This is a genomic window from Eubacterium segne (assembly GCF_014287775.1).
Taxonomy (GTDB): Bacteria; Bacillota; Clostridia; order Lachnospirales; family Lachnospiraceae; genus Eubacterium_G; species Eubacterium_G segne.
Genome location: NZ_JACOOZ010000003.1, coordinates 1 through 57671 on the forward strand (window position 1 = coordinate 1; position 57671 = coordinate 57671).

The window sequence follows — 57671 nt, forward strand, 5'->3', positions numbered from 1 at the left end:
TCACATTTCTCACACCGACCTGTGGAATTTAATCTTTCACACAAGAATTCCAGAGGTCTGTTTTCTATGCCCTGATTTTCAGATTTAAAGAAAAATGTACTTAAATTTTAACACTTATTACCCTTTATTCAACCAAAAACTTTTAAATTTAGGTTGATTTTTAACAGTGGGTGGAATTTAGTCTTTCATACGGAATTTACTTTTACAAGTCAGCTCATTTTTTAACGTAGTTGTTTTAATTAACTTGTTTTTGCTACCATATTTCTTTGATAATGAATAGTTTTGCTTAGTCTGACAAAATGAAGTTGAATACAAAACGGCGTCATTATCACTATTTACATTGTTTGTATATTCATAAGATACTTTTGAACCGTTACATATAACGTTTTGTCCTATTAATGCTTCATTTCCATCATATACATAATTGGATTTTCCCTTTATTTTTCCCTGCTGACTTACACAGGTATCGATTTTGCCATAATTATTGTATGTGTATGACTTTGTTTTAGAAAGCTTATTTCCGGCATATATTTTCTCATTAATAAGGTTTCCAAGAGCATCGTAAGAATATTGGGTTTTATCAACTTTTTTATTAACCTTTAAGTTGCGCCTTTTTTTCTTAGAGACAGTTCTTTTCAGATTAACAGTTGTCTTTTTGGCACTTAATAATTCGTTTAAATTGTTGTAAGTATATGACGTCGTTATGATATCTGAAATGTTTTTCTCTTTGTTATATTTTAATTCACTGATGAGATTTCCAACGCCATCATATGCGTAAGAAATTGTCTCTGTTTTCTTGCCTTTTCTATTGCTGCTTCTTGCAATTCTATTCAAACTGTCATATTCATAATTTGTGATATTACCATTTTTATTATCAGCTAATTTGGTAATATTCCCCTGTTTGTCATATGAATATGTATATAAAGTTTTCTTAGAATTTGATTTTTTCTCTTTTTGAGCTATTTCAATAACGTTTCCTTCAGCATCGTATTTTCTGTATTCATTAACACCATCAGGAGTAGCTATTTCCTTAACATTTCCAACGCTATCATATATGTAATTTGTTACACCGTTTTTGTCTGTTACAGTCTGAATATTATTAACGTTGTCATAGGTATAGATTGTTTTGCTATTATCAGGGTATGTTATAGATGACTCATTTCCAACCTGATCATAGTCGTATTTTACTGTGTTTCCATTTGAATATTTTACACTTTTTACTCTGCTTAGTAAGTCAAGCTCATAACTTGTCATTCCGGTATCATCTGTCATTTTAACAAGTGATCCTTTTTTATTATAGGCATAAGAAACCACTTTGCCGTCACTATACTTAATATCAGATACAAGGTCTAAATAGTTATAATGATATGTTGTGGTTTTGCCCTTTGCATCAGTTTTGGTTTTTAAGTTACCATTTCCGTCATAAGTATATGAAGTGCTTTTTCCGTCATTGTCTGTTTCTTTAACCAACATATTGCGACTATCATACTTATATGAAGTTATTTCCCGGGTTTCTTTCTTATTCTTTGTGCGGTTTAACACAGTTTGAATAAGGTTTCCTTCCTTATCATACCTGTATGTTGATATATTTTTTTGCGGGTCTGTTACTTTAATAATATTACTGTCACAATCATATTCATAACTGGTGATATTTCCATTCTTATCTGTATGCTGTATTAAATCTCCTTTTTTATTGTATTTGTATAATTGTGTATTACCGCGTTTGTCTTTTTCTGAAATCAAACGGTTCATTTTATCATATGTGTATGTAGTTACTCCGGCAGAATTTTTTTCTTTTATAAGATTTCCATTTCCATCATATTCGTAGTAAGTTTTATTACCCTTTCCATCTTTTTCAGAAATAATATTTCCACATTTATCGTAACTATAGCTTACTTTGTTACCTTTGGCATCCTTTACAACCGTAACCTGATTTTTGTCATTATAACTATAGGTTGTATTGTTGCCTAAAGCATCGGTTATGTTAATTATATTTCCCAATTCATCATAATTGTATTTAGTTTCAGCACCGTCAGCAGTAATAACTTTCGTAACATTTCCCAATGAATCATATTCATATGATTTTTGAACTATATCATTTTTTACTTCTGTAGTAACTCTATTTAGTTTGTCATAAGAATATGAAGTTTTATTACCGTTCATATCTGTATAGGAGACAGTATTTCCTGCCCCATCATATTCAAATTTCTGAGTTTTACCTTTGGCATCTGTTATTTGAATAAGTCTGTTAGAAGAATCGTATTTATAATGTGTTTCATTTCCGTTGGCATCTGTTATTTTTACTGTGTTTCCGTTTTTGTCGTATACTACATCTGACACATTGTCTTTTGCACCTGTTATTTTGACTACATTTCCTAACTTGTTATATTCATATTTTTCAGTAAAACCATTTACATCTGTTACAGATGTTACAAGATTAATGGCATTATATGTACGTTTTTCAATGCCACTATCTCCATAAATTGTTTCTATAAGATTACCTACTTTATCATATTTGTACTTTGTTTCATTGCCATTTTTATCTTTTTCCGAAATTTTTCGGTTTTCTCCATCATAAGCATATGATATGCAAAAACCTCTTTCATCTTTGACTTTTAGAAGATTACCATTTGCATCGTAGGAATATGAAATATTACTTCCATCGTCATTATTACTTGAAATAATATTTCCCATGGAATCATAAGTATAGGATACACTTCTTCCGTTTTTATCTGTTGTTTTAGATATTTTGCAGTTTTTGTTGTACTCATATCTGATATAATTACCTTTTGAATCAGTTATTTTAGTAAGATTGCCCACTGCGTCGTATTCATAAAACGATTTTTGTCCAACTGCATCTGTTTCACTCACTAACCTGCCAAGGCTGTCATATTCATATTGTGTTTTATTACCATTTGCATCAATTTTATATGTTTGATTGCCGTTTGCGTCATACTGATAATGAATTGTGCTTCCGGCAGCATCCGTTTCAGACAAAATATTGCCTTTATTGTCATAGGTAAATAACTTTGTATTCCCCATGTTGTCCGTTTCTGAAATCTTTCTCCCCTTATCATCATACTTAAATGATGAGATATTGTTTTCATTATCTTTAATACTTATAATATTACCATTTTTATCATAATCATATGTTTGACTGTTTCCTAATGCATCTGTTATTCCCACTATATTACCATCACCATCATATGTATATGTGGAAGTATGTCCGTTAGCATCTGTTACCACTGTCAGGTTACCGTTTGAGTCATACTGATATTTAGTAGTATTATTCAATGGAGATGTTGAAGATTTAAGGTGATTTTGTTCGTCATAATCATACAAAGTTTTATTTCCCAGTTTATCTTCTTCGTATACTGTATAACCATTACTGTTATAACCATATTCTTTTGCTTTTCCATCAGCATCAGTTTCACCTATAAATTTCCCGCCGGCGGTATAATTGTATTTTGTTACATTCCCCATTGCATCTTTAGATGAGATGGTTTTACCCTGTAAATCATATGAAAGATATGTTTTATTTCCCACCGCATCGGTAGTCATAATGCAGTTACCACGTTCATCATATGATAATTTTGACACATTTCCCTGAGAATCACGCTTTGATATGCAATTACCCATTTTATCGTATTCAAATGCCGTAACATTCCCCATGGGGTCTGTTATAGATGTAATATTTCCATTGGTATCATAATCATATTTAATTGTACCACCGTTTTCATCCGTTTCACTTATAATTCTGTTATTTTCATATGTACATACTTTATTGGTTCCGTCAGGATACAATGTTCCAACTAAATTATTATTTTCATCATATGAATAGTAAGTTATTTTACCCTCGCCATCTTTTCCTGATATAATCTGATTAGCTTCATTGTATTCGTATGAAGTCACTCCATTATTAGATATATCTGTAATTATTTGATTTTTTTCATTATAAAATACTGCTTTGAAGTAGTTGTTTTCTCCTTTACATTCATTATATCTTTTAATAGGATCATAGCTAAATGTGTATTTTCCACCATCAGCAAGTTCCTGCTCAGTAACACGTCCGTATTTATCATAGGTATTGCTTATTGTCCATACACCATTAAAATCACGTACTTTACATAAATATCCATTTTCATCATATTTATATGCTGAGACATTACCGTCAGCATTTGTTACACTGGTAAGTTTATCACTTTCATAGCTATATAAAGTGCTATAACCGTTTTTGTCATGTATTTTTGTAATATTTCCATTTTCGTTCCATTCAAAATACAGTGTACCGGATGCACTATACACTTTTGATATTTGATTGTTTGTATATTCAATTTTTTCATTTCTGTTCTTATCACCAGCTATTTCAATTAATCTGCCTGATTTATCAAAATAATATCGTTCATTATTTTTTTGCTTTAAAACATAGCCACCTGCCGCATATTCTAACGTTAGTTCTGAGCCTTCTTCTGACTGAAACCTTCCATTTTCTTTTTTAAATTCAATTTCATATCCTCCCGGCATAGATAACCGGCACATATTTTCACCGTCAGATAACTGATATGAATAATTATCAGTCCATACGTTATCTGATTTTGAATTATAATATCTTTCATATGTAAGCGGATTTTTCCCGTTCAGTTTCATGTCGGTATAGCTGTATTCAAAACCACCTGTAAGCATATTAACAGGATCTGCCCCTGTGGTTTGTTTTTGATACGAATACTGCTTTTTGGCATATCCGCCGGAAAAATTGTCCAGAATTATTATCTGATACGGAATGGAAGCTCCTGTCATGTCCATTCCAATATTTTTCAGTTCCAGCAATTCAGAATCATTTTCTGATAAAAAGGATATAAAGTGATTGCTTTTAATTACAGCCCTTTCTCCCGGTTTCATTTCCTTGACAACACTCTCATTCCTTCCTTCCATTCTGCATGGATAACCATCTAAGTTAAAATTAACATCATATAATGTTCTTGGAGAAACATTCATGTACTCAAAAGTCACTTCATAATTGCTTCCATTCCGTAAATAACGGTTTACAATTATGTTTAAAAACAAAACATCATTTGAATATACATATACAGGTTCTGTTGTTGAAAAAACCGTGTTAAATTTCTGCGGCTCGATATCAGGTGAAACCATGCTTCCACTAACGCTAACATCGAAATTATAAATGCCATCTTCATCTCCACGGACATACCAATGTTTTGATACCGAATCCCCGGGATTAATTTTTCCCATATTTACTGTCTTTGTATTTGTTTTACCTTCCTGCATGTCAGCCAAAGAGAGACCCTTAGGTAAATTAAGTGTGGCTGTTACATTATCCATGCATTCAACTTTTGAATTATTAATTACAAGAAGCTCCACATCAAAAATCTGTTTAAGCCAGCTTACTCCACCTGTAATTAAATATACATTATTTGCTACCTCATATATTGTTTTGCCGGTGTTATTTTCTTTTTTTATTGTTTTGCCGCTTCCGGTTTTATATACAATTTATTCGCCGAAATTCAAGGTTAAGGTTTCTTTTGTTACTTTTCTATTCGCTAAATTGGTTGTATCTATACCTGTCTTTTTAATTTCTTCAAGCGAAAGTTCTTTAACGGTTAAACTTCCACCAACTGTATCGTAAGTATTCAGTGGAATTTTGATATTCTTACCTTCATTTCCAATAACAATTGATGTGGAACGGGAATAATAACCATTACAATATACTATTGCCGTATATTCACCAGGCATAAGGTAGCAATTGAACATCCCCTTTTCATTTGTTTTTCCTTCAATTGTTTTTGTTGTATCATCTTTCCATATTTCAACATATGCATTCTTTATCATCTGTTCCGTATCTGTGTCTAATACATTAACAATTGTCTTTTGGCTTTTTTCAGGTATACCCTTGATTGTTATTTTACATGTGGTTTTTGAAACATTATTTCCTTTGTCTGTTACAGATAGCGATACAGTGTATGTTCCCTCATCCGCATACTTATGAGTTACATTTATTTCATGACTTTTTGTTCCATCACCAAAATCCCAGTAATAACTTTTAATTCCCTTATCATCTGTGGAATTTTTTGCTGAATAACTTATATTTTCATTTACTTTTGCAACGGTTTGAGAACTGGTTATCACTGCATTAGGTGGCAAATCTGCTGTGTTTAAAGTTATTTCTACATTTTCTACTTCTTCCTGATCGGCAATTACAAAATTTCCTTTCATGCTTCGATCGTATTCATAACCTGATAGAATACCAGACATTAAAAAATAATATTCACCTCTGTTTAATCCGTTAATAACTATATGCCCGGTATTATCACTTTCTGCTGTTGTCCCCAGTTTGACGTTTTTCTTATCATTATATTTTTTATAAATATCAAGTTTTAATCCAACTATTGGCTTTTTATTTTCGTCAACACATTTCACCGTGACATTTTTACACTTGGAATTTATAACAATGTCATTATTTTTTACCAAAATATCATTAATATCCGATATGTTTTGGGAATTTTCAAATTTAAATATTCCATTTTGTACTGCTGAAAACGCATCGATACTACTGTTTTGTGTAGAATATCTAATCAATGTCCGATTTTCACTTAAATTATCTTCACCTATTGTGATGTTTATGGCGCTATGAACCCCGGTATGATACAAAAGATTTTCAGCAACAGTTATGTATTGATCTTTTGTCAGGTATATCTGGTCTGAAATGTTTGCATTTTTATTTAATGTAATTTCCCCATTTTGATATATTCCCTTGCCACAAAAAGAATCTACACTGCTCTTTTTATCAGTATCATTATCCGCTATTGTAACATCGTCTAACAATAATTTGCCGGAGTTATAAATGGCACCGCCGTTTGCCCCCACATTCTTAGTTAATTCTAATTGTTCAATTTCCACATCCGCTTTATCACCTATGTATAATCCGGCACCATTGTCCTTACCATTTAAACCGGTAATTATATTTTTTTCGGTTTTCACTTCACCTGCATATGTGTTATATGTACCAGGTCGTTTTATAATTGTTTTACCACCATTTATGGCAAGACCATCGTTATTGTTATCTTTTTCCCCTATTATAGATAATCCTGATATGATTTTGTTTCCGCTACCGCCTAAATACATTCTAAAATACCCTGAATCATCCTTTTTTGCAGTAATTTTTGTATTATATATTTCGATATCTTCAGATGAGTCCACAAATAAATCATTTCCGACATACCCCATTTGTTTTTCATTCCATGTGTCATAGTTCCCTGATAATGTACAGTTATTTATAAATAATTTACATTTTGTAACATTTATTCCTGCACCCATTTCAAATGTTTTATTATTTTCAATGGTAACATTTTCTATATAAGCTTCTCCGGTAGCTTCAATTCCACCACCTCTAAATGTGGAAGAATTGTTACATACATTACCACCATATAAATATGACTTTCCACACATGTATACACCGCCACCCTTTGAAAGATAGGTTTCCACCGAATTATAACTAATATAACTATCTGAATTCATTCTCATACTACCGGAATCAAGAGAAACTGTTGAATCATAACCTTTAAATTTGGTTATTGAACTATTAATAAGTTCTATTTTTCCCTTTATTTTTAATGGCGATACACTATATTTTTGTCCACACTTATTACCATCAACAGTTATGTTACATAAAGAGATTTCGGCATCTTTTTCAACCAAAAGAAATGCTGCTGTATCTGTTACACTAATTGTAACCTGTTCTTCAGCAACAATATTCACTTTGTTTTCACTTTTTATGGTGATTTGATTTTCCACTACGGTATTCTCATACAAATAAATTGTACTGTCTTTTTGAGTCTCCTGAGCCTCTTCTATTGCCGTCTCAAGATTTTCATAATAGTTTCCATTAAACATTATTGGTCCGCTATGGTCAAAGGCTTTTGCATCAATGGTTCCTGATATTAATGTCAAAATGAGTAATAGTGAAACAGTTTCTTTAAATTTTCTTTTAAATTTCATAATTCATCCTTGCGCACAGATGTGCTCCCTTTCTCTTTCAATTTCTTGTAAAATAAAAAAGCTTATTTAAAACAATCGATTGGATTATCCTAAATAAGTTAAATAAATCTTATGATAAGTTTATCATCCACCCGTGTTTTCCGACTTTACTATGTTATCACATTAAACCCATAGTGTAAAGCAAAATATAAAAACACTTTTATTTGAAATAAAAAGAAGCACACAATAATCAATATCATGTGCCTCTTTAATAATCTTATTTAATTTTTACTGTTTTACAGTAACTTCCATAATATGTTTTTCTACCAACTTTTTTCAAAGCTCTTACTTTAACATAATAGGTGCTGTTATTCTTTCTCTTAAATGTAAGTTTTGTTTTCTTAATGTTTTTTACAGTTTTGCCTTTAAACTTTTTATTTGTAGAATATACAACCTGATATCCTTTAGCTCCTTTTACCTTTGCAAACTGAATATTTACTTTCTTCTTTGTTGCTTTTTTCTTTGTAATTTTTGTTTTTCCAGGAACTATTTTAAATGTAACGTAGTCGCTTTCCCTAAAGTTTCCGATACCATTTATAATTATTTTTGATGTTCCAATATCTTTATTGTTTTTGTATGTAACAGTATAATCTGTTCCTTCACGTAATGTGATTCCTCTATACTTAACCGTTACCTTACGTTTTATGGCTTTTCCGGTGTATGTCAGAGAATTTGTGGCTACATTAATTGATGTTGACCATATACTCTTTTTAGCTTTTGTACCTGTCTTATCACATACGGCCTTGCCGTTAGAATATGACATAATCTTACACATTTCGCTTGAAGTATATACTCCATATCCGCTTTTATTTATGGCATAATCTATACCACCGTTTCCACTTAAACTATATGTACATACATTAGTAAATTTAACACCCGGTGTATCAGGACATTCCACGGCAGACTTCAAGAAACATGTAGCCGCCTGATAACATGAATAAATGCCAATTCCATAGGCTTCATGAGTTTTTACATTTGAAGAAACCTTATAATCAGTATATCCATATGAACCCTTTGCATTCCATACATTCTGAGATGTTATGTCATAAGGCAATTCACTTTGATACATATAACACTTACCACCGTTACCATTCCATATTGTCTGATATTTTTGGAAGTGTTCTACCATAAGTCCGTAAGTTGTAACATTGTCACCATTTATTATTACACCGGTATCAGCTGTATTTTTATTCCAGCCTACACCTGCTCCATGATCTGCTCTCCAAACCCAGAAATTGTCGCCTATTACGTCGCTGCTGTTAATTATAACACATGTTGTAACCTTTCCCGGATTTGAATCTGCTCCACCTACTCTGTAAAATGTATCACTTAACAAAATAGGGTTATCCTTATGAGATGTTTTATCACCAGATGTTCCAACTGTTAAAAGTGCAGATGATTTCTTTGCTCCTGCATCAAATAATACGCCGGCTATTTTTACTCCTCCTACATTTGAAACAGTCATACACTGATTTCCATTTACAGGTTCCAATGTTGCATATCCCAATCCTAGAACAATAGTGTTTTCATTAGTTATATTAATTGCCTGGGAAAGATTATATATTCCGGGAGTAAGTATAAGGTTTTTGCCAGTTTTTAATTCGTCGTTAATTTTTGTTGCACTATCTGACGGCTTAGCAACATAAAAACGGTCAAGGTCTATGAATTCGCCTTCGTTTTCATTTGCCCATGAAACACCTGTAGAGTTTTTTCTAACTGCCGGTACATATACGCCATATTTTCCATCATCATTTTTCATTAAAAACGGCTTTTCCTGACACTCAGGAGTTTCTGAAACCTTGGTGTAAGATAAATACGGCCACTCACCGTTTGGTCCATTGCTGATGTTTGTTTTATCGTATAATGATGCAACGCTACATCCTACAAAAACGTAATTCCAAACGCTTCCATCCCATCTGTTCATTTCGGTATTTCTTGAAATCCACTGTTGCTGTGAACCTGCTGATATTCCTGCTTCCGTATCAATCTGCTTACCTGTTTTCTGGTCTTTATATGTGTATTTTCTTCCTGCAACTTTTGTGTCTGCAAGAAAACCACCACTGGCATAACCACCCTGATGATGCAAATCAAGATTACCTTTAATATTCATTCTTCTCATAGAAGTAGCCTGAGAAACAGCCCACATGGTGCTGTTCGCTGTTGTAGTAAGATTTTCTACTGAACGCCAGAAATTGCAAAGGGCATTATAATTTACTGAACCGTCATATTTTTTACCTTTCATCCATTCAGCCTTACAGTTTATATTACCAATTACAGTATTTTTCGGTGAAATGCCAAGTCCTGCAACCTGCGTGTAAAATCCAACTTCCACATTAATATCTTTACTGTAATTTCCCGGTGCAAACATTAATGCATTTCTGTCTGAAATAAATTGTCCTGCTTCTGTTTTCTTATAAATATTATTAATGCATGACTGTATTTCAGATGTACTGTCTGTAGGTTCAAAAATATTAGTGTTTAAACCAAAAGTCTGTATTTCATATGAAATAGGGGTTGAAAGTTCATATTCCTTATCTGAAACATATGATACTTTATAATATTCGCCATTGTAATCAGTGTCTGTATATGCAGAATCTGAAACAGTGGCAACTTTACTGTACTTTGCATATCGGCTTTTTGCCTTATAAATATTATAAGAACCTCCACTTAGTTTGTCCCATGTTATTGTACATGAACCATTACTATTTTCCACAAACTTTAAATTGGTAATCGGATTAGCATTAAGCTCTAAAGCCTTTACAGGCATAACCGACACACCTGATACTACTAACGCAAGTACCAGCATTAATGATAAAATACTTCTTTTAATACCTTTCATTATATTTTCGCTCCTTTAATTTAATATAAATAAATTGTATCATATATGCTTTGTCATTCCAATAATAAAATTGTTTTTATGTCCTATTTTAGGCACTTTTTAAAAAATTAATACCTAAGTAAAAAATGGTGTATTTTTATCATTTTTACATCAAAAAAAGGCCTACGGGAAACATATCATGTTATCCCATAGGCTTTTTTTATCTGCTACATAAGTAGCAATTATTAATTACATCATTCCCATTCCAGGGTTTCCGGCAGGCATAGCCGGTGTATCTTCTTTAATATTTGCAACAACTGATTCTGTTGTAAGTAATGTACTTGCCACACTTGTTGCATTCTGAAGAGCACTTCTTGTAACCTTAGCCGGATCAAGAATTCCTCTGTCTACCATCTGAACATACTCGCCATTTAATGCATCAAATCCTGTTCCAGGTTCTGATTCTCTTACCTTATTAACAATAACTGAGCCTTCAAGTCCTGCATTCTGGGCAATAGTGAAAAGTGGAGCCTCTAATGCCTTAAGAATAATAGAAGCACCTGTCTTCTCATCACCTTCTAATGTATTAACTAACTCAGCAACCTTCTTTGATGCGTGAATGTATGCTGAACCACCACCTGCTATAATACCTTCTTCTACGGCAGCTCTTGTAGCATTTAATGCATCTTCCATTCTAAGTTTGTTTTCCTGCATTTCAGGTTCTGTAGCAGCACCAACTCTGATAACTGCAACACCACCTGCTAGCTTAGCAAGTCTTTCCTGCAGTTTCTCTTTATCAAATTCTGATGTGGTTTCTTCTATCTGGGTTTTAATCTGGGCAACTCTTGCTGCAATTTCATCTGAATTACCAAGGCCATCAACGATTATGGTATTTTCTTTTGCAACCTTAACAGATTTTGCTCTACCTAAATCTTCAATCTTTGTATCTGCAAGAGATAAACCTAATTCTTCTGAAATAACCTGACCACCGGTAAGAATTGCTATATCCTTAAGCATTTCTTTTCTTCTGTCACCATATCCAGGTGCCTTAACTGCAACTACGTTAAATGTTCCACGAAGCTTATTTACAATAAGTGTTGTAAGGGCTTCACCTTCAACATCTTCTGCAATAATAAGAAGTTTAGCTCCTGACTGAACAATCTGCTCTAAGACAGGAAGGATTTCCTGAATGTTAGAGATTTTCTTATCTGTAATAAGGATATATGGATCATCCAGTGTAGCTTCCATCTTATCCATATCTGTAGCCATATATGCTGAAATATATCCTCTGTCAAACTGCATACCTTCAACAAGGTCTAATTCAGTTTTCATTGTTTTTGACTCTTCTATTGTAATAACGCCATCGTTAGAAACCTTTTCCATGGCATCTGCTACCATGTTACCAACTTCCTCATCACCGGCAGAAATAGCTGCAACCTTTGCAATCTGTTCCTTTCCTGTTACAACACTGCTCATATCAGCAATAGCATCAACTGCTACATCTGTTGCTTTCTTCATTCCTTTTCTTAAAATAATAGGATTAGCACCGGCAGCTAAGTTCTTCATTCCGGCATTAATCATTGCCTGAGCTAAAACTGTAGCTGTTGTTGTACCGTCACCTGCTACATCGTTTGTTTTAGTAGCAACTTCCTTTACAAGCTGTGCTCCCATGTTTTCAAATGAATCGTCAAGTTCTATTTCCTTTGCAATTGTTACGCCATCATTTGTAATAAGTGGTGCGCCAAAAGATTTATCAAGAACAACGTTTCTTCCTTTTGGTCCTAATGTAACCTTTACTGTATTTGCTAACTGGTTTACACCTGCTTCAAGAGCAGTTCTGGCTTCAGCGCCATATTTTATTTCCTTTGCCATATTAATTACCTCCAAAATTATTCAACGATTGCAAGAATATCTGACTGTTTTACAATTATATATTCTTCATCATCTAATTTAACTTCATTGCCTGCATACTTTGAAAAGATAACCATATCTCCAGGCTTAACATTCATAACAACTTCTTTACCGTCTACAACTCCACCGGGACCTACAGCAATAACTTCTGCCTGCTGTGGCTTCTCCTGAGATGTACTTGTCAATATAATTCCTGATTTTGTTTTTTCTTCCGGAGTAGACTGCTTTAAAACTACTCTATCTGCTAATGGTATTAATTTCATTTTTTAACCTCCATAATAACATTTCTTGTTAGCACTCCACATATATGAGTGCTAATCAACTAACAATAATAGTAACACTTTTTTTGATTAATGCAATACCTAATGTTATATTTTTACAATTTATTAACAAAATAAATATTCTATTCATTTTTGTTTTTTCCAACTTTATTATCTCTTCCAAAACAAAACAGATATTGTTGTGCGTAGCCACCATATTCTCCATATAATTCCTTAGCACATTTTCCTATTATCTCCTTTGAGGTATCTTTTCCGTTAAAATATAAAGTCTCCATAATTCTTTTTATCCACACATCAATAGGAAATGCCTGCCTGTATCCCAACGAAAAAAGCATTACGCAGTTAGCAACTTTTTCACCAACTCCCTTTATTTCCATTAGTTTCTTTCTGGCATCTTCCTCCTTTAACATTCTAATTTCTTTTTCGTTTATGATGCCTGTAGAAAGCTTCTTAACTGCGTCTGACAAATAAGGTGCCCTAAAACCTGTTTTCATTTCCCTGAAATCTGCCTCGGTAATATTGCTTAACTGTTTCATATTAGGAAAGGAATAGTATTTTTCTCCATTTACCTCCCCTAAATAGTCACCAAAATTCTCACTGATTGTTTTCACAATATGTTTTATATGGGGAATCTGCTTATTTTGGGAAATTATAAAGGATATTAATGTTTCCACAAACTCCTGATTAAGAATCCTTACGCCGTTTTTTTCTTTTATCGCAGGCTCTAAGGTTTCATCACTTTTCAGAAGAAACTCCTTAATTTTTTCATAATCTCTGTTTAAATCAAAGTATGGTATCCATATATTTTCAACTTCCTTAATTGTTTTATTAAGAAAAACAAGGTTGTTATCCTTTTCCATTATATGTAAAAGCCTGCCATAGGCTACTACAACATAATCCTGTTCATCCTGTTTATAAAATCTGAAGCATTGTCCACATTCTAAGGTCTGCTGTAAATCAAAATCACTAATTTCCTTTATTATTATATTATTTTTATCCTTCAGTATTCTCATATTACATCCTTTATATTAATTCAAATTTTTTTAATGCCTCATATATTCCACCCTTATCAAAGTCAGAAGTATGATACTTTGTAGCTTCCTTTATGGCATCATCACTATTTCCCATGGCACAGCCATACTTAACATATTTTAGCATGTCAATGTCATTTAAACTGTCACCGAAAGCATATGTGTTTTCCCATGGAATGTTTAATGCTTTAATTAATTTTTCAATTCCCACAGCTTTATTATATCCCTTTGGAACTAACTCCAATAAACTATGCTGATGAGATATAATGGTGTAATCATTTTCAAATTCCTTTATCATTCCCTCAGGATTACTGTGATTAGTAAATAATGCACTTACCTTAGATACATTTATTTCACTTTCATCTGTACTTAATATAAAATCCCCCATACTTTCTCTGTAAACATTATATACATGCTTTGTGGTTTCAGTTAAATCACTGATATCCCTTCCAATATAAATGTTGTCTCTTCCTTCAGCCACCGGAACAAAGCCATTTCTTACAAAGCCATCTATTACTCTTCTTGCCTCATTATTATTAATGGTATTGCAATATAGCTCCTTACCACCAATTTCCACATATGTTCCGGCACCGGCTACAATATCCCGAAATCCCGGAGCCATATGTTCTTTATAAATCATACACCTTGTTCGTCCGGTACATATAACCGGAATATGTCCCTTGGCCTTTAAAAGTTTAATTGCCTCATAAGTATCCTTTGGCATCCCTGTATCAAATCTATATATTGTTCCGTCAATATCGAAAAAAACTATTTTTCTATTATTCATATTAATCCTCTTTATCATTCTTTTTAAAATCACTTTTTATAGACTAACATTTTTGTTTTTTTTATTCAAGTAATGTTTTTTAATGTATTACTGCTTTTATTTCGGCTAAAATAGTATTATAATAAATGATAATAATTATGCTATTGCATAAAAATAAATGTATCGGAGGATTTTATATATGGGATTTTTAAAAAAGCTATTCGGAACCGCAGCAGTTGTTGGAGCCGCAGCAGGAAGTGCACTTTATGTAAAGAAACGCAAAGACACACGTGAAACAAAGGCAGATGATTTCGACGATTTCGATGATACAAAAGCCTTTGAATTTAACAAAAATGATGATTCCGACGGAAACACAAAAGTTACAATAACCATTAATAAAAAGAAAGTTAAAAAGGTAGCAGATGATACTGCTGACATGGTTATTGATGCTGCTGATAAATTAAAAAATACAGTTACTGATAAAATCGGCGAGGAAAACATTGATAATATAAAGGATAAAATTAACAATGCAACGGATTTCGCCAAAGAAAAAGCTAATGATGCTAAAGACATAATTGTTGAAAAAGTTGGTGAAGACAATATCAATATGATGAAGGATAAGGTTTCAACTGTTGCATCTAATGCTAAGGATAAGGTGAATGAAACTGTTGGTAAAATATTTAACGGTGAAGACGAAGATGAAGATATTTTTGAGGATGAAGATATAAATACTTCTTCTGACAATACACCGGACTTGGATGTTACTACAGATGAGGCAGAAAATGCTGAAACTGAAGATGATGTTACTATTGATGATGAGGGCGATGACGATGAATTTCTTACAGATGAGTTAAAGGATTTGTAAGAATTATGATTAATAATTTATAGTAAATAAAAAGGTTGTATCACAATTGATGCAACCTTTTTATTTACCGTATTTATTATTTCGGAAGTTTAAAAGAACTCTTTAATGAAACAATTCTGTTAAATACCGGATGTTCTTTTGTATAATCCTTAATGTCTGCACAGAAATAACCCTGTCTCACAAACTGGAATTTATCCTCTGGCTTAACATCTGAAATGTTTGGCTCAATGTAACATTCCTTAAGAACTGTAAGAGAATTAGGATTTAAGTTAAGGGTTCCATCCTCATTTAACTTTCCTTTCTCTTCATCTACAATATTCTCATAAAGTCTTACTTCTGCCTTCACAGCATGTGGTGCAGAAACCCAGTGAATGGTTCCTTTAACCTTTCTTCCTGTAAAACCGCTTCCGCTTTTAGTTTCAGGATCATATGTGCAATGAATTTCAGTTATATTTCCATTTTCATCTTTTTTATAGTCCACACATTTAACAAAGTAGGCATTCATAAGTCTTACTTCATTGCCTGGGAATAATCTGAAATATTTCTTAGGAGGTTCCTCCATAAAATCTTCTCTTTCAATATATAATTCCCTGCTAAAAGGTACTTTTCTGCTACCAAGTTCAGGACATTCAACGTTGTTATCCACGTCAAGCCATTCAACCTGTCCTTCAGGATAATTATCAATAATAACCTTTACAGGATCTAAAACAGCCATAATACGTGGTTTTTTAGCCTTAAGATCTTCTCTGATACAATATTCAAGCATAGCGTAATCCACAGAGCTCTGGCTCTTTGAAATACCGCACAATTCAACAAACATCTTAATTGATTCAGGAGTAAAACCTCTTCTTCTAAGAGCTGCAATGGAAACCAGTCTCGGATCATCCCAACCGTCAACAATTCCGTCTTCAACTAATTTCTTAATATATCTCTTTCCTGTAACCACGTTTGTAAGATAAAGTTTTGCAAATTCAATCTGTCTTGGTGGGTTAGGATACTCAAGTTCATTTACAACCCAGTCATATAAAGGTCTGTGATCTTCAAATTCCAATGTACATATAGAATGTGTTACTCCTTCTATGGCATCCTCAATAGGATGCGCAAAATCGTACATAGGATAAATGCACCACTTATCTCCTGTATTATGATGTGTCATATGTGCAACTCTGTAAATAATAGGATCTCTCATATTAATATTAGGACTTGCCATGTCAATTTTGGCTCTTAAAACTTTTTCACCATCTTTATATACACCATTTTTCATGTTTTCAAAAAGCTCAAGGTTCTCTTCAACACTTCTGTCTCTGTATGGGCTGTTTTTTCCCGGTTCTTTAAGAGTTCCTCTGTATTCCCTTATTTCGTCTGAACTAAGGTCACAAACGTATGCTTTTCCTTTTTTTATTAATTTTACGGCTGCTTCATACATCTGTTCAAAGTAATTTGATGCAAAAAACAATCTGTCTTCCCAGTCTGCACCTAACCATTTGATATCTTTTAATATGGATTCAACAAACTCTTCCTTTTCCTTTGTAGGGTTTGTATCATCAAATCTCATGTTAAACTTGCCGTTGTATTCCTTAGCAAGTCCATAATTTAAAAGAATTGATTTTGCATGTCCAATGTGAAGATATCCGTTTGGTTCCGGTGGGAATCTTGTTTGAACATGGTCAAATCTTCCTGTTTCTAAATCCTTGTCAATTATCTGCTCAATAAAATTCCTTGATTCTGCTTTTTCTTTTTCATTAATTTCTGTGTCTATTGCCATCTTTTGCCTCCGGTTTTTATTACTTTATACACAATTGTTAAAATTATACACTAAATGGAACTCTATTTCAATAACGTAAAAAAGGAACTTATAGTAAAGCTCCTTTTTTATGTGTTCTTATCTTTTTACATAAACGTCACAGTATCTTACACCCCAGTCTAAAGCCTTTGAATGGGAACTGAAGAATATATCAATTCTGTTTCCTCTGATAGCACCACCTCTGTCTTCAACAGTATATGTGTGACCGTTAATCACAACCTTTGAGCCAAATGAAAACTGTGATGTATCTGCAGCTATAGTTCTTCCTGCCGTTGCCACGGTACCTGATGCGGTAATACCTGTTGACTTTCCACAGCATCTTGCACAACTGCAATAACCTGTAACTTTAAATGTTCCAACCTTTATATATTTACTTTTTTTCTTTTTTCTCTTGTTCTTAGCAGTTTTCTTTGATTTCTTCTTCTTTTTCTTCTTGCTCTTAGAAGATTTGGACTTCTTTTTTGTGATTTTTATTGAATCATTTGATTCAATAACTATTGGCTCTTCTGAAGTATCTGCTAATAAATTATTGGTGGCTGCTGTATTTGTGTTTAGAACATTTGTAGATAACTTACTAACCTGATTAACAGATTTAGTAATAATGTCTGCATTAACTGACTGTAAAGCTTTAACCTTATCTTCTGTAAGCTTAACATCATTGTTTATTTCATTACCATAGAAACAACTTGAAACCGTAATAACAAGTGTCATGGCAAATAAAACAATGCCAGTAATGAGTTTTGTTTTATTCATAAATACACTCCTTCTCTATGCACTTATCCTGTGCACAAGGAGTACTATACAGCATTTATTACGTTTTGTCAATAAATTATTACAAATCTGTTACATTTATATTTTAATTTGAAATTATTTGGTTAAAATTATTACATTGTATTAGAAGATTTTTTCTAATATTCTGTCTAATACATATTCATGTCCACAAATAACTATTGTGTCATCATTTACAAGAATAAAGGCTGTTTTTCTAAGATTGTATACAACTCCTAATTCGATTCCACCATAGGTTTCTGCTTTTCTTATAATGGAATTTATTTCACGTTTTGACATATTAACTACCGGCATGTCATCTCTACGTTTAAATTGTATAATAGGATATCCACCCTGGTAGCCTGCCACAATTAAATTCTCAAGATTATATTTTTGTGACCAGCACAGAAGTTTTTTATCGCTGATTGTATTCATAAAAGTTTCCTCATTTCCAATTATTTAATATGACGCTGTATAAAATTAATAACCAAACGTCTTGTATCTTCAAGAGCATTTGCAGTAGCAAATTTTCTTTCCGGATGCCACTGTAATGCAAGAATTTTCATTTCGTCTGAACCAAATGCCTCAATGGTATTGTTTTCCCTGTCTATGGCAAGAGGCTTGAAACATGGTGCCAGACCATCTGCCGGAACCACATCCTGATGGAAATTATTAACCCATATTTCCCTGTTTTCTTCAACAAGATAAACCTTGTGATCAACTCCCCTTGGTCTGTCACTTTCAAGAGTAGGATGATAAAGTAGTTTTCCACCAAACAAAACATTTAAATACTGCATACCACGACAGGTGGCAATAATAGGTATACCTTCCCCTATACAATGCTTAATAAGTTTATCTTCCATAATATCACGGTGGGGCTGCAATTCCTCATTATGGCTTCTGTCATAATATTTAACAGGTAGTGCTCCTCCTCCGGCTACTATTAAAAGATCACATTGTCTCTCAAACAATTTTCCGACATTTTTTACATAGTTAGACGCAGGCTGTGGAATAAAGCCCAATAGCTCATAAAATCTAATGTATGCTGCCTCTAACACATCTGTAGGGTCTCCATATTGATTAATTCCCTCTCTTTGGGTAATAAGAGCCCTTAAATCCTCACATTGTATGCCCTCTTTGATAATGCCGTTGGCACAGTCTAATTCCATGTAATTAATGCCTGATGCATAATTATATATTTTTTCACCACATCCTATGGCAGCAGGTATTTCAAATTCTGCACACCTTATTGCCATATGGGATGCCATTCCACCGTACTTTGTAATAAAGCCCTTAATTCCCTTAGTAAATATCCACTCATATCCCGGATCAGCCTTTGGAATCATTACGATTTTATCCATAAGGTCTTCATCGGTTTCATGCTCTAAATTTACAACTTCACCTTCTACTTTTTTGGAAGTAATAAAGTTAGGTCTTGCTTTATTTACCGGAATAACAGATATACCTGTTTCGTTTAAAATTACATCAGGTAAAATTATATTTGAGTACTCATTGTAATAATCCTGATTTTGTTTTATTACATTTTTAAGAAAAGCTTCTATTTCCTTTATTCCAAGTCTTCTGCAATCCTCTAAATCCTCAACGGAAATCCAGGACAAATCATTTCTGTCAATATTTAATATTTTTCCAAGACTTTGTATTAAGTCAATGGCAAGACTAAGGGATTTTGTAAATTCAAATTTAAAATACTCCCTGCTTTCTATTGCCGTTGTCATAAAACGAATAAAATCCTTTGCAGGTATGTCAAAATCAATAGATAATAATGCTTTTGCCAGAATTTCCTCGTTAAGCCCTGTCTTTATTGCTTTTTCCTTTTGAGGCTTGTAAGTTCCTGTAACCGGTCTAAATACCATCTGATTGTAACTGTCGGTTCTTATGTCATATGTGCCACTTCTTAAATGACCGTACTTGCTGTTAAAATCATCTCTTGTCATTTCACCGGCAGAATATTCCTGGTAATCTTTTTCAAAATCTGAAGATACAGTGGAAATTCCCTTCATAAAATTATCTATATCTTCCTGAACAAACCATCCTGATGCCACAAGGGAACTGCAAAAACTTCTTGCTATAAAAGCCATTCTTGCCTGACGGGTAAACTGTGGTGTTCCAAATCTTCTTATATTTTCAAGAAGTTCAATTATAACTTTAATCAACTCCTGAGGGTTAGAACAATTCTCATATCTGTCTTTAATCCGTTTCCTTATACTTTCAAGTTTCTTAATGTCACCGGTATCATTAACGGAAATTTCATTGTAATTTGATACATTATTAAATGTAAGCTCTTTAAGTGCTTCCGCTATTTGTTTTCTCTCACTGCTGGAAAAACCATAGTCTAACAACTCGGTAGTTCTAAGATAAGTGTTAAAGTCATAGCTGGAATATACAATTTCAAATTCTATCTTATCATGTGCCGTAACGTCTTTTTTTAACTTAGATGAATAGAATGAAACTAATTTTTGAGCCAGCTCTTCATCAATCTTAGCCGGTATAAGGGAATAAAATGAATATTCCAGACTTATATATGGCTTTACACCTATTTTGTACATGAGCTCGTCGTCTAAGCGCCTGTATCCCATAGGTACCAGACCTTCATTCCATGCCTTTGACGTTATAATAAATCTATATAGTGAATAATCCAATGTTCTTGGACTTGTTCCAATAATTTCTGACGGATTCCAAAATGCCATATCGGAAAACATCATATAATTGCCATCTATTATATTCTTTATGTTTCGATAATCATTTTTCAGATTATTTATTTTGTCATAAAAAACATTAAAACTCTCAGAAGCCTTTTTATTTTTTGAAAAGTTAGCCACTAAAGGTCTGACCTGAAAAATAATAACTTCATTTTTTTTATTAATGGCAAACTCAATATCAAGGGGTATCTTAAGAAGTTCCTCAATTTCGTTAACAGCCGTAAGTAAGTTACACCATTCCACATCTAATTCGTTTAACCGGGTGTTTCTTGCTATCCAAAGTGTTTTTCCACCAATACCACTGGTAACGGAATCCGTTGAGCCGCTGTCATCATAATTAATTAAATAATATGGTCTCTGACCCTGAATATCGTAAGTAAATAATACCCCGCTGTATGCTACATCCACTGCCTGATGCTGAATTAATACCTGCTGATTTGATATATCATCAATGTCTGATGAATATGACGCAATAACATCATCGATTGCATTTATTACAGATGTAACATTAGATGAATCCACATCCAACAAACTGGTGTAATGACCTGCATTGGACTTTTTGTAACAGTCCTCGTTTGTAGATGAACTTCTTACAACAATTTTTGCTCCCTTAAACTTTTTCCCAATGTTAAGGGCAACCTCTCTTTTGTTTTTTACGTAGTCCTCTACCACAATAATAAGCATTTCTTCAATAAACGCCTTTGTGATAATTTTCTCTAATGCCTTTAAGGTATTTGCTTTTGTTGAAATTATTTCATTCTTAAGGTTATTATTTTTCTCCATTAATTTACTCCTTTGTACTTTCAGGCTCTTTTATATCCTTATTTTCCTTATTATCCTCTAAAAGCTGCTTAGCTGTATTAATGGTATTTTCATCAGGAACCATAACATATGCTTTCTGATTTGGAATACTGTATGTGTAATCTGATGTTCCCTGACCGCTTACACTGTACTGGGTTATTTTCCACTTAGGTGCACGGTTTAACTGAAACCTTACAAGAGATTTAATGCTTTTCTTTGTCATATTAGTTTGAAAGCATTCACTAATTTCACTTAAAATACTGTCATAATTTTTCAGTAATGCAGGTGACTGGCATTTGGCAATTACAGATTCAATTACTTTCATCTGGTCCCTACCTCTCTGATGGTCACCTGCAGCAAATGAATGTCTTTCTCTTGCAAACCAAAGGGCTTCTATTCCGCTTAAATTTTCATTAAGACCTTCTTTGTAGCTAAATCCTGCCGCTGAAAATGCGTAATCAGAATCAACGTCTATACCACCTAAGGCATCAATTATTTTAACAAATCCCGTAAAATTAAGTCGTACATAATAATCAAAATCTATACCATAAATCATTTTAAGAGTGTCCATAGATACATCAATTCCATAATTTCCTGCATGGGTCAGCTTGTCCTTTACACCATTGGATATAGATAATGGTACATAGTAATCTCTCGGTGTTGAAATAAGAACAATGTTACCTGTAAGAGGATTTACTGACATAATAATGTTTACGTCACTTCTACTTTTAACGGTAACGTCTCCTTCTGTATCAATTCCGCTTAAATATACATTGAAACATCTTTTTGTGGCATTACCCTTATCATTCATTTGGGCAACGGCATTTTCCACTGTAGTTGTATAAATACATTTAATTTTGTCTGTAAAATCAGAATATTTGCCATTTTTCTTTCCATCATCCGTGTCATCTCCTGCTGATTCAATGGCATCAATTAATGACTGGTTAAGAATAATTGCATCAACATTTCCCTCTAGGAGTTCCTGTGCTAATGTAACAGGGTCATTTATTTCTTCGTTATCTACAATAGCTGTAAGTTCAGTTTCTATGGCATTTAAAACATTTTTAATATCTTCTGATGAAAACTGACTGTTATATCCGAATTTATACTTAAGGGCATGTTTTAACTTTTCGGCTTTATTTTCTTTAAGAACATACACACCATATTCGTCTGTGGCTAATAAAGAGTTTTTAACTATTTCATCAATGGTTTCTTCTGTTTTAGTAAACATGCCTTTGATTTTTGAATTATATGTTATACCTAAAATACCTGATGTTACCATTGCTACAATAAGTATTAATGACAAAACAATTGAGAAAATCCTACTTTTAAATCCTCTCTTTACCACGAAAGGAATAATTGAAATTACCACAAGAAATATCTCGGCAAAAACAATATACTTAACCGGGAGATATTCTAACAGCAGATAGTTTTTATATGAGGCAATATCATAAAAAACAACCTCTAAAAATACTAATGCCGCTATTACCAGAATATTAAATATTAATGCAGTAATTTTTAACTTTTTTCTTATATTCTTCTTTTCCATCTTTTCCTCCAAAAGCATTATTTCAAATATCTTACAGTATACCATTTAATAGTGAAAATAAAAATATATTATTGGAGACACTGACAATTTTTTTATTATTTTAATCACTGATAAATAATTTCAGCATATTTTATAGCATGGAGGTTATTATGAAAACTATTTCTATTATTTCAGGTGACAAACGACAGTTTTATATAAAAGAATATTTGAAAAATAACGGATATAATGCCGAAATAATAACAAACATGGATTTTAATAATACTGACATAATTGTTGCAGGAACTCCATTTGTGAAAAATAATGAATATATAAATTGCGACTACTATACCGGTTTTCCGGTGGATACATTTCTAGGACTTTTAAAACCGAAACAAATTGTATTTGCCAGTAGCATCAGTGAGAATATAATGAAACTTTTTCCTAAAAATATTAAATTAATTGATGTTTTAAAGGATGAAGATGTGGTCTGGAGCAATGCCATGCTTACAGCCGAGGGATTAATTGGTGAGATTATTAAAAATACGGATTTTTCCCTTAATAATTCAAAGGTGCTTATTTTAGGCTTTGGAAAATGCGGAACTAATATTGCTTCGAGACTTTTTAACTTAAATTGTGATGTATCCATATATGACCATACAAAAAAACATTTAAGTCAGGCAGTATCATATGGATACAAAACCTTAGAAAAAGACGATTTTTCCATGGGACTTAATAAATTTGACATTATAATTAATACAGTTCCTGAAGTCATTTTCACAGAATATAACATGAGTCTTTTAAAAAAATCCTGTGTTCTTTTTGAAATTGCAGGCTATCCATATGGCTTTGATAAAAAATTGTCAGAAAAATATGGAATATCCCTTATTACATGCTCCGGACTGCCGGGAAAAACAGCTCCTAAGGCAGCCGGGGAATTAATTGCTAAAAGCATTATTTCATATTTAAAACAGAAAGGACTGGGATAAATGGCTCATAACTTTAAGGATAAGAATATTGGTGTTGGAATTACAGGCTCATATTGTACTTACAAGAAGGTATTTGAAGAGCTGAAACACCTTGCTGACACAAAAGCAAACATTATCACGATTTTTTCAGATAACGCTGCCTCAACGGACTCAAGATTTGGAAAATGTAAGGACTTTTTAAGTCTTGCAGAGAAAATCAGTGGGCATCCGCCAATTGTTACCATACCTGACGCTGAACCTATAGGGCCAAAATCAATGCTTGACCTTATGATTATCGCACCTTGTACCGGTAACACATTGTCAAAGCTGGCAAACGGCATTTCAGACACACCTGTTCTTATGGCAGCTAAGGCTCATCTTAGAAATAACCGTCCTCTGGTTATTTTTTTAAGTACAAATGACGCACTGGGAATGAATCTTAAGAATATTGGTATTCTATTAAATACCAAGAACATTTACTTTGTGCCATTTGGCCAGGATAACTATATATCTAAGCCCAATTCTATGATTGCGCATGTAGATTTAATTGAAGAAACCATTGAAAAAGCTCTTAGTGGAAGACAAATTCAGCCTGTTATTAAGAGTCCACATGTGACAATTATGTAAAAGGAGTTTTTTATGTGCGGTATTGCCGGTTTTTTTCAAACTAAATATGACGTGTTTAATGAACATTCCTGTAGATTGCTTACAAATAAACTAACTAATATGAAAAAATCAATAAAACACCGTGGACCGGATGACGATGATATATATTTAGAAGGTTTTGCAGGTCTTGCCCACACCCGCCTTTCCATTAGGGATTTAAAAGGCGGGCATCAGCCTATGTCCTGTATGTATCGTAACCGGATTGCTACTATTATATATAATGGGGAGCTTTACAATACTTCTGAGCTTACAGAAAAGTTAAAGGAGTACTCCGTCACTTTGAAAACAACCAGCGATACCGAAGTTATTTTGTACTGCTACCTTGTATTTGGTCATAGAATTTTCTCCCAGCTAAACGGGATTTTTTCCTTTGCAATATACGAAGATAACACATTAACTATTGTAAGAGATCATCTTGGAGTTAAACCTTTATTTTACCATTACGACTTTAATCAGTTTGTATTTTCATCAGAAATAAAGGGAATTTTTGCTTACGGAATTGGGCCGGAATTAAATAAGGAAAGCTGGTGCGAAATTATCGGCTTAGGTCCTGCCCATACTCCGGGAAATGGCGTTTTTGAAAACATAAAAGAACTTCTTCCGGGACATTTTATGGAAATCACCTGTGATTCCCATAAAAATATTTTGTGCCGTGACAAATGCTATTGGAAGCTTACATCTAAGCCTCACACTGAAAACTATGAGGATACAGTTAACCATTGCTCCTATTTAATCGAAGATGCCATTGAAAAACAAATGGTTTCAGATATTCCAATATGTACTTTTTTATCCGGAGGTCTTGATTCCAGTTTAGTTTCAGCCATTGTGGCAAAAAAACTTGCCCCTGATAAATTAAACACCTATTCCTTTGACTTTTTAGGTAATAATAAGAATTTTAAGGCAAGTTCCTTCCAAAGCACCCAGGATAGACCTTATGTGGATATTATGGCTAATCATATTCACAGTAACCATTCCTACCTTGAGTGTACTAATAAAGACCAGATTGACTGTTTATACAAAGCCATGATTGCAAGGGATATGCCTTGTATGGCTGACGTGGAATCTTCAATGCTTTATTTTTGTAATTTAGTTTCACAGGAGTGTAAAGTAACCCTTACCGGCGAATGTGCTGACGAAATCTTTGGAGGTTATCCATGGTTTCATAGGGAAGATATGCTAAATCAGGTTACCTTTCCATGGTCTTATGATTTAGATGCAAGAACCTGTCTTTTTAAAGATGATTTTATAAGAGAGCTTCCTTTAAAGGAATATATTAATGAAAAATATTTAAATACCATTAAGGAATGTCCTGATTTAATTGATGATGATAAAATTGAAAGAAACAGGAGAAAAATCTGTTATTTAAACGTACGATGGTTTATGATGACACTTTTAAACCGTATGGACAGATGTAGTATGTTTTCAGGACTTGAAGCCCGTGTTCCCTATGCGGATTACAGGATTTTAGAATATGTGTTTAATGTTCCATGGAAATACAAATGTTACAATAATCAGGCAAAAAGTTTATTAGTTGAATGTGGGAAAAATTATCTTCCAAAAGAAGTTTTGTACCGTAAAAAAAGTCCGTATCCTAAAACATATGACCCTGATTATGAAAAACTCTTAGGCAATCTTGCCTTAGAGGAATTTCATGCAAATCCAAAATTAAGCGAAATAATTGACAAAGAAAAACTTGTAAATTTTATAAAAAGTCCAAAAGATTACGGAAAGCCGTGGTATGGGCAGCTAATGGCAGGTCCACAGATGCTTGCATATATAATACAGATAAGCTACTGGTTAAAAGAATATATAAAATAAGAAAACAGGGCTGTATTATAACATTTATGTTAAAGTACAGCCCCTTCTTCTTAAATTCCTTTATTTATGCTTTCGCTAATAAGGTTTTCAACTCTTTTAACTTCCTCTAAGAAATTCATCGCAGACATTCTTAGTGCCCCATGTCCCATAATAATCAGCTGCTCTAGGGCATCTGATGTGGCAACGGTAACTTTATATTTGCTACTCATTTTGTGGGTAGTTTTTGCTATATACATATCTGCTGTTTCAGCTGCCCTTGTATACACTACAAACACATTATCATGTTTGTATACTGTTTCAGTATGCCTTTTTACATTATAAGCATCAAATACAACTATAACGGTACAGCCTTTATATCCCTGATAATTAGACATAATATCAAGAAGCTTATCCCTTGCCCCGTCAATGTTGTCTTTAGCTAATTCTTTTAATTCATCCCACGCAAAAATAATATTATACCCGTCTACCAAAACACATTCTGCCAGATTATTCTTATTATTTCCTTTATAAACCTTAGGTTTACTGTCATATCTTCTAACAGTAGGTGTAGCAATTTTTTTTCGTTTTATTTTGCCGAAGGTTCTCTCAAAAATTTCCTCTAATTCCTTGTCTCCTGCATAAGTATTTAACCGGGTCTTAGACGGAGTATCAGTATTAATTGTTGTAATTTCCCCAACCTCTATGTTATTAAGATTAGTCTCATCCTTAAGGTGCATATAATCTTCCACCAAATCCCACGGGACATTAAATCCGGCGCCGTGGGCACAAAATACAGACCCTGTAGGATTATTTACATCGCTTTCACTGTCATATCCTATTTCATTAATAACTTCCTCTTCATTGTGACAAGGTGCATAGCCTTTATATTTTAAGGTAAGTCTTCCCTTACCATGAGTATACTCGTTGACTTCTGTTATATAATTCCAAATTTCCGATACCGGTGCATAGCCCTTAAGGGTGGCATTACTTTCAGACAACTGTGGTGGATTTGTATAGCCGTACATTCTGCTAATATCATTCATAGCTCTTCCCACACAATCTGCCGGAACATCCAAAGTAAAATCATAATATGGCTCTAAAAGCACTGATTTTGCCTTTTTTAACCCCTGTCTTACAGCTCTGTATGTTGCCTGTCTGAAATCACCACCTTCAGTATGCTTTAAATGTGCCTTTCCGGCAACAATAGTAATACATATATCAGTAATTGGTGCACCTGTTAAAACTCCCTTATGCTCTTTTTCTGCTAAGTGAGTAAGAATAAGCCTTTGCCAGTTTTTTGCCAAATCATTTTCTTTAACCTTTGAGTCTAATATAATTCCACTCCCCGGTTCAGCCGGCTCTAACAATAAATGAACCTCTGCATAATGTCTTAAAGGCTCAAAATGCCCAACACCAATTACCGAATCCCCTATAGTTTCCTTATATAAAATTCCGGCAGAATCAAATTCAACATCCAAGTCAAACCGTTCCTTAATAAGCTGCTTTAAAACCTGAATCTGAATAGGCCCCATAACGTTTGCTGTTATTTCATGTTTTTCGCCATTCCACTTTAATTGCAGGGTAGGGTCTTCTTCCTCTAATTCCTTTATTTTTAAATATGCCTGATTAATATTAACCTCATCAGGTGGAATAATTTTATAGCAAAGAACAGGTATTAAACCAGGGGTTTCACTTTCTTCTTCCTGACCCAATCCCTGACCTGAATATGTTTTGGTAAGGCCAGTTACGGCACATACATCTCCTGCCACAACACTTCCTACAGGCTGGTATTTTTCTCCGGAATAAATTCTTATTTCATTTACCTTTTCTTCCCACTCACCGCTATCTATATTGCTTCCTTTAATGCTTTCCTTAACAGACAACTTTCCACCGGTGATTTTCATATGGGTAAGTCTGTTGCCGTTATTATCCTTTGATATTTTATATATTTTGGCTCCGAATTTATCACTGTACACAGTTTCAAAGGTATACTTACATATCCCCTCTAACAAATCTTCAACTCCTTCAAGCTTTAAAGCCGCACCAAAATAGCATGGAAAAAGCTTTCTGCCAAATATAAGTTCAGTAATGGTTTCCTGACTGATATTTCCTGTTTCCATATATTCCTCTAAAACATTTTCATCAGTCATGGCTATATCTTCTAATATGCCTACATCTCCCTGAAATCTTACAATATTATCTCCAAATTTTTCCTTTAATTCATGTAAAACAAAATCGCCACTTACATTTGGCATATCCATTTTATTTACAAAAATAAAAGTTGGAATCTGGTATCTGGCTAAAAGCTTCCATAATGTTTCAGTATGTCCCTGTATGCCATCTGATGCACTTACAAGAAGAACAGCATAATCTAATACCTGCAATGTTCGCTCCATCTCAGTGGAAAAATCCACATGTCCCGGAGTATCTAATAATGTTACCTCCATATCCTTATATTCAAAGACTGCCTGCTTTGAAAAAATCGTTATTCCTCTGTCTCTTTCCATCTGAAAATTATCCAGATATGCATCTTTATGGTCAACACGACCTAATTTTCTTATTTTTCCCGTTAAATACAATACTGACTCAGAGAGAGTAGTTTTACCACCATCTACATGAGCCAGTATTCCTAATGTAATCTTTCTCATAAATAAGATTATAACTTATAAATTGACAATTTTCAATTTAAGATACACTTATCTGATTACTTTTTTAATATCATAATTTTCATCAATGAGAACAATTCCTGCCCTCTTTCCGTCCTCTATAGTACCACATTCTGAAAGAATGCCTATAGATTTTGCCGGGTTATATGTTGCTGCTTTTATGGCACTGCATTCAGGAATGCCCATTTTAATAATGTTTACCATACATTCATAAACATTTGTGGCACTACCTGCTAATGTCCCATCTTTAAGTCTTACAGCCTTATCCTTTAAGTAAACCGGTAAACCGCCTAGTTCGTATTCACCCTCAGGCATACCACATGCCATGGTACTGTCACTTATAAGAATAATTCTGTCATCTCCAAACATCTTAAATGCTGCCTTAATTGCCGCAGGATGAATGTGTATGCCATCACAAATCATTTCAGCCATAACCCTTTCATTTTCTGCAGCTGCCCCTACAACTCCCGGTTCTCTGTGAGTCAGACCGGTCATTGCATTATAGAGATGAGTAACGTGATTAGCTCCCATATCAAAGGCTAATTTTGCTTCATTATAATTAGCAATTGTATGTCCTACTGAAAATGAAATTTTATCTTTTAAAGCCTTTATACAATCAATGGCACCATTTACTTCCGGTGCAATGGTCACAAGCTTTGTAAGTCCCTTAGAATCATTAATTAATTCCTGTAAAAATTCCACATCCGGCTTATGGACATATTCCGGATTTTGCGCCCCGCACTTATGAGGTGAAACAAATGGACCCTCTAAATTAATTCCACATAAAACAGCCTCACCTTCACCTGATTTGTGGTTAGCGGCAACTGAACAAATCTTTTTAAGCCTGTCTAATGGCAAGGTCATTGTAGCAGGACAGATATTTGTAACACCATTACTTAACTGATACTTTGCCATAGCACTTATGGCTTCATCAGTTCCATCGCAAAAATCATATCCCACACAACCGTGAAAATGAATATCCGTTAGTCCCGGAATTACCTTAAGTCCCAAAGCATCAACAATATGATTTTCATCAATGTTATCTGCTTTAATAAAATCATCTACTTTTTCTATAATTCCATCTTTAATAAGAATATCCTTTTTTTCAAATTTAAAATCTTTTGTAAAAACTAAACCGTTTTTAATAAGCATTTTTTGCCTCCATATCAGATATATTCATCTATAAGTTCTAAAGCCTCTGCATCACCTACTAACGTTACATCGTTATGTAACTGTAAAACTGAAGCCGGAACATTTGGAGTTACCGGTCCAAAAAATGCTTTTTTAACTATTTCAGCCTTGTTTTTACCATTTACAACAATAACAATTTTCTTTGCCTGCATAATTGATTTGATGCCCATGGTATATGCTTCCTTTGGTACATCATCTATATTTTCAAAAAAACGAGAATTTGCGTTAACTGTACTTTCTGATAATTTTACACAATGAGTTTCTTTTTCAAAAGCCTCATCAGGTTCGTTAAATCCTATATGTCCGTTATTTCCAAGACCTAACAGCTGTAAATCCACCCCTCCGCTTTTCCTGATAATCTCATTGTATTCATCACATGCTTTCTTAGAGTCAGGCTCTAATCCGTTTGGTACATAAGTATTTTCTTTTTTAATGTTAATATGGTCAAACAGATTTTTATTCATGAAATAACGATAACTTTGGTCGTTTTCAGGTGATAGTCCTTTGTATTCATCTAAATTAATTGTCGTTACTTCGCTAAAATCCAAATCGCCCTTTTTATACCACTCTATAAGCTGTGCATAAGTTCCAAGTGGTGTCGAACCTGTTGCCAGTCCGATAACACATTTAGGTTTCATTATTATCTGGGCAGAGATAATATTAGCTGCCATTCTGCTCATTGAATAATAATCATCCGCTTTGATAATACGCATATTGATTCCTTTCCACTATCAATCATACGTTGGTATTATTTCTGAATTCCTTAGGTGACACTCCTTCATAATTTTTAAAAATTCTTGAAAAATGGGTAACGTCCTGAAAACCTATTTTTTCAGAAATATCCTGAATCTTGTATGACGTAGTTTTCAATAATTCTTTTGCTTTGTCAATACGAATTCTATTAATTATTTCAAAGAAACCTTTTCCCGTATACTGATTTAACAACTTGCTAAGATGCCAGTTACTTATAAAGCACTGGTCAGCCACATCTATAAGACTTAATTTCAAAACATAATGCTCATACATAAATTTTATGGCATTTTTAATTATGTAATTGTTTGCATCAGTAAACTTAAGTTTTCCTTCGCAATCTGATTCGTCTATGACTCTGTTTTTAATAAATGTATCATAGAGATATTTTTCTTCCGGATCATTTAAATCCCAGATATCACTATCTGACTCCTCGCCCATATCTCCTTTGGACTGGAGATTTTTTATCATAGCATCAATTGCTTCCTCTAATTCATCAAACTTTGACGGCTTAAGTAAAAATCTTGTTACTCCCAGCTTAATAGCCTGCTGTGCGTACTCAAAATTTCTAAATCCGGTAAGAAGGCAAACCTCAATATTAGGATATTCTGATTTGACAGCGGCAACCATTGCCAAACCATCCATATTAGTCATTGATATATCTGAAATGAGAATATCAGGCTGTAATTCCTTTACTAATTGTAGCCCTTCTAATCCATTACTTCCTGTTCCTACTATTTCACAATTCCAATTAGCCCACTCAATCCCCTTTTGTAAACCTTCAACGATGATTGGCTCATCATCAACTATGACAACTTTATACATAATTTTTCTCCTTTGTCATTTTTATGTTCTTAATATTTTAACACAAAATGGCAAATTTTTTAACCTTTTACGGCACCTACAGTCATTCCTTTAATAATGTACTTCTGTAAACATAAGTAAACAACAAGTACCGGAACAACTATTAATGTAACGGAAGCAAATAACATTCCATAGTTTACACCCTCTTTTGAAGATATGTTATTAAGTAAAACCGTAATTGCCCAGTTCTCCTTTGTTCTTAAGAAGAACATCTGTGTGAACAAATCATTGTAACTCCATAGGAAACTAAATATTCCTACCGTAACAAATGATGGCTTGCTAAGAGGCATTATAACTTTAAAATAAATCTGGAATATGTTACATCCTTCCATATATGCTGCTTCTTCTAATTCAACAGGCAATCCCTGTATATAACTTGATAATACAATAATGGCAAATGACATATTACCTGCAATCTGCGGTAAAATTACCGATAAAAGATGTGCACCAACGCTATTTGTATTAACTAATCCCCATGCAGATTCTAATCTGAATACCGGAATAATTGTGGAATAAATTGGGAACATCATTCCCGCATACAAAAGCGCTAAAAGAACACCTTTTCCTTTAAATTTGTATCTTGTAAGTACATAAGCAGCCATTCCCGATAACAAAATAACAACCACAGCCACTGTTCCTGAAATAATGAAACTGTTTTTATATGCACTTATAATATCGTAATTGTCAAATATTTTTACGTAATTATCCAATGAAAACAAATCTCCAAAAGGAAGTGAAAAGGAATTGCTATATATAGCCTTTCTATCCTTAAATGAGTTTAAAATTGACCATATTAATGGAAAAATTGTTGTCATTGCCCATGCAATAAGGAAGATATAGATGATTATTGTAGAAATTTTTATTTTACTTACTTTGGTTTTATTCTCCATCTTTACCTCCTACACTTCATAATCACTTTTAGTTTTAAATATTTTATTAACCACAACAGATAACACTACACCGATTATAACAATGATTACACCGATTGCTGCCGCAAAGTCAACATCAGAGAATACATTGTCATACATATATGTACCTGTCAGCCATGTATCTGACATACCATTAGGGAACATTGTCCATGGCAAATCAAATACTTTAAGAGCACCTGTAACTGCAAGAACCACACATGTACAAATACTATTTCTAAGAAGTGGTAATGTTATGTATCGTGCCCTTTGAAATTTTGTTGCTCCGTCAATTGAAGCCGCCTCATATAATTCTTCCGGTATTCCACTTAGCCCGGTTAGCAATATGATGAAGTAAAATCCAACATATTGCCATATAACCGGTACCAACATGGTAAATATTGCGTGGTCTGCTTTCCAGTCAATAAGTTCATTAGTTGAGGCGTCTAAATAACCAACAAACTGTAAAATCTGGTTAATCATACCTTTATCATAAAGAAAGATAAGGTTAAACAACAAACCAAGCGCCGTTGCCGAAACAACGATTGGGAAGAAATATACAACTCTGAAAAATCCTGAACCTTTCCTGATGTTGCTTACAAGAAGTGATAAGATAAGCGCAATTCCTACCTCTCCAAGTATTGTTGCAACTATCATGATTCCTGTATTTTTCAAAGCTATAAGCATTTTAGGATCTTGAAATATTTTAATATAATTTATATAAAATGGTTTATTCCACTCAGCAGATGTCGTTCCCATGTATTTAATATGTTGAAAACTGTTTATTATGTTTTGAACAAATGGGTAATACAGGAAAACAAACATGAAAATGAATGCCGGTATAAGGAAAAATATTATCATTTTTTTATTTTTGTAAATTCTTGAATTCATTTTCTCCATTAACCTTTCTAAAATATAAGGGGTTGCTGTTTACCAACAACCCCTGTAGGTTTTAAATTTACTACCTAAAGCATCTTACTGCTTTATTTATAAATATTATTCACTGAGCTTGTCGATAACTGCCTGTACTGCATCCTTAGCGGCTGTTTTGCCCTGTACTATTGATGACATTTCACCAAAGATTGGCTTTCTAACTGCTTCTGATAAGTTATCCTGAACAGCAGGTGAAATTGCTGTTACACCTGCACTAAATGTTACAGCATCTTTTGAAAGAGCAGTCATATTATCTGCCGGTGTTGTTCCATTCTTTAATGCTGTTACACCTGTACCTGCAAATTTAGATACCATTTCATCACTTGTCATATATTCTACAAAATCAACAGCTGCAGCACGTTTTTCAGGATCATCCCATGCTTTCTTTGTAATGTAGTATCCCATTGAAATACCACCAATAATATCTGTTGATTTACGATCACCCTTACCAGGTACATATGTTACTGTATAGTTTTCCGGATCCTTAACAGCACTTTCAATACCACCGACTTTCCATGAGCCATCGCAAAGGAAAGCTGCCTTGTCGTTTGTGAATAACTGGAATGTTTCGTCGTCTTTTGCTGTTAATGTATTAGCCGGGAAATATCCTTTTTCGTATAATGTTTTAATATCCTCTAAACCACTAACCCATGCTTTTCCTGCAGCATCATCTACCTTAGCAGGAACTGTGTTATGTGTTGTAGGTGAATCAAAGTTGTAAATTGAATATTCAAACCAATAATGTGGAATTTCAAGTAATGATGCAGCAATTGGTGTATATCCTGCTTTCTTGATTTTCTCACACATCTGTAAAAATTCATCCCATGTAGTATCTTTTGTTGGAACATCTACTCCTGCTTTTTTAAGAACTTCTTTGTTTACAAACATTCCTTCCCAGAAACCATTAACAGGAATTGAATAATTCTTTCCATCTACAGGTGATGCGCCAAGCATATCATCCTTCATATTGCTTGCATAATCAGGATATTCTTTCCTAATCTCATCAACTGAAACTACCTTGCCCTGTTCAACGAACTGATTTGAATCAACTCCGTTAAAGAAGAATAATACATCAGGTTCTGAACCTGTTTCAAAGTCTGTTGTAATTCTTGACTTAAATGTTTCATCAGATGTTGCTGAACTGTCATCAACCTTGTTTCCGGTCTTGCTTTCCCAGGCTGCTACTGCATCTTTGTAATTCTGTGCATTTGTGTCCTCACCTGCATAAGTTGTTGTAACGCTCAACTTAACTGATTTCTTACTTGTTTCATCACTGGTTTTTTTACCAGAATTGCTGCTACCGCATCCGACCATTGATACTGCCATAGCACCGCATAATACTAAAGCTAGCGCTTTTCTCATAATTAAATCCTCCTTATTCTCATGAATCAGCATTTTTGTATATTATGTATGACGATGATTCATTTATTTGATTTACATTAATTATTTTACACAAAAAATACCAATAAGTGAATGTATCTTATTGGTATTTTCTTGATATTATTTGGTTATTTTATTACAAAAAAAGTGGTGTTTTTGTTTATAATTGCCATTTTTTGTCTGTTATTGTTCGTTACTATTTCAACAAAGTACAATTTTACAAGAATCAACTTAATTTGCTCTTTTTTATTTTAATCTCACTTACCGTTAAATTATCCTGGGGATTAGATATTGTCAATCCACTATCTTCCCCATAAAGTATCTTTAATCGTTTATTTACATTTCTTATTCCTATATGAGAATGATTTTTAATATTTCCCATATCATTAAGAAGACTGTCTATCTGTTTCCTGTCATGTTCACTTATATTTCCATTATTTTCAACAACAATATATAAATAATCCTCTTTTTCATATATTTTTAGCTTTCCAATTCTGTTGCCATAAATATCACCACCATGTTCCACCATATTTTCAACTAAAGGCTGAACAATTAATCTTGGAATGTTTATATTAAATAATGTCTCATCCACCTCTTTTTTAAACTGAAACTTACTTCCAAATCGCTGAACAATAATATACAAATATGCATTAACATAATCCATCTCTTTTTTTATTGAAATGAAGGACTCATTATTTCTGTTCATTGTTGCTTCCATCATAACACTTAACGATTCAATCATTTTACTTACATCGTTGTTGCCGGCTATTCTTGCTTTCCAGTTAATAATTTCCAACGTATTGTTAAGAAAATGGGGATTAATCTGAGACTGCAATGCCTGCATTTTTGCATCTCTTACGGCAATTTCTTCAGCATAAATCCTCTCAAAAGATTGTTCAAGACTTACGGACATATGATTAAAGGTATCAATAAGAGTACCAAATTCATTTTTCTTGTTAAAATCTGATATTTCGTATCCATATTCTCCATTTTCGATTTTCTCAGATGCTTTTACAAGACTTGATATAGGCTTACTTACATTGGTATAAAAATAATAAAATGTTGCAAAGAATAATGGAATCAATAATAAAATAATTATGATATATACATAAACTGCCACGTTATTTTCACTTAACATTCCAACTCTGTCAAGTTTTATTACAAAGGAAAGCCTTTGATTATTAACTGACATTGTGATATATGACATACCTTTATTTTTATTGCATCCATATTTAAGAACTGAATCGGTTATTCCTTCACCGTTCATAACTTTTTCATTGGCAAAATATAATAATTTTTTTCTATCCATTGTGTCTAAGGAGCTGCAATTCTTAATCATATCATTTTCCAGATAAATTAATGAATCCTGCGCCCATACCACATTATCAATACTTTTAAATATGTAACTTTTGTTAATTTCCATTACAAGAATTGCTATTGGCTTATACTGACTATTAACAATGTTTCTAATAAGATATAAGTGATTCGAGATTTCAACAAATTTAGTTCCTGTTCCAAGATTTTTTGCCACACTACTTACAGTTGAAAGTGCATTTGCCATAAATTCATTAATGTTAGCATATGTAGAACCTGCCATATTGCTATATGCATAATACTGATATGGAGTTTTCATGTTAAACAATAATATGGTATTTGATATTAAGGCGCTATATTTGTAGGTATTATTCAGATATGACGATATTTCATCATACATCTGGGCATCATTGCCGTTTTTTTTATATGAATTATAACTATCTCTTATAACCCCATCATAAGAGGCTCTTTTAGACTCTTCAATTGCCGCCATAATATTGGTTCTGCAAATTTCAGCAGCATTCTCCATGGAAGTATTTACAGTATCATTTATCTGCTCGTTAGTTTTGGTTTCTGCCACATAAAAAAGAACAATAGCCAAAGCAAGACACGGTATAAACCAACACATTAAAATAACCCTTATCATTCCCCTTGTTAAATCAGATTGTTTAAACTGATTTACATTAAATGAAGCCTTGATATTGTTGAATTTTGTTGACATCTTTCCGTTTTTTCCTGCCTTGTCCATTGTCCTAATAATTCTCCTTAACGTCTATTTATTATTTCAGGCCAAGGAATTTTTCAAATATTTCACATACTTTAATCGCATCATCCTTCTCAGGCATTTCACAGAAAATTCTAATAAGAGGTTCTGTACCCGAGAATCTTCCAATTACCCAGCCACCATTCTTAAAGTATACCTTGCATCCATCCATATAGGATACATGATCTATTTCATATGGCAATTCCGGTAACTTCTTTTCAATCATTAAAAGTTCATGAATTTCTTCTTTCTTTTGAGGACTAAACTTGTAATCTCTCTCTTCCATGTAGATACTTCCGCATTCTGCTTCAATATCCTTATAGATTTCTGAAATTTTTCTTCCGGTTACAGCAATCATCTCAATAAGAAGCATTGCAGCATATATACCATCTTTTCCATTTATATGTCCTCTAACCGTCAGACCACCGGATGACTCACCACCAATTACAGCATTAACTTCTGTCATTTTTGCTGAAATGTACTTAAAACCAACCGGCACTTCATAACATTCCTCGCCAAATTTCTTTGCAACCTTGTCAAGCATATGGGTTGTAGCTACATTTCTAACTACAGCTCCATGCCATCCCTTGTATTTTACCAGATAATAATATAATAACACAAGTATATCATTTGGATGCAAAAATCTTCCTGTATCATCTATAACACCTATCCTATCGGCATCACCATCTGTAGCTATACCAATATCAAAGTTATAATCCATAACTCTTGTTATCAGACCTCTTAATGTTGATGCCGTAGGTGATGGGAGTTTTCCGCCAAAAAGTGTATCATGTCTGTCATGAATTGTTTCTACATCACACCTTGCCGTAAGAAGTAATGTCTTAAGAGGTATTTCAGATACCCCATACATTGGATCAAGAGCCACTCTTAATCCTGCTTCCTTGATTTTTTTCATATCTACAGCTGCAATGATATTATCTAAATATTCATTTAAAGGATATACTTCCTTTATAAGTCCTTCCTTTTTTGCTTCCTCATAATCCATTTCCTTAATATCATCCGGATTAATTTTTGAAGCATAATCCTCTATTTCTTTTGTCTGATACTCATCTGCATCTCTACCACCATATGTAAATACCTTTACACCATTGTAAATTGCAGGGTTATGACTTGCAGTAACCATCATTCCGTAAGGCAATTCATGCTTTTCTACATAAAACATAAGAAGAGGTGTTGGTGCTGATTTATTTACAAGTAAAGTTTCAATACCTTCAGCTGCAAATACCTGTCCCATCCACTGCATTGCTTCCTTTGACAAAAACCTTTTGTCATAACCAATTATAATTCCTTTATCTGTCTTATTTTCAGCCTTCATTTTGTTGCACATAGCCTTTGCTAATAACTGAATGTTAGATTTGATAAATTCATCACCAATAACTGCTCTCCATCCACCGGTTCCAAACTTAATCATAGTTTCCTTCCTTTCTTATAACTTTTATCCTAAAACCACTTCTATTTCATTTACGGTTCCTTCCGGTAATACCTTTATTTCAGGAACAATTTCACCATTTACCTTTATTTCCTTAACTCCTTTCATAACAGCATCAGGATTAAGTACTGTGATATTATAAGTAGCTCCTCTCCATTTTCTTACTGCAGAAAATTGCTTCCAGTCTGCCGGTATACATGGATTGATTTCCAGTTTGTCAAAATCAGGTCTGATACCCAGCATATATCTTGTTGCCGAGAAATATGACCATCCACCGGAACCCGTCATAAACGGATGTCTAGCACGGCCAAAGGCTGTGTGATCCTTCCCCATAATAAACTGACAGTAGGAATAAGGCTCTGATTCCCTGATTTCAATCATATCATTCTGGTTATACGGACAAAGTGAATTGTAATATTCCATTGCACGGTCACCACGTCCGAGGACACATTCAGCAGCCCATGCCCATGGATTTGGATGAGAGAATATAGAACCATTCTCCTTTACTCCCGGATATACCCGTGTAACAAATCCAATGTCATCATCCGGAACTGTATATGATGGTGCGTTAAGCATAATTCCGTATTTTGTTGCAAGGTACTTGTGAACACTGTCCATAGCCTTTATGCCCCGTTCATAATCAGAAGCTCCTGATAAAACTGCCCAGGCATTACTTTCCAAATGAACCTTTCCTTCCACATCATTCTTTGTTCCGATTTTCTTAAGATTCTTTGTTATTCCTCTTATATACCAGTCTCCGTCCCAAAGCTGTGTTTCGCATACTTTTTTAACCTTACATGCCATGGCTGTATACTTTTCTACGTCATCATCTCTTCCTAAATATCCTGCCAACTCTAAAAAGCTGTTAATTGCCCAATAATGAAGGAATGAAACCATTGCACTTTCTCCACCGCCTAAATTAAGACAGTCATTCCAGTCAGCCCTAAGCCCCTTACACACACCGGTCTTTCCTACTTCTCTGTCAGAAAAATCAAGTATACTCTTCATATGGTCATATACACGGTCTCTTCCTTTATCTGCATAATCAACTTCCCTGTCAGCAAAGGCTAAATCTCCTGTTTCCTTTATGTATTCAACTATAGATGGTATCAACCATAATGCATCATCTGAACATGCATCTTCTATACCGTGAATAATGTCTTTTTTATTAATTCCCGGAATAACCGTTGGTGATTTGAAAGGCTTTTTCTTTTCCTCTTTCTTTTCAAACCATTCCGGGGAGAATAAATGTAATCCATAGCCCTCTGATACCAGTCCGTTTAGAAGCTGTAGAATTCTTTCTTTACATTTTTCCGGATTTGAATGAGGAATAGTCATGGAATCCTGTGCCGTATCCCTGTATCCTAATCCTGTTCTTCCGCCTAACTCAATAAAGGAAGCAAATCTTGAAAACATAATGTTAACTTCAGACTGATATAAATTCCAGATATTAATCATGGTATTCATGCCTTCGTTTGGTGTATTAATCTGAAGACGGGACATTTTATCTGCCCAATATTCTTCTAACTGCTTATATGAATTATCCACATTTTCAAAGTTAGAATATTTTTCCCTTATTTCTTTTCCTTTTTCTCTATTACCTTCTCCCAGCATAAATACTAAACGTATTTCTTCGCCCGGCTCAAGAATGATATTTTTTTGTAAAGAACCACAATGGTTGTTTCCCTTTTCAAAAGAGCCACTGCATTTTCCATTAACAACTGCTATAGGATTGTCTTCTGTATGATACAAACCGATGAATTTATCCCTTAAACAATCAAATCCATCCGGCTCAAAATTTGATGTGAAATACTGATACCCAAACTCTTCATAGAACAAATCATGCTCTATAACTCCATCCTCGTAGGATGAACCTGCGCAATACAAACTCATTTGGAAATTCTGATTATCAATCATAATATGATGGAATGAAAATTCACAGTATGAAAAAATGCTTAGGTTTCTTGGCTTATCATCAGTATTTTTTATTACAACATCCCATAATTCTACATCATCATCCATGGGAACCGTCATTCTCTGACTTGCTTTTATTTTGTCGTAAAGACACTCATATATGGAATAAGAAAGTCCGTGACGGCATTTGTACTGTGCCTTATCAAGAGGCTTCCCTACCGGCTGCCATGAAATACTAAAATAGTCTCCATTGTCATTATCCCTTATATATACATAATGCCCCGGTCTGTCCATTGGAACTGCATTTCCCCTAAATCTTGTAACCCTGTGATATTCCGGCGATTTGTAAAACATATATCCGCCTGCCGTATGATTTATAACGACACATGTATCTTTTACTCCGAGATAATTAGTCCATGATGCAGGTAATGCTACATTATCTATAACATACTCTTTTTTCTCATTGTCAAAATGTCCGTATCTCATATACTCCTCCATTTTTCTTGTAAGATTTCCTTTTCACTGTTCATTATAAACATGAATAGAAATAAAAAGAATGACTGGGGTTGTTTATTACTTTTCTAAATTTGGCGAATTAATGCCTTTTTACATATAAAATTTTTAAGATGTAATTGAAAACTTTGCAATATAAAAGAGACACCATTATTGAGGTGTCCCTTTTGTAATTTAAACTACATATACATTTTGTTAAAGTTTGTTAATCTTAAATGCTTCCCATGCTCCTGCAACAGTATCACTTATAGCATATAACTTTCCACCATCATTTAGATCAGCCTGAACATACTTACCGTTAGCTATGGAATATAATGCATATTCACCATCGGATATTTTTTCAATAATGAACTTTTCCCACGTTCCTATACTATCACTTCTTGGTAATAACTGACATTTCTCATCAATTACGGCACACACATATTTTCCATTAGAAACTGATCTTAAGGATACTGTTCCGTCGTCATTTGTAACTATTTGGAATGATTCCCATGCTCCACCACATGATGAACGGTTAGCTACAATAGTATCACTACCTCCGTTTTCAGCACAAACAACTTTTCCATTGGCAATTGATGTAATATATGTATCTGCGTTATTAAAATTAACTCTGTCAACTTTTTCAATAATTATAGATGATGTTTTGTCGTTAAAGTCTCCCAGTCCTGATGCATCCTGTAAAAGCGTTTTAGCCCCTCCTGAAAATCCTGCATCATTATATAATATTACTCTATATCCGTCAGGAACTTTAACTGATGAAATCTGGTCGTTTTTAATTCCCGCTGCAACCATGGCACTATAATCATATTTTCCCTCGCCTAATGAAACTGACCATCCACCATAATCTGAATGCTCACAGAAAGTTGCCTTTGCATTAGATGACGCATTGGAAGTTGAATCTCCTACCTTTTCAATCACAAATGCCTCCCATGCTCCTGCTATTGAGTCACTTCCTGCAATTAATTTTCCACCATTATCTAAGTCTGACTTAACGTATTTGCCATTTTCAGCACTTCTAATTCCATATTCTCCATCTTTAATTTTATATATTTGGAATTTTTCCCATGTACTTGGGCTGTCACTCCTTGAAGTAAGCTGGTTTTCTTCATCTAAAACAGCACATACATATTTGTTATTTGCTTCAGCTTTAATATTAACTGTTCCATCACCATTATTCTCAATAAAGAATGTTTCCCATGCTCCGCTGTAACTATCCCTGTTAGCCATAAGCGGGTCACTTCCACCATTTTCTGCAACAACATACTTTTCATTTGCTATTGATTTGATACTGTATTTGCCATTTGAAAGGTTGACAGTAGAATATGATGACATATTAGAGCTTCCGATTTTTTCTATTTTTATAGACGAAGTCTTGTCATTTAAATCATCACCTACATACGATGCATCTGAGGTGAAATCTTTACTGGAACCCTTAAAATCAGCATCATTACATAGGGTAACTTTATAACCTGATGGAACTTTTAAAGATGAAATTGCATCATTTTTAATTCCAGCAGCTAAAATATCACTGTAATTATATGAACCTACACCTAAGGACACTGACCAGCCTCCATAGTTTGAATGCTCATAAAAAGATGCTTTTGCATCCGATGAAGTTGAATCTCCTACCTTTTCAATTACAAATGCCTCCCATGCTCCTGCTATTGAGTCACTTCCTGCAATTAATTTTCCACCATTATCTAAGTCTGACTTAACGTATTTGCCATTTTCAGCACTTCTAATTCCATATTCTCCATCTTTAATTTTGTATATTTGGAATTTTTCCCATGTACTTGGGCTGTCGCTTCTTGGAGTAAGCTGGTTTTCTTCATCTAAAACAGCACATACATATTTGTTATTAGCCTCCGCTTTAATATTAACTGTTCCATCACTATTATTTTCAATAAAGAATGTTTCCCATGCTCCACTATAACTGTCTCTGTTAGCCATAAGTGGGTCGCTTCCACCATTTTCCGCAACAACATACTTTTCATTTGCTATTGATTTAATGCTATATTTACCATCAGACAACTTTATTGCTGCATAAGATGTTGAACTTGAATTATTAATTTTTTCAATTTTAATTGATGATGTTTTGTCATTTAAATCATCACCCACATATGATGCATCTGAGGTAAATTCCTTTTTGTCACCTTTAAAATCTGCATCATTATATATTGTTACCTTATATCCCGACGATACTCTAATAGATGAAATTGCATCATTCTTAATTCCAGCTGATACTATGTCATTATAATTATGTGAGCCTTCACCTAATGATACAGACCTGCCTCCATAATTTGAATGTTCATAAAATGTTGCAACACCTGATGTGCTACTGCCTGATGAATTATTATCTGATGAACTGCTTCCACCTGTAGATGAAACCTTACCCGGTAAATATTCCTTCACAACATTATATATCATATTGTTTTTCCATGCTGATGAAGTTCCTACAGCTGACCATTTATTTTTAATGGTATCTGCTGAATCATTATATATATCAACTGATTGCGGACTATGATTATAAATACCCCACGAACTGTTTCCGGTAACCTTGTAAGACCATGTTGTCCAATGCCATCCCTGGCTGTTAAATATAGACATAGCAGTCTTCCAACCCTGTTCCTGTTCAAAACACGTAAATTCTCCTACAAAAGTTGGTACACCATAATTGTGACTTGAAATATCAGAAACTTTTCCTGAAAAATACGATTGCTGGGCGGAACTGCTGTTTTGCGCATTCCATGGATAATAATGGTACTCATATGCAACATTTGTCCATCCGTACTGTGATGGTCTCGGAAGATTATTTGCATCCCAACATGATTCCATTATAATAATATGATCTGAATCTTTTGAACGTATTGCATTATATATCTCATTGTAAAAGTCCCACTGAAGACTGTATGTTGCAGCCGCTTTGATTCCCGGTTCATTTAAAATATCATAAGCTGCTACAGCAGGATTTCCCTTAAAATGTTCAGCTATGCTTTTCCACAAATTCAATGTTTTATTTTTATTGCTTTGATTGTAATATAACTGCGTACCATCATTTACCTCACCGGAATGATCCATACCATTTTGCGAACCAAATGCTCCGTGCATATCCAGTATTACATACATTCCTCTTGAACTACAGTTACTTACAAACCAATCCAATCTATCAAAGGCATTAGACTTTAAATTACCATTATCATCACATAAATTCATATATGTAAAAGGTAGTCTGATAACACTCATACCCATTTCAGCACAATTATCAAAATCCTGTGTTGTCCAGTAATTGTCTTCATATGTTGCTACCAGTTCATCTCTCTTTGAAGAACCAAATCTGTTAGCTAAAGTGTCCATCATTGTTCTTTGATCTGATGCATTAGTGGGATTCATCCAGTTTTCCTGAACAAGCCATCCACCTGCGTTGGTTCCACGCAAATATACAACATCGCCACTTCCCTTTGATTTTCTTATTTGCGTTCCGTTTACCTTTAAAAAATCATTTGATTCAAGGGCTGATGCTGCCTTCACCTGTGTAATGTTTGCAATATTTCCCGTAGCTACCAGTCCTAGTGTCATTGTCAAAGCAAGAGCTGCACTGACAAATTTTCTTCCCATTCTTTTTAAACGTCTCATAAATTACTCCTTGTAAAATCTGTTACGTTAATTTTACAACTAAGGATTATCCCTAACAATGATTCATATTTTAGATGAAACGATTTTATTTTATGAGTACACTAAAAAATACATACCTAAATTTTAGATTGCATCGAATTAATTTTATTGAAGTCTATACTTTATAAAATAAAATTCTGTAGACTTCTCGTAGACTTTTACGCGGTATTGACTTGTAGGCACAAAAAAGAGACTCCTGTCAAAATCTACAAGAGTCTCTAAATTCCTTATAAAATCAAAGTTTTAATTAAAATTTGCCTTCATCAGCAGCCTGCTGTACGGAAACAGCAACAGCAACTGTAGCACCAACCATTGGGTTGTTACCCATTCTAAAGCCATTTGTTTTTCTATGTTATATTATGATTTAATATGTCGTATAATGCTAATAAACATAGGCTTTACACGAAATGGTCTATGATGATTTGTGTTGTTTTGTGTTTTATTATTTTTATGTGTGATTATCTTGAATGTGGACGAGATGTGGACGAGAAAGCGTGTTAGAAACGCCTGCAATAAAATAGGAATGATATATTTATTATAATACCATTCCTACCTATTATTATGCAATATTTAATTCTTTTATATGGTCGAGGTCAGATAAATCCATTCCTTCATACTTCTTTGTGAACTCATCAAGAGTCTCTTTTCTTATTTTAAGGCTACCCAATTTAAGTGCAGGGAGCAATCCTTTATTAATAAGATCATATACAAGATGAATACTTACTCCTAATGTAGCCGATGCTTCTTTTACTGTATACAGCATTTTATCTTCTCTATTCATAATCACGCCTTTCCAGTTGAACCAAATCCACCTACACCTCTGTTAGTATCAGATAATTCATTTACTTCTTTAAAGTCAACAGATAAGTATGGCATTACTATTAATTGAGCAATTCTTTCGTTTGGTTCAACCATTTTTATTCCATCTGTGTCATTATGTAAAGCAACTATATATTCTCCACGGTAATCACTATCACAAACCCCAACGCAATTAGATGGTCTGATTCCTCTTTTTGTTGCTAATCCACTGCGGGCAAATATAGCCCCAAAATAACCTTCGGGAATTTCCATTGACAATCCTGTGCCGATTTTAACCGTTTTATGGGGATTGATTAGAATTCTTTCTGGTATGCAAGCATATAAATCATAACCAGCAGCTTGTTCGCTTCCTCTAGTTGGAATAATTGCATTTTCGTTTAATTTTTTAATCTTAATTTCCATCGTATCCTCCTTTTATCTCCATTAGTTTTTCTAATGCGTCTGCTTTATTAAGAAATATTGCTTCGTCAATATCTCTATCTGAAAAGATATAAGCATGTTTAGCTGTTGTACTATCCAATCCTACATAATAATCATCTGCTACGGTTCTAATATGTAAATCATATATGTCTGTAAGTTCAGGATTGAATGAAATTTTAATAAAATAAACAGTGTCATTTTTATTAAGTTTAGTCACAATATAGAACCACCTTTCCTTGTTTAAGCGTTTCTTTTGCATCAATTACCCTTTGGTTCTTTGAACCTCGCCATTTCAACGTAAGGTCTTTCTGCTCATCTATATATTCTCCGTCAACGAGTACATCTACATTTGAAATAATCTCCCATCGAATAATTGCGGAATGTTTCCAACTTGCTTGTAACCATTTCTTTGATTCAATAAATGCATCTTTTATTTGTTCAAATTTATATCCCGTATATAACCAGATTGTTTTGTTGGGAAAAGAATTACGGATTTCTTTAATTAGAGACAAGACTTCATCGAGGTTTTGTTCCGCTAAAGGTTCGCCCCCTAAAACAGAAATTCGTCTGATATATGGTCGATCAATCAATTCCATAAATTTATTTTTTGCTTCTTCTGTCCATTCTTTACCACCATTAAAATCCCATGTTTCAGAATTGAAACAGTTGAAGCAGTGTCTGTCACACCCTTGAACGAAGAGGGAGACTCCAACTCCCTCTCCATTTGAAATGTCCATAGATCTAATCTGTGCGTATCTCATTATAAATCCTCCGCAATATCTGTCATATGAACATATCTCTCCTTAATTTCCTGAGTACGTCCTTTTCCCCAGTAATTAGTTCCAATATATCCGCAAGTCCTTCTTGCTACATTCATCTTGTCTTTATTTCTATTGTGGCAATTTGGACATTCCCAAATAAGTTCACCACCTTCATCAATAATTTTGATTTCACCGTCATAACCACAAATCTGACAGTAATCAGATTTTGTATTTTCTTCTGCATACATGATATGGTCGTAGATAAATTTATTCATTTCTAAAATAGCATCTACATTATTTACTAATCCATCTGTCTCAACATAAGATATCGCACCTCCAAGTGATAACGCCTGAAATTCTGATTCTTTAGCAAGTTTATCAAATGCATTAATTGGTTCTTTTACAAATGTATGATAACTGTTTGTGATATAGTTTCTATCTGTAATACCTTTAATAATTCCAAAGCGTTTCTGTAGACACTTCGCAAATTTATACGTTGTGTTTTCGATTGGAGATCCATAAATTGAAAATCCAATATAATGTTCTTTATTCCACTGGTCACATTTATCGTTCATAAACTGCATTACTTTAATGCCAAAATCATGACCTTCCTGTGAATCAATATGTGATTTACCAGTCATATATTTTACACATTCATATAATCCTGCATATCCAAGAGAAATACTTGAGTATCCATTATGAAGTAACTTATCAATCTTTTCACCTTTTTCAAGTCTTGCAAATGCTCCATACTGCCATAATAAAGGTGCGACATCAGATAGTGTTCCTTCTAATCGTTTATGTCTGCAAAGTAATGCTTTATGACATAATTCTGTTCTCTGTTCCATTAAATTCCAAAACTTTTCATAATCTCCTTCAGATGACAATGCTATATCTACAAGGTTTAATGTGACAACGCCTTGGTTTAGTCTTCCATAAAATTTATAATTACCATTTTCATCTTTATAAGGTGAAAGGAAACTTCTACACGTTTTTATTACATATCACTATGTACACTGACTATATATTCTCTCCGAGTCCGTTACTCTCATCAACGAGCCGACTGCTTGGAATTGGTGCTTGTCTCCAATCCTACACCGCTACACTCATCACGGTTAGTCGATACACACTTCCTATTTCTAGGGTTGGCACGGTACTCATCTTAGGTCACAGAATCTCTTCTACCTAAGACCTATCCGTTAGCAACTATATTAGTTACACCCTCTAAGCAACGAGGTTCAATCGGTTTATCCTGGGCTGTAGTTTACGCTCACCCATACACGGGAAACAGTTGCCCTCTTTATATTTCTTCATAATCTTCTCTGAAATATAATCAGGGTTCATTCTCTTTGCAGTACACTTAGCTGCAAGTTTTGTTAAATACCAATAAGGGGAATTTTCATGGATATTATCTTCTTCTAAGACATAAAGAAGCTTTGGAAAAGCCTGTGTGACATATACGCCAACTTCATTTTTAAGACCAAGTAATCTCTGATTAAGAAACTCTTCAATAATCATTGCAAGTTCTTTCTTATACTCTGTAGTCTCCCCAAGATACATGAATACACTCAAAAAAGGAGACTGCCCATTTGAGTTAGACATAGAATTGCACTGATAGTTAAATGTCTGAACGCCATCTGCTACTTCTTTTTTGGTATCAGCTTTTGCATATTTTTTACAATCTTCATCAGAAAATCCCCATGACTTATATTTCTCATAGTATTTGTTGTAACTATCTCTTACAAATGGTGCTAAATGTGTAAGAGTAATTGTAGCCCCTCCATACTGAAGTGACGTAACACCAAGAATAATCTGAGTGGCGATTGTACAAGCAGTAATAAATCTATGTGGTTTTTCAATCATTACCTTGTTAATACAAGTACCATTCTGTAGCATATCTTCGAGATTAATAAGTGAGCAGTTACTCATCGCATTCATACCAAAATAATCAATATCATGGAAATGAATAATTCCTTCATCGTGCGCTTGTACAACTTCTGGTGGAAGTAAAAATCTACGAGAAATATCTTTGCTAACAATTCCTGCCATATAATCACGCTGAGTATTTAATACTTTTGAGTTTTTATTGGAGTTCTCAGTATTCCAATATTCACTTTCACCATCTAACAGTTCATCAATCTCGGAATCTGTTGTATTCTCATTTTCTCTCTGAAACTCACGAATACTTCTATATCCCTCATATGCTTTTGCAGTAAGTCTCTGCTTTTTGGTAATTAATTTATCATAAACCATTGATTCAATATCAGAGATGCTTACTTCTTCTTTATCCTTACACTCTTCTTCAATCTCATTTGCAATGTCATCCGCAATCTTTGGCTTTACAATGCCTGAACCATTCTTCATAGCTTTAAGAATTGCCGTTGAGATTTTTGATTTGTCAAAATCAACCTCTGAACAATCTCTCTTAATTACTTTTGTCAATATTTATATCTCCTTCCTCAATTTTGTTTATAAGTCCCTCAAATGACGATTTAAGATTTAAAGTTAGTTCTTTCCAGAATTTACAATAAGCTTTTTCTTGTTCTAGTTCTTTTTGTAATCTATTTATTTTTCCATTATCTTCATTTGATTTTTGTACATTATCAGTATTATCTAACACTTTTAAATAGCCATAATACCTATATAATTCATCATAGTGTTTATTACTTACCCCTATAAATAAACCCTGTTCTACGCCTTCTAAAGTTATCATATAGATATCTTCTTTATTATACGTTCCCATTTATCTCCTTTCTCGATTCCATAAGAAATCAACCTTTCATTTGATTTTTTGATTAAAATAAATCAATTTTAGAGTTATTTTCTTGACTTATTTTATTGTATTTGTTTTAAATTTGGTATAAAATCTTCAAATCCATTATTTTCGTTGCATGTGTACTCAAAGTTTGACCAACTCTGCCATTTAGACGATTTTGCAGTTGCTCTATAACAATTATCTCTTTTGGTGCAATTAATACTACTGCACATTGTTATATCTGACATAATCCACCTCGCTTAATTTAGATAAAAATTAGTTACATAAGAAACAAGTTTTAATTTATCATCAAATATCTTATTGCTTAGTTCTATCTGCCACGGATGAAGTTTATTATGATTTTCATTCAACCCGATAACCGGAATATTATTTTCAAATGCAATTGCCTGTTCAACTAATGTTCCTTTAGAAAAGCAATGCGAAAAATCAACAATTACCATATCGCTATGACGGACTTTATATAAATCATAATCCATAATTTCACGCTGGCTGTCATAACCAACTTCCTTAAAATTGTAGTAATCATTAGGATTAATACAATTAACTTTCATATTTGAATATGTATGTTTAAACATTTTATTCAGCGTTCTTCTCCAACCGTTGATTTCTTCATCACTCAATCCTTCCATCGCTCCGGCTAGATATATCGTAAATTCTTTCATTTACCACGTTCTCCTTTCTAATTGCATCCATCTCTTCAATCATTTTTGCAATATCCCATAAATCACGTTTGTTGTTTTCTATGACTACATCAACCTCTTTTTCAATACCCTTAAAATCTTTTTTGTCGTGTCTTAATCTTCTTTTAATTTCTTTAGGATTGTCGCCACGTTTTTTTAATCTGGATTTTAGGATTCTGTTTTTGGATTTTAAATAAACGGTTAATGTATCTTTACCTATGATATCCTTAATTTCTTGATAACCATCAGGTGTTAGAATTATTATCTTATCCTCATTAAATGTGGTAAGGTCTAATAATGCTGTACCATAATACCAAGTTCCTTCAATTGATTCATATTTCTTCCATTCGGCAAAGAAACCTTCCTCAATTTTTTCTTCAAAAGTTTCTTCATCTGTAAAATGATATGTAACATCCTGTATTTCCTTCGGTCTCATTGGTCTGGTTGTCCAAGTTACAATTTTTTTATAGTCATAAAAATTGGTTAATTTTTTTACAACAGAATCCTTACCACTTCCTGATTTACCCACAATTATAATCATGTTTCACCTAATCCCTTTCATCGTTTGATGATGCAGCTACACACCATTAAAACACCAATTGTCATTCCTAAAAGGAATAAACCTATTCCCGTTGCTATTCCCATAAACACCTCCACTATATTTCTTTAATTTTATCTTTACAAACACCCTTATTATTTGGAATGTATTTCTCTTGCCACAATAAGACATTCCAAGGAATATATTTCCTGTGTCTTAAACACTCAAAATCCATACATTCACGATTAGAACAATAAGGATATTCTTTTGTACCTAACTCAATTTTCTTTTTTGTTCTACTCATATATATTCTCCACTAAACATATATTTTTATATATTTAATTCTACTTTGCCATTTAGGATTGCAATAAGCAATGTCACCCATTCGCTTTGCTTTTGAATATAACGCTGGAGTATCCACAACAAATTCAACTAGTGAACCATCGCCTGTTTTTTGATTCATAGCATCTGTATGTTGATCTGCTTTACAATCTGCTAATATGCAATGGATAACTTGTCCATTGTTAAGAATTAAATCAATATATGTACCAATGCGAGTTGTATAATAACTACCTAATGCAATACAATATCTTCCATCGACCTGACGTATTCCATATGTTCCTGTATACGCTCTTCGTTGTAGTTTATATTGTTGACTAGAAGTATTTGTGATACATGTATAATCCATGTAGGAAAATAAAGTATAATTAGGAACATTGGTATGTAGTTTATGTTTCTTTTTCTTTTTTGAAACATATTTTGCAAGCACATAACCCTTAATTTTTTTGTTATTAATCTTAACCCATTTTTTATTTACTCTTATATAATTAATTTTTTCTCCATAAAACAAATGACCCTTAATTTTAGCCGTAAATCGCTTCTTTGCACGAACATTAACGTTATTGGCTTTTATATAACCTTTTTTATATTTATTTTTTTTTGTTGTTTTCTGCGTAATTATTCGTTCTGTTGTTTCAATTTCTGGCTCTATAATATTCTCTATTGTTTCAGTTGCCTTATTAGAAACATTGTCATTGTCTATATAATTTGTATTATTGACGTTGTTTTTTACCGTAAAAACTATTATGGTTGCCAACAATATAGATATTATTTTGTATTTTAAATTCATATTTTCACCCTTCAAAAAATTTTACGAAGTTGTTTTCTTTATAGTTTTCTATGTTTAAGACCAAAACTTCACCATCTCGCAAAAATGTGTTGAGTATTCTCTGGTCGTATCTTCCATAATCATCACCAAGTTTACCCACACATACATACGCATCTGGATATTTTTCAAGTTCTTTAATTAAATCCTTCGCATAGATAATCCTCTTTTGCTGCTGAATTGTTCATCACCTCTTTTTATATATTCTCTATTTAGTTTTTAATTTTGTTGATTATTTGAGCATAGATAAAAATTGCTCTTCTGTTATGATAGGAATATTTAATTCCTTTGCTTTTTTATTTTTAGAACTGTTAGAATCAATATCGTTGTTGATAAGATAGTCTGTTTTAGATGTTACTGAACCTGTAACTTTACCACCGTTTTTCTCAATATCTGTTTTTAATTCATTACGATTTTTATAATGATTAACAGAACCAGTAACTACAAATACTTTTCCGTTAATTTTATCATTTTCAACTTTTTCAATTTTTTCATCTTTTGAAAATGTAAACTCTTGTGCTAAATCCATAATTTCTTCATTATGTTTGTTCCAATAATTAATAATGGATTTTCCTAACGCTTCGCCAATACCATTAATTGAAGTAAAAGCATCTTTTCCACCCTCTGTTAATGCATCAACAAATGAATTAAAATTATTTCCACAAAATTCGGATATATCTTTACTTGCCGAATTGCCTAAAAGTGGGATGGATAAACTATAAAGAAAACGTTGAAGATTTGTATTACGAGATTTTTCAATTGAATCAAGAAGTTTTTCTACTGATTTTTTACCAAAACCATCAAGTATTTGCATATGATTTTTATAAAATGATAAATGATAGATATCTTTAATTGAAGAAACCCATCCAAGTTTAATCATTTTTTCTAATGTAGCTTCCGAAAGATTATCAATATTAAGAGCATTTCGTGACACGGCATGACTAAGTTTTCCTAAAATTATACCTTTACAATTTGGATTAGTACAATAAAGCACTTCTGAATTATTTTCTTTTACTATCTTTGTTGGAGATTTACAAATAGGACAAAATACTGGAACATCAAAGTTCCCACTTTTATCAATACTATCATGCACTTTGGGAATAACCATATTAGAACGGTAGACTCTAATTCTATCTCCTATTCCAAGCATCATGTCCTTAATATATGTAATATTGTGAAGCGTTGCTCTTGTTGTAATTGCTCCATTTAAGTCAACTGGATCGAAGATTGCCACAGGATTAATCAAGCCTGTCTTAGAGGTATTCCATTCAATATCTGTAAGCACTGTTTCAAATAATTCATCCTCGTATTTATATGCCATTGAATGTCGGAAGAATTTATCTGTACGCCCCATTGAATCAGCAATTTTATAATCATCAACCGCCACAACAGCTCCATCATAAGGAATATTATGTGAATTTGCTGATTCTCTTATTTGATTTAATAAGACTACTAACTCTTTTTTCTGATTAATTTTAGGTGATTTTAATATTGGTATAATCTCAAAGCCAATATCTTTAGCCTTGAATAAATCTTTACTAGGAGTTTTATGTTCAAAACCTTTAATAACTCTCCAAGCAACAAACCTCATATTTCTGCTTGCAGCTTCTTTGCTATCAAGTAACTGTAGTGAACCAGATACAAGATTTCTTGGATGTTTATACTTCTTATCTTCTGGAAGTTTATCATTAATCTCTCTGAAGGTGTCCCATCCAATAATTGTTTCACCATCAATAATCAATTCATCCTTATACGGAATTTCTTTTGGTACATTTTTCATTGTTAAAACATTCTGAAGGCAATCAAAACCTCTTATTCCATCGCCTCTAGTTTCTGCACTAATTAATTTACCATCAATATAGTGTAGTGAAGTTGTAAGACCATCTGCCTTCACGGATAAGAAGCAATCCTTATCTCCAATAAATTTAATCAATTCATCAATAAACTTTGTCTTATCAAGTGAAAGCATTAGATGATTATGTTCTACTTCTTTTAGTTCATCTGCGATTGAATATCCAACATTATGTGTTGGACTGTTTGCAAAAACAATACTTGTTTCTTCTTCCCACATTCTAAGTTCTTCCAATTTATTATCAAATTCATAATCTGACATAATCGGATTATCACTGTTGTAATAAGCTTCAGATGCAGCATTAAGTTCTTGAACTCGTTTTACTATGTCAACTTTATCCATTATTACTCTCCTCTCCACAATATTCTTTTAAATATGTAAGCATTTGTTCTTCTTCTGGAAAGAACGGATCTTGCTTCTTTTCGTTCTGTACCCAATGCAAGAAATTCATCCAAAATTGACCTGCTCTCAAATCAGGCATATAAGTCATATGTAATCTTGTTACTTCATTATAGAAGTTATATAATCTATTAGGATTCCTCATCTATATCAACCTTCCCGTTTTCGTCGTAAATATCGAACATTTCACCACAGTAGTCAAAAGTGTTTTTCTGCAATTCCTTGATTTTCTTTAAAGTCTTGCATGTATACACTTTCATTCCCTGATATTTACCTTCAATGCCTACAAACCCTCCACGATAAAATCTTGAGAATTGTGGATGTTTATAAATTGCCCTATCCTCTATTATATACTTTCTTTCTGGAATAATGGTTCCGTCTGTTTTCTCAATCTGTGGGATTATCTGCTCATATGGTTCTTTTCTCAAATAATACATAACTTTCTCCTCCTTTTGAAATGAACATTTCTAACCTTCATACATAATTAATTCTTTAGCATAAGGTAACGATTCAATCCATTTACAAAACGTATCAACCCATTCTTCTTTGAGTCTATGATGCCTGCGCTGAAAATACATATTACGCAGTTCTGCATAATTAGTATCCCAAGTTCTCATTTGTTCAAATCCTTCCATAAGAAGTCTCTTTGCTCTCACAAGAAGCCTGTTTTTATCCGTTGAATATGTTGGATTTTTATATTCCTGACGCAAACTCTCTAACCTATTTACTACAGCACCAACAATATCTTCATCTTCTTCGCACCATACAAATAAATCTTTTGTGATTGGATTATCATTATTTAATAACTTGTGCATAGTTGAACAACTGTTTTTTGTATTGAAATGATATGTATCAGCTTCGCTCCACCAGTATCTAGGCATATCTACATCAACAGATACATGGATCATTCTCATAAACTTTGAATGTTCACCACCTGCCTTAATAAGATTCTGAGCAAGTTTCATATCAGACGCACCAATAACATAGTGATTATGCAAATTCCCATTATAGAAACTATCAATTCTATCCCAGCTATTTTTCGGGTTTCTCATACCTCTTAATGCGTGTTCAAAACCCCAAATCTCAGTATTTTCAAATTTCAAATTTAATATCCTCCTATTATTTTAAATTCCAATGAAAGTCCAATTTACTTGGAAATTTCATCTCAAATTTCGCCTTATTTTCAAAGTTTTTCTGACTTGAATAACCAACAATAATCAACAAACCTGTCAAAATTCATCATTATTTGGTCATAAATATCAACCTTAATATCGTCTGCTCGTCCAGTCCAAGGTGATAAAATTATTTCATATTCACACTTAGACCAAAAATAATACATCACTTCTCTTTTTAATTTTTCAGAGAAATCATCCTTATCTATTTTTTCTTTTAAAAGCACATCAACTTCTTTTTTAAAACTTCCATGATTGAATATGTTCCATTTAATAATTTTTTGTGCATTGGAATCATGATAATAAACGTACCATTCTATAATAATCACCTCCTGCTGATTATTTATTCTCCATACTTTTCAAACAGTTCTGCCATAGTCATGTTGTTATATTTAGCAAGATCCACACAACAAGCACATATATTCTTAGCAGAAGAAACACCTAAACAGTTACAAAGATAATCAGTTAAATTTTCATACTTGTAACCTATTTTACTTGCATAAATTGGTGTATCCCATCCAATTATATATTTACCATTTACTTTAAATTTTGTATCAGGGACACCAAGTACACTACCATCACATTGTCTCCACCATGCATCCTCGCCGGCTAATCTAACAAAGTTTTCTTCTGGCATATCGCACATATTTTTAAATAATTCTTCTGATACTTTCCACACTTCATAGTTTGTGCTTGCGTAAGTAATATCTGCGTATTTACCTGTAGGATCTATCCTGCTGAAAAATTTATATAAATTGTTTCCTAAAATTTCCATTTATTCCTCCAAATTTCTAATATATTTAAGACACCTCAAATCTACCACAGGTCTTTCTACCCGGAATCCATGCTTTATCGCTCCGAACTGGCTCATAAATATTTTCAGGAAAATCGAATTCACAATAACCTCTATATCTACAATGCCTGCAACACTCTTCTTCATATTTTGATATTCTCTCTTGCTTCGACATATTGTCATATTCTTTTATCATGTATTCATATAACAAATCCGACATACGCTGCTTGTCTTCTTTTGCGTATAGATATTTTTCTTTATATCTTTGCAGTTCTTTTATTTCATTGAGAAATTCATCTAGCATATCCTACCTCCTAATTTTCGCAAGAAACTGTCGCTTCATATTACTGTATTATTTCCTGTTCTTTATAAAACTTCATCTACAATTCCATACTTAACTGCCTCATCAGAATGAACATAAAAATCTTTCTTCTTTTCACGAATCTCCTTAATATCGTCTTTTGTGAGATTTGTTCTGTCGATTACATATTCTTCATTCTTTTTATTCAGCCAGTCCATTTCTTCTCTGTCTTCTACCAAATCCTGATATTTACCACTTCTCCAACAACTCATTTGATGGTACATAAATGTTGAATGTTTATAGCAAAATCTTTTATGCCCTGCTAAGAAAATCTTAAAAGCTGCACTCATTGCATATCCTGTACAATATGTATAGATTGGAGTTTTACTGTTTAGAACAATATCAATTAATCCCCACATATCATAAACAGATCCACCATACGAGTTGATGTATAGTTTAATTGGCTCACGTTTATAATCTTTCTCTTTCTCATCCTTCTCATCATCTTCTCGAATCTGATATAAAATATCCCACATCAATTTACCAATAGATTCATTATCTACATTATCTGATAAATAAAATGTCTTTTTATTAGTATTTGTATATGTATTGTCTCTTGTTGAACTCATAAAGTATTCTCCTTATATTTAATTCTCTGTTTCAAATCCAACTTGTATATATCTATCTAATTCAGATTTAGCATTTTCATTCAATAATTGTTTTTCATCAACCAATATAATTGTTCCTGGCTGTACCCTCCCTTTCAACTGACTTGGTGTAAGTACAATTGGATTGAATTTTAAGTGCATTTTATATGCATAATCTGCCATGCTTCCCATCGGTTCAATAACAGGAATTTTATATTTACCACTAATCTTCATCAGATTATATGTTTTGCCGATCCCTCTAC

At 33.3% G+C, this 57671-nt stretch carries 46 protein-coding genes and 1 pseudogene (1 of these 47 running past the window's edge); 4 read left to right on the forward strand and 43 right to left on the reverse strand.

Annotated features, from left to right (window positions below; translation table 11 throughout):
• Positions 1 to 177: 177 nt before the first annotated feature.
• From H8S00_RS04475 to H8S00_RS04505, 7 genes are all read right to left on the reverse strand, one after another.
• Entirely contained in the window at positions 178 to 5337 is a 5160-nt protein-coding gene (locus H8S00_RS04475; RefSeq protein ID WP_186840042.1) for a DUF6531 domain-containing protein, read from the reverse strand.
• Between the two features lie 168 nt (positions 5338 to 5505).
• Positions 5506 to 8010 carry a PKD domain-containing protein gene (locus H8S00_RS04480; protein WP_186840043.1) on the reverse strand — a complete coding sequence of 835 codons (2505 nt, stop codon included), beginning with the start codon at positions 8008 to 8010 and terminating at the stop codon, positions 5506 to 5508.
• Positions 8011 to 8266: 256 nt separating this feature from the next.
• On the reverse strand, positions 8267 to 10888 hold the full coding sequence (locus tag H8S00_RS04485; RefSeq protein ID WP_186840044.1) for a pectate lyase-like domain-containing protein: 2622 nt from the start codon (positions 10886 to 10888) through the stop codon (positions 8267 to 8269).
• Between the two features lie 228 nt (positions 10889 to 11116).
• The gene (gene groL, locus H8S00_RS04490) at positions 11117 to 12739 is read right to left on the reverse strand and encodes a chaperonin GroEL (RefSeq protein ID WP_021952982.1); all 1623 of its coding nucleotides are present in this window, start codon (positions 12737 to 12739) and stop codon (positions 11117 to 11119) included.
• A gap of 17 nt (positions 12740 to 12756) precedes the next feature.
• A complete protein-coding gene (locus H8S00_RS04495) occupies positions 12757 to 13041 on the reverse strand; it encodes a co-chaperone GroES (protein ID WP_021952981.1) in 285 nt (94 codons plus the stop codon).
• Between the two features lie 140 nt (positions 13042 to 13181).
• A complete protein-coding gene (locus H8S00_RS04500; RefSeq protein ID WP_021952980.1) occupies positions 13182 to 14072 on the reverse strand; it encodes a DNA-3-methyladenine glycosylase family protein in 891 nt (296 codons plus the stop codon).
• Between the two features lie 10 nt (positions 14073 to 14082).
• Positions 14083 to 14877, reverse strand: a complete 795-nt coding sequence (locus H8S00_RS04505) for a Cof-type HAD-IIB family hydrolase (RefSeq protein WP_021952979.1) — start codon at positions 14875 to 14877, stop codon at positions 14083 to 14085.
• A gap of 178 nt (positions 14878 to 15055) precedes the next feature.
• Between H8S00_RS04505 and H8S00_RS04510 the strand changes: the two genes are divergently transcribed.
• The gene (locus H8S00_RS04510) at positions 15056 to 15721 is read left to right on the forward strand and encodes a hypothetical protein (protein WP_021952978.1); all 666 of its coding nucleotides are present in this window, start codon (positions 15056 to 15058) and stop codon (positions 15719 to 15721) included.
• A gap of 76 nt (positions 15722 to 15797) precedes the next feature.
• Here H8S00_RS04510 and H8S00_RS04515 read toward each other — a convergent pair whose 3' ends face one another.
• The 5 genes from H8S00_RS04515 to H8S00_RS04535 form a co-directional block, all read right to left on the reverse strand.
• Positions 15798 to 17486 (reverse strand): glutamine--tRNA ligase/YqeY domain fusion protein, encoded by a 1689-nt coding sequence (locus H8S00_RS04515; RefSeq protein ID WP_186840045.1) that lies wholly within the window; start codon positions 17484 to 17486, stop codon positions 15798 to 15800.
• 117 nt (positions 17487 to 17603) lie between these two features.
• The gene (locus tag H8S00_RS04520) at positions 17604 to 18278 is read right to left on the reverse strand and encodes a 3D domain-containing protein (protein ID WP_186840046.1); all 675 of its coding nucleotides are present in this window, start codon (positions 18276 to 18278) and stop codon (positions 17604 to 17606) included.
• 141 nt (positions 18279 to 18419) lie between these two features.
• A complete protein-coding gene (locus H8S00_RS04525) occupies positions 18420 to 18728 on the reverse strand; it encodes a hypothetical protein (protein WP_021952975.1) in 309 nt (102 codons plus the stop codon).
• A gap of 20 nt (positions 18729 to 18748) precedes the next feature.
• The gene (locus H8S00_RS04530) at positions 18749 to 21796 is read right to left on the reverse strand and encodes a gamma-glutamyl-gamma-aminobutyrate hydrolase family protein (RefSeq protein ID WP_186840047.1); all 3048 of its coding nucleotides are present in this window, start codon (positions 21794 to 21796) and stop codon (positions 18749 to 18751) included.
• 4 nt (positions 21797 to 21800) lie between these two features.
• Entirely contained in the window at positions 21801 to 23363 is a 1563-nt protein-coding gene (locus H8S00_RS04535; protein ID WP_021952973.1) for an LCP family glycopolymer transferase, read from the reverse strand.
• Between the two features lie 149 nt (positions 23364 to 23512).
• Between H8S00_RS04535 and H8S00_RS04540 the strand changes: the two genes are divergently transcribed.
• From H8S00_RS04540 to asnB, 3 genes are read left to right on the forward strand one after another with little or no spacing between them, the layout of a single operon-like run.
• A complete protein-coding gene (locus H8S00_RS04540) occupies positions 23513 to 24328 on the forward strand; it encodes an NAD(P)-dependent oxidoreductase (protein ID WP_186840048.1) in 816 nt (271 codons plus the stop codon).
• Positions 24329 to 24934 carry a dipicolinate synthase subunit B gene (locus H8S00_RS04545; RefSeq protein WP_021952971.1) on the forward strand — a complete coding sequence of 202 codons (606 nt, stop codon included), beginning with the start codon at positions 24329 to 24331 and terminating at the stop codon, positions 24932 to 24934.
• Between the two features lie 12 nt (positions 24935 to 24946).
• Entirely contained in the window at positions 24947 to 26791 is a 1845-nt protein-coding gene (gene asnB, locus H8S00_RS04550) for an asparagine synthase (glutamine-hydrolyzing) (protein WP_186840049.1), read from the forward strand.
• 50 nt (positions 26792 to 26841) lie between these two features.
• On the opposite strand, the gene H8S00_RS04555 is transcribed toward asnB, so the two are convergent.
• The 31 genes and pseudogenes from H8S00_RS04555 to H8S00_RS04705 all read right to left on the reverse strand — a co-directional run.
• Positions 26842 to 29418: a translation factor GTPase family protein gene (locus H8S00_RS04555; protein ID WP_186840050.1), complete on the reverse strand. Its 2577-nt coding sequence runs from the start codon at positions 29416 to 29418 to the stop codon at positions 26842 to 26844.
• A 48-nt stretch (positions 29419 to 29466) separates the two neighbouring features.
• Positions 29467 to 30588 (reverse strand): N-acetylglucosamine-6-phosphate deacetylase, encoded by a 1122-nt coding sequence (gene nagA / locus H8S00_RS04560; RefSeq protein ID WP_186840051.1) that lies wholly within the window; start codon positions 30586 to 30588, stop codon positions 29467 to 29469.
• A gap of 14 nt (positions 30589 to 30602) precedes the next feature.
• Positions 30603 to 31340 carry a glucosamine-6-phosphate deaminase gene (nagB, locus tag H8S00_RS04565; RefSeq protein ID WP_021952967.1) on the reverse strand — a complete coding sequence of 246 codons (738 nt, stop codon included), beginning with the start codon at positions 31338 to 31340 and terminating at the stop codon, positions 30603 to 30605.
• Between the two features lie 22 nt (positions 31341 to 31362).
• Positions 31363 to 32202: a response regulator transcription factor gene (locus tag H8S00_RS04570; protein WP_021952966.1), complete on the reverse strand. Its 840-nt coding sequence runs from the start codon at positions 32200 to 32202 to the stop codon at positions 31363 to 31365.
• Between the two features lie 59 nt (positions 32203 to 32261).
• Positions 32262 to 33131 carry a carbohydrate ABC transporter permease gene (locus H8S00_RS04575; protein ID WP_021952965.1) on the reverse strand — a complete coding sequence of 290 codons (870 nt, stop codon included), beginning with the start codon at positions 33129 to 33131 and terminating at the stop codon, positions 32262 to 32264.
• A 9-nt stretch (positions 33132 to 33140) separates the two neighbouring features.
• The gene (locus H8S00_RS04580; RefSeq protein WP_366459413.1) at positions 33141 to 33905 is read right to left on the reverse strand and encodes a carbohydrate ABC transporter permease; all 765 of its coding nucleotides are present in this window, start codon (positions 33903 to 33905) and stop codon (positions 33141 to 33143) included.
• 237 nt (positions 33906 to 34142) lie between these two features.
• Complete coding sequence (locus tag H8S00_RS04585; RefSeq protein ID WP_021952963.1) at positions 34143 to 35441, reverse strand: ABC transporter substrate-binding protein; 1299 nt, start codon at positions 35439 to 35441, stop codon at positions 34143 to 34145.
• Between the two features lie 244 nt (positions 35442 to 35685).
• On the reverse strand, positions 35686 to 37521 hold the full coding sequence (locus tag H8S00_RS04590; RefSeq protein ID WP_021952962.1) for a sensor histidine kinase: 1836 nt from the start codon (positions 37519 to 37521) through the stop codon (positions 35686 to 35688).
• Between the two features lie 31 nt (positions 37522 to 37552).
• On the reverse strand, positions 37553 to 38968 hold the full coding sequence (locus H8S00_RS04595) for a phosphoglucomutase/phosphomannomutase family protein (RefSeq protein WP_186840052.1): 1416 nt from the start codon (positions 38966 to 38968) through the stop codon (positions 37553 to 37555).
• A gap of 24 nt (positions 38969 to 38992) precedes the next feature.
• A complete protein-coding gene (locus tag H8S00_RS04600) occupies positions 38993 to 41386 on the reverse strand; it encodes a glycoside hydrolase family 94 protein (protein WP_021952960.1) in 2394 nt (797 codons plus the stop codon).
• Between the two features lie 222 nt (positions 41387 to 41608).
• Positions 41609 to 45046, reverse strand: a complete 3438-nt coding sequence (locus H8S00_RS04605; RefSeq protein WP_186840053.1) for a DUF7910 domain-containing protein — start codon at positions 45044 to 45046, stop codon at positions 41609 to 41611.
• 598 nt (positions 45047 to 45644) lie between these two features.
• Entirely contained in the window at positions 45645 to 45866 is a 222-nt protein-coding gene (locus H8S00_RS04610; protein WP_186840054.1) for a helix-turn-helix domain-containing protein, read from the reverse strand.
• Between the two features lie 2 nt (positions 45867 to 45868).
• Complete coding sequence (gene dut, locus H8S00_RS04615) at positions 45869 to 46306, reverse strand: dUTP diphosphatase (protein WP_186840055.1); 438 nt, start codon at positions 46304 to 46306, stop codon at positions 45869 to 45871.
• Entirely contained in the window at positions 46296 to 46541 is a 246-nt protein-coding gene (locus H8S00_RS04620; RefSeq protein ID WP_186840056.1) for a hypothetical protein, read from the reverse strand. The genes dut and H8S00_RS04620 overlap by 11 nt, the downstream gene beginning before the upstream one ends.
• Positions 46534 to 47085, reverse strand: coding sequence for an anaerobic ribonucleoside-triphosphate reductase activating protein (nrdG, locus tag H8S00_RS04625; RefSeq protein ID WP_186840057.1), 552 nt, complete (start codon positions 47083 to 47085; stop codon positions 46534 to 46536). The genes H8S00_RS04620 and nrdG overlap by 8 nt, the downstream gene beginning before the upstream one ends.
• Positions 47085 to 48089 (reverse strand): annotated as a pseudogene (gene nrdD, locus H8S00_RS04630) (anaerobic ribonucleoside-triphosphate reductase); the annotation flags it as partial. The gene nrdG and the pseudogene nrdD (H8S00_RS04630), both read right to left, overlap by 1 nt.
• Positions 48090 to 48309: 220 nt before the next feature.
• Complete coding sequence (gene nrdD / locus H8S00_RS04635; RefSeq protein WP_186840058.1) at positions 48310 to 49527, reverse strand: anaerobic ribonucleoside-triphosphate reductase; 1218 nt, start codon at positions 49525 to 49527, stop codon at positions 48310 to 48312.
• Positions 49511 to 49828, reverse strand: coding sequence for a hypothetical protein (locus H8S00_RS04640; RefSeq protein ID WP_186840059.1), 318 nt, complete (start codon positions 49826 to 49828; stop codon positions 49511 to 49513). The genes nrdD (H8S00_RS04635) and H8S00_RS04640 overlap by 17 nt, the downstream gene beginning before the upstream one ends.
• Positions 49829 to 50100: 272 nt before the next feature.
• A complete protein-coding gene (locus tag H8S00_RS04645; RefSeq protein WP_186840060.1) occupies positions 50101 to 50523 on the reverse strand; it encodes a hypothetical protein in 423 nt (140 codons plus the stop codon).
• Positions 50474 to 51082, reverse strand: coding sequence for a guanylate kinase (locus tag H8S00_RS04650; protein ID WP_186840061.1), 609 nt, complete (start codon positions 51080 to 51082; stop codon positions 50474 to 50476). Before H8S00_RS04650 ends, H8S00_RS04645 begins: the two co-directional genes overlap by 50 nt.
• 115 nt (positions 51083 to 51197) lie before the next feature.
• Positions 51198 to 51383, reverse strand: a complete 186-nt coding sequence (locus tag H8S00_RS04655) for a hypothetical protein (RefSeq protein WP_186840062.1) — start codon at positions 51381 to 51383, stop codon at positions 51198 to 51200.
• 12 nt (positions 51384 to 51395) lie between these two features.
• Positions 51396 to 52208, reverse strand: a complete 813-nt coding sequence (locus H8S00_RS04660; RefSeq protein ID WP_186840063.1) for an SH3 domain-containing protein — start codon at positions 52206 to 52208, stop codon at positions 51396 to 51398.
• Between the two features lie 268 nt (positions 52209 to 52476).
• Positions 52477 to 54438 (reverse strand): NAD-dependent DNA ligase LigA, encoded by a 1962-nt coding sequence (ligA, locus tag H8S00_RS04665; RefSeq protein WP_186840064.1) that lies wholly within the window; start codon positions 54436 to 54438, stop codon positions 52477 to 52479.
• Positions 54431 to 54640, reverse strand: a complete 210-nt coding sequence (locus tag H8S00_RS04670) for a hypothetical protein (protein WP_186840065.1) — start codon at positions 54638 to 54640, stop codon at positions 54431 to 54433. Before H8S00_RS04670 ends, ligA begins: the two co-directional genes overlap by 8 nt.
• Positions 54627 to 54932, reverse strand: coding sequence for a hypothetical protein (locus H8S00_RS04675; protein WP_186840066.1), 306 nt, complete (start codon positions 54930 to 54932; stop codon positions 54627 to 54629). Before H8S00_RS04675 ends, H8S00_RS04670 begins: the two co-directional genes overlap by 14 nt.
• A 30-nt stretch (positions 54933 to 54962) precedes the next feature.
• Positions 54963 to 55598, reverse strand: coding sequence for a hypothetical protein (locus H8S00_RS04680; RefSeq protein ID WP_186840067.1), 636 nt, complete (start codon positions 55596 to 55598; stop codon positions 54963 to 54965).
• An 80-nt stretch (positions 55599 to 55678) separates the two neighbouring features.
• On the reverse strand, positions 55679 to 55996 hold the full coding sequence (locus tag H8S00_RS04685; protein WP_186840068.1) for a hypothetical protein: 318 nt from the start codon (positions 55994 to 55996) through the stop codon (positions 55679 to 55681).
• Between the two features lie 14 nt (positions 55997 to 56010).
• Complete coding sequence (locus H8S00_RS04690; protein WP_186840069.1) at positions 56011 to 56442, reverse strand: hypothetical protein; 432 nt, start codon at positions 56440 to 56442, stop codon at positions 56011 to 56013.
• A gap of 25 nt (positions 56443 to 56467) precedes the next feature.
• Entirely contained in the window at positions 56468 to 56764 is a 297-nt protein-coding gene (locus tag H8S00_RS04695) for a hypothetical protein (RefSeq protein WP_186840070.1), read from the reverse strand.
• Positions 56765 to 56826: 62 nt separating this feature from the next.
• Positions 56827 to 57390: an ATP-dependent Clp protease proteolytic subunit gene (locus H8S00_RS04700; protein WP_186840071.1), complete on the reverse strand. Its 564-nt coding sequence runs from the start codon at positions 57388 to 57390 to the stop codon at positions 56827 to 56829.
• Between the two features lie 18 nt (positions 57391 to 57408).
• Positions 57409 to 57671, reverse strand: the 3' portion of a protein-coding gene (locus H8S00_RS04705; protein ID WP_186840072.1) for a hypothetical protein. Its footprint extends 124 nt past the window's final position; only the last 263 of its 387 coding nucleotides appear in the window; its start codon lies off the right edge, out of view — the gene reads right to left on this strand; it ends in the stop codon at positions 57409 to 57411.

Bases quoted from the DNA above. Each gene is read 5' to 3' on its own strand.
- groL (WP_021952982.1), bottom strand. From the start codon at position 12,739: ATGGCAAAGGAAATAAAATATGGCGCTGAAGCCAGAACTGCTCTTGAA.
- H8S00_RS04650 (WP_186840061.1), bottom strand. From the start codon at position 51,082: ATGATTATAATTGTGGGTAAATCAGGAAGTGGTAAGGATTCTGTTGTA.
- H8S00_RS04600 (WP_021952960.1), bottom strand. From the start codon at position 41,386: ATGAGATACGGACATTTTGACAATGAGAAAAAAGAGTATGTTATAGAT.
- H8S00_RS04590 (WP_021952962.1), bottom strand. From the start codon at position 37,521: ATGGACAAGGCAGGAAAAAACGGAAAGATGTCAACAAAATTCAACAAT.
- H8S00_RS04510 (WP_021952978.1), top strand. From the start codon at position 15,056: ATGGGATTTTTAAAAAAGCTATTCGGAACCGCAGCAGTTGTTGGAGCC.
- H8S00_RS04675 (WP_186840066.1), bottom strand. From the start codon at position 54,932: ATGTATTATTTGAGAAAAGAACCATATGAGCAGATAATCCCACAGATT.
- H8S00_RS04605 (WP_186840053.1), bottom strand. From the start codon at position 45,046: ATGAGACGTTTAAAAAGAATGGGAAGAAAATTTGTCAGTGCAGCTCTT.
- H8S00_RS04610 (WP_186840054.1), bottom strand. From the start codon at position 45,866: ATGAATAGAGAAGATAAAATGCTGTATACAGTAAAAGAAGCATCGGCT.
- H8S00_RS04595 (WP_186840052.1), bottom strand. From the start codon at position 38,968: ATGATTAAGTTTGGAACCGGTGGATGGAGAGCAGTTATTGGTGATGAA.
- H8S00_RS04580 (WP_366459413.1), bottom strand. From the start codon at position 33,905: ATGGGAACGACATCTGCTGAGTGGAATAAACCATTTTATATAAATTAT.
- nagB (WP_021952967.1), bottom strand. From the start codon at position 31,340: ATGCGTATTATCAAAGCGGATGATTATTATTCAATGAGCAGAATGGCA.
- H8S00_RS04585 (WP_021952963.1), bottom strand. From the start codon at position 35,441: ATGAGAAAAGCGCTAGCTTTAGTATTATGCGGTGCTATGGCAGTATCA.
- H8S00_RS04645 (WP_186840060.1), bottom strand. From the start codon at position 50,523: ATGAAAGAATTTACGATATATCTAGCCGGAGCGATGGAAGGATTGAGT.
- H8S00_RS04505 (WP_021952979.1), bottom strand. From the start codon at position 14,877: ATGAATAATAGAAAAATAGTTTTTTTCGATATTGACGGAACAATATAT.
- dut (WP_186840055.1), bottom strand. From the start codon at position 46,306: ATGGAAATTAAGATTAAAAAATTAAACGAAAATGCAATTATTCCAACT.
- H8S00_RS04660 (WP_186840063.1), bottom strand. From the start codon at position 52,208: ATGAATTTAAAATACAAAATAATATCTATATTGTTGGCAACCATAATA.
- H8S00_RS04480 (WP_186840043.1), bottom strand. From the start codon at position 8,010: ATGAAATTTAAAAGAAAATTTAAAGAAACTGTTTCACTATTACTCATT.
- H8S00_RS04545 (WP_021952971.1), top strand. From the start codon at position 24,329: ATGGCTCATAACTTTAAGGATAAGAATATTGGTGTTGGAATTACAGGC.
- H8S00_RS04530 (WP_186840047.1), bottom strand. From the start codon at position 21,796: ATGGAGAAAAATAATAACCTTAAGAATGAAATAATTTCAACAAAAGCA.
- H8S00_RS04535 (WP_021952973.1), bottom strand. From the start codon at position 23,363: ATGGAAAAGAAGAATATAAGAAAAAAGTTAAAAATTACTGCATTAATA.
- H8S00_RS04575 (WP_021952965.1), bottom strand. From the start codon at position 33,131: ATGGAGAATAAAACCAAAGTAAGTAAAATAAAAATTTCTACAATAATC.
- H8S00_RS04485 (WP_186840044.1), bottom strand. From the start codon at position 10,888: ATGAAAGGTATTAAAAGAAGTATTTTATCATTAATGCTGGTACTTGCG.
- H8S00_RS04690 (WP_186840069.1), bottom strand. From the start codon at position 56,442: ATGGAAATTTTAGGAAACAATTTATATAAATTTTTCAGCAGGATAGAT.
- H8S00_RS04495 (WP_021952981.1), bottom strand. From the start codon at position 13,041: ATGAAATTAATACCATTAGCAGATAGAGTAGTTTTAAAGCAGTCTACT.
- H8S00_RS04540 (WP_186840048.1), top strand. From the start codon at position 23,513: ATGAAAACTATTTCTATTATTTCAGGTGACAAACGACAGTTTTATATA.
- ligA (WP_186840064.1), bottom strand. From the start codon at position 54,438: ATGGATAAAGTTGACATAGTAAAACGAGTTCAAGAACTTAATGCTGCA.
- H8S00_RS04640 (WP_186840059.1), bottom strand. From the start codon at position 49,828: ATGGGAACGTATAATAAAGAAGATATCTATATGATAACTTTAGAAGGC.
- nagA (WP_186840051.1), bottom strand. From the start codon at position 30,588: ATGCTTATTAAAAACGGTTTAGTTTTTACAAAAGATTTTAAATTTGAA.
- H8S00_RS04570 (WP_021952966.1), bottom strand. From the start codon at position 32,202: ATGTATAAAGTTGTCATAGTTGATGATGAGCCAATCATCGTTGAAGGT.
- asnB (WP_186840049.1), top strand. From the start codon at position 24,947: ATGTGCGGTATTGCCGGTTTTTTTCAAACTAAATATGACGTGTTTAAT.
- H8S00_RS04520 (WP_186840046.1), bottom strand. From the start codon at position 18,278: ATGAATAAAACAAAACTCATTACTGGCATTGTTTTATTTGCCATGACA.
- H8S00_RS04695 (WP_186840070.1), bottom strand. From the start codon at position 56,764: ATGCTAGATGAATTTCTCAATGAAATAAAAGAACTGCAAAGATATAAA.
- H8S00_RS04555 (WP_186840050.1), bottom strand. From the start codon at position 29,418: ATGAGAAAGATTACATTAGGAATACTGGCTCATGTAGATGGTGGTAAA.
- nrdG (WP_186840057.1), bottom strand. From the start codon at position 47,085: ATGAGATACGCACAGATTAGATCTATGGACATTTCAAATGGAGAGGGA.
- H8S00_RS04475 (WP_186840042.1), bottom strand. From the start codon at position 5,337: ATGGATAATGTAACAGCCACACTTAATTTACCTAAGGGTCTCTCTTTG.
- H8S00_RS04670 (WP_186840065.1), bottom strand. From the start codon at position 54,640: ATGAGGAATCCTAATAGATTATATAACTTCTATAATGAAGTAACAAGA.
- H8S00_RS04525 (WP_021952975.1), bottom strand. From the start codon at position 18,728: ATGAATACAATCAGCGATAAAAAACTTCTGTGCTGGTCACAAAAATAT.
- H8S00_RS04500 (WP_021952980.1), bottom strand. From the start codon at position 14,072: ATGAGAATACTGAAGGATAAAAATAATATAATAATAAAGGAAATTAGT.
- H8S00_RS04655 (WP_186840062.1), bottom strand. From the start codon at position 51,383: ATGAGTAGAACAAAAAAGAAAATTGAGTTAGGTACAAAAGAATATCCT.
- H8S00_RS04515 (WP_186840045.1), bottom strand. From the start codon at position 17,486: ATGGCAATAGACACAGAAATTAATGAAAAAGAAAAAGCAGAATCAAGG.
- H8S00_RS04700 (WP_186840071.1), bottom strand. From the start codon at position 57,390: ATGAGTTCAACAAGAGACAATACATATACAAATACTAATAAAAAGACA.